General features: G+C 47.5%; 45 protein-coding genes and 4 tRNA genes (2 of these 49 cut by a window edge). 32 read left to right on the top strand and 17 right to left on the bottom strand.

Annotation, left to right across the window (positions count from 1 at the left end):
• A protein-coding gene (gene rne / locus EXY25_RS02745; protein ID WP_130565635.1) for a ribonuclease E crosses the window boundary here: on the bottom strand, window positions 1–2,520 show its 5' portion. It extends 426 nt beyond the left edge of the window; the window shows 2,520 of its 2,946 coding nt (coding positions 1–2,520); it begins with the start codon at window positions 2,518–2,520; its stop codon lies off the left edge, out of view.
• 486 nt (window positions 2,521–3,006) lie between these two features.
• Between rne and rluC the strand changes: the two genes are divergently transcribed.
• Both rluC and EXY25_RS02735 read left to right on the top strand, forming a co-directional pair.
• A complete protein-coding gene (rluC, locus tag EXY25_RS02740) occupies window positions 3,007–4,035 on the top strand; it encodes a 23S rRNA pseudouridine(955/2504/2580) synthase RluC (RefSeq protein WP_130565634.1) in 1,029 nt (342 codons plus the stop codon).
• Window positions 4,035–4,700 carry an HAD-IA family hydrolase gene (locus EXY25_RS02735; protein WP_205695364.1) on the top strand — a complete coding sequence of 222 codons (666 nt, stop codon included), beginning with the start codon at window positions 4,035–4,037 and terminating at the stop codon, window positions 4,698–4,700. Before rluC ends, EXY25_RS02735 begins: the two co-directional genes overlap by 1 nt.
• Here EXY25_RS02735 and EXY25_RS02730 read toward each other — a convergent pair.
• Window positions 4,697–6,490 carry an ABC transporter ATP-binding protein gene (locus EXY25_RS02730; protein ID WP_130565632.1) on the bottom strand — a complete coding sequence of 598 codons (1,794 nt, stop codon included), beginning with the start codon at window positions 6,488–6,490 and terminating at the stop codon, window positions 4,697–4,699. The two genes, EXY25_RS02735 and EXY25_RS02730, sit on opposite strands and share 4 nt — an antisense overlap.
• A 122-nt stretch (window positions 6,491–6,612) precedes the next feature.
• On the opposite strand from EXY25_RS02730, the gene EXY25_RS02725 reads away from it, so the two are divergent.
• The 13 genes from EXY25_RS02725 (at window position 6,613) to EXY25_RS02665 (ending at window position 28,268) form a co-directional block, all read left to right on the top strand.
• Window positions 6,613–7,074 carry a GAF domain-containing protein gene (locus EXY25_RS02725; protein ID WP_170308606.1) on the top strand — a complete coding sequence of 154 codons (462 nt, stop codon included), beginning with the start codon at window positions 6,613–6,615 and terminating at the stop codon, window positions 7,072–7,074.
• A 42-nt stretch (window positions 7,075–7,116) separates the two neighbouring features.
• Complete coding sequence (gene proQ, locus EXY25_RS02720; RefSeq protein WP_114336564.1) at window positions 7,117–7,752, top strand: RNA chaperone ProQ; 636 nt, start codon at window positions 7,117–7,119, stop codon at window positions 7,750–7,752.
• Between the two features lie 10 nt (window positions 7,753–7,762).
• Window positions 7,763–9,823 carry a carboxy terminal-processing peptidase gene (gene prc, locus EXY25_RS02715; protein ID WP_246019480.1) on the top strand — a complete coding sequence of 687 codons (2,061 nt, stop codon included), beginning with the start codon at window positions 7,763–7,765 and terminating at the stop codon, window positions 9,821–9,823.
• Window positions 9,824–9,964: 141 nt separating this feature from the next.
• Window positions 9,965–11,449: a Na+/H+ antiporter NhaC gene (gene nhaC / locus EXY25_RS02710; RefSeq protein WP_130565631.1), complete on the top strand. Its 1,485-nt coding sequence runs from the start codon at window positions 9,965–9,967 to the stop codon at window positions 11,447–11,449.
• The gene (gene pepN, locus EXY25_RS02705; protein ID WP_130565630.1) at window positions 11,449–14,067 is read left to right on the top strand and encodes an aminopeptidase N; all 2,619 of its coding nucleotides are present in this window, start codon (window positions 11,449–11,451) and stop codon (window positions 14,065–14,067) included. The genes nhaC and pepN overlap by 1 nt, the downstream gene beginning before the upstream one ends.
• Window positions 14,068–14,102: 35 nt before the next feature.
• The gene (locus tag EXY25_RS02700) at window positions 14,103–14,321 is read left to right on the top strand and encodes a DUF2835 family protein (protein WP_114336567.1); all 219 of its coding nucleotides are present in this window, start codon (window positions 14,103–14,105) and stop codon (window positions 14,319–14,321) included.
• A 262-nt stretch (window positions 14,322–14,583) separates the two neighbouring features.
• Complete coding sequence (locus EXY25_RS02695; protein WP_114336568.1) at window positions 14,584–16,719, top strand: DUF1302 domain-containing protein; 2,136 nt, start codon at window positions 14,584–14,586, stop codon at window positions 16,717–16,719.
• Between the two features lie 17 nt (window positions 16,720–16,736).
• Complete coding sequence (locus EXY25_RS02690) at window positions 16,737–18,098, top strand: DUF1329 domain-containing protein (protein ID WP_130565629.1); 1,362 nt, start codon at window positions 16,737–16,739, stop codon at window positions 18,096–18,098.
• 58 nt (window positions 18,099–18,156) lie between these two features.
• A complete protein-coding gene (locus EXY25_RS02685; protein ID WP_130565628.1) occupies window positions 18,157–19,176 on the top strand; it encodes a WD40/YVTN/BNR-like repeat-containing protein in 1,020 nt (339 codons plus the stop codon).
• A 10-nt stretch (window positions 19,177–19,186) separates the two neighbouring features.
• Complete coding sequence (locus EXY25_RS02680) at window positions 19,187–21,511, top strand: efflux RND transporter permease subunit (RefSeq protein WP_114336571.1); 2,325 nt, start codon at window positions 19,187–19,189, stop codon at window positions 21,509–21,511.
• Window positions 21,512–21,685: 174 nt separating this feature from the next.
• On the top strand, window positions 21,686–26,512 hold the full coding sequence (locus EXY25_RS02675; protein WP_130565627.1) for an NAD-glutamate dehydrogenase: 4,827 nt from the start codon (window positions 21,686–21,688) through the stop codon (window positions 26,510–26,512).
• A 44-nt stretch (window positions 26,513–26,556) separates the two neighbouring features.
• Window positions 26,557–27,573, top strand: coding sequence for a quinone-dependent dihydroorotate dehydrogenase (gene pyrD / locus EXY25_RS02670; RefSeq protein ID WP_130566033.1), 1,017 nt, complete (start codon window positions 26,557–26,559; stop codon window positions 27,571–27,573).
• A gap of 146 nt (window positions 27,574–27,719) precedes the next feature.
• A complete protein-coding gene (locus EXY25_RS02665; RefSeq protein WP_130565626.1) occupies window positions 27,720–28,268 on the top strand; it encodes a cell division protein ZapC domain-containing protein in 549 nt (182 codons plus the stop codon).
• 20 nt (window positions 28,269–28,288) lie between these two features.
• On the opposite strand, the gene EXY25_RS02660 is transcribed toward EXY25_RS02665, so the two are convergent.
• The 9 genes from EXY25_RS02660 to EXY25_RS02620 form a co-directional block, all read right to left on the bottom strand.
• On the bottom strand, window positions 28,289–29,437 hold the full coding sequence (locus EXY25_RS02660; RefSeq protein ID WP_130565625.1) for an ABC transporter permease: 1,149 nt from the start codon (window positions 29,435–29,437) through the stop codon (window positions 28,289–28,291).
• Window positions 29,438–29,440: 3 nt separating this feature from the next.
• On the bottom strand, window positions 29,441–30,619 hold the full coding sequence (locus tag EXY25_RS02655) for an ABC transporter permease (RefSeq protein WP_130565624.1): 1,179 nt from the start codon (window positions 30,617–30,619) through the stop codon (window positions 29,441–29,443).
• On the bottom strand, window positions 30,606–31,583 hold the full coding sequence (locus EXY25_RS02650) for an HlyD family secretion protein (RefSeq protein ID WP_130565623.1): 978 nt from the start codon (window positions 31,581–31,583) through the stop codon (window positions 30,606–30,608). The genes EXY25_RS02655 and EXY25_RS02650 overlap by 14 nt, the downstream gene beginning before the upstream one ends.
• A complete protein-coding gene (locus EXY25_RS02645; protein ID WP_246019479.1) occupies window positions 31,583–33,004 on the bottom strand; it encodes a TolC family protein in 1,422 nt (473 codons plus the stop codon). Before EXY25_RS02645 ends, EXY25_RS02650 begins: the two co-directional genes overlap by 1 nt.
• A gap of 54 nt (window positions 33,005–33,058) precedes the next feature.
• Entirely contained in the window at window positions 33,059–34,708 is a 1,650-nt protein-coding gene (locus EXY25_RS02640; RefSeq protein ID WP_114336578.1) for a response regulator, read from the bottom strand.
• A 199-nt stretch (window positions 34,709–34,907) separates the two neighbouring features.
• Window positions 34,908–34,984, bottom strand: a tRNA-Met gene (locus tag EXY25_RS02635).
• A gap of 32 nt (window positions 34,985–35,016) precedes the next feature.
• Window positions 35,017–35,093, bottom strand: a tRNA-Met gene (locus EXY25_RS02630).
• 60 nt (window positions 35,094–35,153) lie between these two features.
• Window positions 35,154–35,230, bottom strand: a tRNA-Met gene (locus EXY25_RS02625).
• 59 nt (window positions 35,231–35,289) lie between these two features.
• Window positions 35,290–35,366 (bottom strand) — tRNA-Met (locus EXY25_RS02620).
• A 140-nt stretch (window positions 35,367–35,506) separates the two neighbouring features.
• Here EXY25_RS02620 and rlmKL point away from each other — a divergent pair.
• From rlmKL to rmf, 5 genes are all read left to right on the top strand, one after another.
• A complete protein-coding gene (gene rlmKL, locus EXY25_RS02615; protein WP_165419232.1) occupies window positions 35,507–37,606 on the top strand; it encodes a bifunctional 23S rRNA (guanine(2069)-N(7))-methyltransferase RlmK/23S rRNA (guanine(2445)-N(2))-methyltransferase RlmL in 2,100 nt (699 codons plus the stop codon).
• Window positions 37,603–37,842 carry a glutaredoxin family protein gene (locus tag EXY25_RS02610; protein ID WP_114336580.1) on the top strand — a complete coding sequence of 80 codons (240 nt, stop codon included), beginning with the start codon at window positions 37,603–37,605 and terminating at the stop codon, window positions 37,840–37,842. The genes rlmKL and EXY25_RS02610 overlap by 4 nt, the downstream gene beginning before the upstream one ends.
• Window positions 37,839–39,725, top strand: coding sequence for an ATP-binding cassette ATPase Uup (gene uup, locus EXY25_RS02605; protein ID WP_130565621.1), 1,887 nt, complete (start codon window positions 37,839–37,841; stop codon window positions 39,723–39,725). The genes EXY25_RS02610 and uup overlap by 4 nt, the downstream gene beginning before the upstream one ends.
• 19 nt (window positions 39,726–39,744) lie before the next feature.
• Window positions 39,745–41,412: a DUF3466 family protein gene (locus EXY25_RS02600; RefSeq protein WP_130565620.1), complete on the top strand. Its 1,668-nt coding sequence runs from the start codon at window positions 39,745–39,747 to the stop codon at window positions 41,410–41,412.
• Between the two features lie 109 nt (window positions 41,413–41,521).
• Window positions 41,522–41,698 (top strand): ribosome modulation factor, encoded by a 177-nt coding sequence (gene rmf, locus EXY25_RS02595; protein WP_114336854.1) that lies wholly within the window; start codon window positions 41,522–41,524, stop codon window positions 41,696–41,698.
• A gap of 84 nt (window positions 41,699–41,782) precedes the next feature.
• On the opposite strand, the gene fabA is transcribed toward rmf, so the two are convergent.
• From fabA to EXY25_RS02575, 4 genes are all read right to left on the bottom strand, one after another.
• Entirely contained in the window at window positions 41,783–42,292 is a 510-nt protein-coding gene (fabA, locus tag EXY25_RS02590) for a 3-hydroxyacyl-[acyl-carrier-protein] dehydratase FabA (RefSeq protein WP_233496362.1), read from the bottom strand.
• A gap of 76 nt (window positions 42,293–42,368) precedes the next feature.
• Window positions 42,369–44,357: an AAA family ATPase gene (locus EXY25_RS02585; RefSeq protein ID WP_130565619.1), complete on the bottom strand. Its 1,989-nt coding sequence runs from the start codon at window positions 44,355–44,357 to the stop codon at window positions 42,369–42,371.
• A gap of 142 nt (window positions 44,358–44,499) precedes the next feature.
• Window positions 44,500–44,721, bottom strand: a complete 222-nt coding sequence (locus EXY25_RS02580; RefSeq protein ID WP_130565618.1) for a hypothetical protein — start codon at window positions 44,719–44,721, stop codon at window positions 44,500–44,502.
• 114 nt (window positions 44,722–44,835) lie between these two features.
• A complete protein-coding gene (locus EXY25_RS02575; RefSeq protein ID WP_130565617.1) occupies window positions 44,836–45,282 on the bottom strand; it encodes a hypothetical protein in 447 nt (148 codons plus the stop codon).
• A gap of 237 nt (window positions 45,283–45,519) precedes the next feature.
• Here EXY25_RS02575 and ccoN point away from each other — a divergent pair, with 237 nt between their 5' ends.
• From ccoN to ttcA, 12 genes are all read left to right on the top strand, one after another.
• Window positions 45,520–46,959 carry a cytochrome-c oxidase, cbb3-type subunit I gene (gene ccoN / locus EXY25_RS02570; protein WP_130565616.1) on the top strand — a complete coding sequence of 480 codons (1,440 nt, stop codon included), beginning with the start codon at window positions 45,520–45,522 and terminating at the stop codon, window positions 46,957–46,959.
• Window positions 46,960–46,974: 15 nt separating this feature from the next.
• Window positions 46,975–47,586 (top strand): cytochrome-c oxidase, cbb3-type subunit II, encoded by a 612-nt coding sequence (gene ccoO, locus EXY25_RS02565; RefSeq protein ID WP_114336587.1) that lies wholly within the window; start codon window positions 46,975–46,977, stop codon window positions 47,584–47,586.
• A gap of 9 nt (window positions 47,587–47,595) precedes the next feature.
• Window positions 47,596–47,769, top strand: coding sequence for a cbb3-type cytochrome oxidase subunit 3 (locus EXY25_RS02560; RefSeq protein ID WP_114336588.1), 174 nt, complete (start codon window positions 47,596–47,598; stop codon window positions 47,767–47,769).
• Window positions 47,770–47,772: 3 nt separating this feature from the next.
• Window positions 47,773–48,726, top strand: a complete 954-nt coding sequence (gene ccoP, locus EXY25_RS02555; RefSeq protein ID WP_130565615.1) for a cytochrome-c oxidase, cbb3-type subunit III — start codon at window positions 47,773–47,775, stop codon at window positions 48,724–48,726.
• A gap of 131 nt (window positions 48,727–48,857) precedes the next feature.
• Entirely contained in the window at window positions 48,858–49,352 is a 495-nt protein-coding gene (locus EXY25_RS02550) for a FixH family protein (protein WP_130565614.1), read from the top strand.
• A gap of 47 nt (window positions 49,353–49,399) precedes the next feature.
• Window positions 49,400–51,808: a heavy metal translocating P-type ATPase gene (locus tag EXY25_RS02545; protein ID WP_207232093.1), complete on the top strand. Its 2,409-nt coding sequence runs from the start codon at window positions 49,400–49,402 to the stop codon at window positions 51,806–51,808.
• Window positions 51,805–51,999, top strand: a complete 195-nt coding sequence (gene ccoS, locus EXY25_RS02540; RefSeq protein ID WP_130565613.1) for a cbb3-type cytochrome oxidase assembly protein CcoS — start codon at window positions 51,805–51,807, stop codon at window positions 51,997–51,999. Before EXY25_RS02545 ends, ccoS begins: the two co-directional genes overlap by 4 nt.
• Window positions 51,996–52,670 carry a sulfite exporter TauE/SafE family protein gene (locus tag EXY25_RS02535; protein ID WP_130565612.1) on the top strand — a complete coding sequence of 225 codons (675 nt, stop codon included), beginning with the start codon at window positions 51,996–51,998 and terminating at the stop codon, window positions 52,668–52,670. The genes ccoS and EXY25_RS02535 overlap by 4 nt, the downstream gene beginning before the upstream one ends.
• Window positions 52,671–52,765: 95 nt before the next feature.
• Complete coding sequence (locus tag EXY25_RS02530) at window positions 52,766–53,479, top strand: FNR family transcription factor (RefSeq protein ID WP_233496388.1); 714 nt, start codon at window positions 52,766–52,768, stop codon at window positions 53,477–53,479.
• A gap of 153 nt (window positions 53,480–53,632) precedes the next feature.
• On the top strand, window positions 53,633–54,568 hold the full coding sequence (gene uspE / locus EXY25_RS02525; RefSeq protein WP_114336594.1) for a universal stress protein UspE: 936 nt from the start codon (window positions 53,633–53,635) through the stop codon (window positions 54,566–54,568).
• A 105-nt stretch (window positions 54,569–54,673) separates the two neighbouring features.
• Window positions 54,674–55,255 carry a hypothetical protein gene (locus EXY25_RS02520; RefSeq protein ID WP_130565611.1) on the top strand — a complete coding sequence of 194 codons (582 nt, stop codon included), beginning with the start codon at window positions 54,674–54,676 and terminating at the stop codon, window positions 55,253–55,255.
• 97 nt (window positions 55,256–55,352) lie between these two features.
• The gene (gene ttcA / locus EXY25_RS02515; RefSeq protein WP_130565610.1) at window positions 55,353–56,252 is read left to right on the top strand and encodes a tRNA 2-thiocytidine(32) synthetase TtcA; all 900 of its coding nucleotides are present in this window, start codon (window positions 55,353–55,355) and stop codon (window positions 56,250–56,252) included.
• On the opposite strand, the gene EXY25_RS02510 is transcribed toward ttcA, so the two are convergent.
• Together EXY25_RS02510 and EXY25_RS02505 are read right to left on the bottom strand one after the other, a co-directional pair.
• On the bottom strand, window positions 56,253–56,924 hold the full coding sequence (locus EXY25_RS02510) for a DUF2987 domain-containing protein (RefSeq protein WP_130565609.1): 672 nt from the start codon (window positions 56,922–56,924) through the stop codon (window positions 56,253–56,255).
• Window positions 56,921–57,671: the 3' portion of a glucosaminidase domain-containing protein gene (locus tag EXY25_RS02505; RefSeq protein WP_130565608.1), read on the bottom strand. The gene runs 38 nt beyond the window's last position; the window shows 751 of its 789 coding nt (coding positions 39–789); its start codon lies beyond the right edge, outside the window; the stop codon is at window positions 56,921–56,923. The genes EXY25_RS02510 and EXY25_RS02505 overlap by 4 nt, the downstream gene beginning before the upstream one ends.

The raw sequence follows: 57,671 nt of genomic DNA, 5'->3' as shown, positions 1-57,671 counted from the left end.
TACGCTAGTCGATTCGACCTGCTCAGAGACTTCCGGCTCAGAGACCTCGATCGAAACTTCACTGTCAGTCGCTGTAGTCTCTTTGACTGGCGCTTCTTCAGGAGCTGCTGCGGTAACGTCAACGGTTTCAGCGGCTGTATGCTCTTCGCTCGCAACGTTCGCCTTAGTTTCAATAGAAGCTGTTTGTTCAACAGTCGCAGGTGCGTCTTGGGTGTTGTCGGCACTGCTTTCTACTACTGGCGTTTCGTTAGCGGCTACTTCAGCAACTTGCTCGGCAGCAACTTCAGGATAACGGGCGCCTACCGGATCTTCAGAGACCTGCTCAGCAACAGGAGCGAGTTCTGGTAACTGCTCTTTCTTGCTTGGCACTGGTGTGGCTTCTGAACTTACACGAACCTTCTTGCGTAAGTTACGGCGCTGACGACGCTTTGCGACCTGCTCCTGTTTTTGTGTTGCAGGTTTAGCTGTGCTTTCGCTCTTATCAGTAGCCACTGAATCAGTGGCCGACTGTTGCGCACCTTCAACTCGGTTTTGCTGCTTTCTACCACGATTGCGGCGACGTTCGTTCTTTTGCGGCTTATCTTCCGACGCGCCACGGCTATCTTTGGCTGTTACAGCTGGCTTTGTGTCATCACTCTTCTTACGCTCATTTCGCGGCTGGCGACGACTGTTATCACGCTCGTTATTACGGCGGCGACTGCTGTTTTTGCCACGGGATTGCTGACGCCCTCTGTCACCATGGGGGCGCTTACTCTTATTGCTCTTTTTCTTTGGCTTAGCGCCGAACAGAGAGGCAATAGCAGCAATAATAACGGCGATGATGCCGGGGTTCTTGTCCTTTGCCTTCTTAGCGTTGGCCTTTGCTTTTTGCGGTTGTGTTTTTGTCTTTGTGACTGTTTCGGTCGGTGCGGGTGCACTCGCTGCAGGTGTTGTAAACCCTTGCAGCACAGGCTGTGCGCGGGTGGCTACTTCGCCAACGGTAGCCGAAACTGTCGGCTCCGGCTGTTCAGCCGGCATAATCATCGCGTAGCTCGAATCTTCTTGAATATCGTCTTTACGTAAACGAGTCACCTGATATTTAGGTGTCTCCATATGCTGGTTTGGAATGATGATCACGCCAACACGGTTACGTTTTTCAATACCCCTGATCGCAGCACGCTTTTCGTTGAGTAAATAAGTTCCGACTTCTACAGGTACCTGGGCATGTAACTGCGCGGTATTTTCCTTGATCGCTTCCTCTTCGATAAGACGAAGCACAGACAGTGCAATGGATTCCACGCCACGAATGCTACCGGCGCCATCACAGCGAGGACAGACATTTTGGCTTGATTCACCCAGTGATGGACGCAGTCGCTGGCGTGACATCTCTAACAGGCCGAAACGGCTAATACGACCTAATTGAATTCTTGCTCGGTCTTGGCGAACGGCGTCACGAAGACGGTTTTCTACTGCGCGCTGGTTACGTACAGGAGACATATCGATAAAGTCGATAACGACTAAGCCACCCACATCCCGCAGGCGCAACTGGCGAGCAATCTCGTCAGCAGCTTCCAGGTTGGTATTGACTGCTGTTTCTTCAATATCGCTACCTTTGGTCGCTTTAGCCGAGTTGATATCGATTGACGTCAATGCCTCTGTCGGATCGATAACAATAGAGCCACCAGAAGGTAATTTAACTTCACGTTGAAACGCTGATTCGATCTGGCTTTCAATTTGGTAGTGAGAGAACAGCGGTACTTCACCGGAATAAAGCTTCACTCGTTGTACGAAGTCGGGACGCACTTGCGAGATGTGCGCTTTTCCTTGCTCGTAAACGTGTGGGTTATCAATAATCACTTCGCCAATATCGCGACGCAGATAATCACGGATAGCGCGAACGATGACATTGCCTTCCTGATGGATAAGGGCAGGGGCTTTAGTGGCTTTGGCCGCTTCGTCAATGCGCGTCCAATGGTTAAGCAGGTTAGTTAAATCATACTTTAACTCTTCCGCTGACTTACCAACGCCGGCAGTACGTACGATGAGACCCATACCGTTAGGCACATCAAGTTCGCTAAGTGCCGCTTTCAGCTCAGAGCGCTCATCACCTTCAATACGGCGAGAGATACCACCTGCTCTAGGGTTATTTGGCATAAGTACCAGATAGGAGCCTGCCAAACTGACAAAGGTCGTCAGTGCAGCACCTTTATTACCGCGTTCCTCTTTGTCGACCTGGATGAGTACTTCCTGGCCTTCTTTGATGATCTCGCGAATATTAGGGCGGCCTTGGAACTCATAACCTTTAGGGAAATAGCTACGAGCAATCTCTTTTAGAGGCAGGAAACCGTGGCGTTCAGCACCATAGTTTACAAAAGCAGCTTCAAGACTAGGTTCTACGCGGGTAATTGTACCTTTGTAGATATTGGCTTTTTTCTGTTCTTGATTAGGATTTTCAATATCTAAGTCGTACAGCTTTTGACCGTCGACAAGCGCAACGCGGAGTTCTTCTTCCTGCGTTGCATTAATAAGCATTCTTTTCATGCGTGTGGCTCAACTTCTCATATATTGTAGCCACAGCCCATTACGCCGATTATGACGTGCGCTGGTATTACGCCGGTCCCTTGCAACCTCCCGGTTGTATGACACAGTGCTTGCCGACTCATGGTCGGCTCCAATTTTTAAAACCGCTGCTCTATATTCAGGGAAGCAACGATCAGGAATAGGTTCCAGTAGCTCGCAAATCGTCCAGCATAATGCGCTATGGCGTCTCTTAAAGGACGAAACTTTTCTTTGGCAGAGCACAGAGGCGTAATCCGACGAGGTAGGTTGGTTCCGCCCGGAACGAATACAAATGGGCGATAAATTCATGGAACCAAGCTTAACGTGCGGCTAAATTACGCGATATGATGCCTAAGCGTTGCCTGCTTGCCGGTTGTTTTTGGGCGTTAATCAGGCGAACGTCGACGAACTATAGCAACCCCCATTGGAACAGGCAATCTTAAACGCTTTCTGATAGACTCTCGCGCCATGACACAGAGCACAGATTTACCACGTCCCCAGGTCCAAAAAGTGGTCATCACCGATGATCATGCGGGCCAACGTATAGACAATTATCTCCGCCTAAAACTTAAGGGCACACCAAAGAGTCTGATCTACAGGATCATCAGAAAAGGTGAGGTTCGTGTTAATGGCAAACGGATAAAAGCTGAATATAAACTGACATCGGGCGATGAAGTTCGTATCCCGCCGGTGCGCGTTGCTGAAAGAGAAACGCCCGATATTTCGGCCAAACTGGATCAGGTTGCTAAGTTAGAGCAATGCATCTTGTATGAAGATGACTGGCTACTGGCGATCAATAAACCATCAGGTATTGCTGTTCATGGCGGCAGCGGTTTGAAATTTGGCGTTATTGAGGCATTGCGTGCGTTACGCCCTGATGCTAGGTATTTGGAACTTGTTCACCGCATTGACAGGGAAACGTCCGGCATTTTGTTAGTCGCTAAGAAGCGATCAGCGTTACGTGCGTTACACCGTCAACTGCAAGACAAAACGGTGCAGAAAAATTACCTCGCCTTGGTAAAGGGACGTTGGCCGGAACGTCGAAAAGTGTGTGACTATCCGTTGCAAAAAAATGAGCTGCAAAGCGGCGAACGGGTGGTCAGAGTGAACCCCGAGGGGAAGCCTTCTGAAACACGAATTAAGATCCTTAAACGCTTAAAGGGTGCCACCTTGATTCAGGCAAGCCCTGTGACTGGTCGTACTCATCAGATACGCGTTCATACGGCAGCCGCGGGTCATCCTATTGCCTGTGACCCTAAGTATGGTAGTGAGCCCTTTACCAAGGCGATGTCTGAACTTGGTTGCTCACGTTTGTTTCTCCATGCGGCTGAGATTCGCTTTGCTCACCCCAAAGATGAAACCACACTGTTTATAGAAGCGCCGTTAGACGCCCCCTTATTAAAGGTAGTGGAGCGTATTGGCGTAGAGGAACACGCCCCGCAAATACCACGTGAACCATCCCGTAAACGGGCAAATCAACGTAGGAAAGCGAAATAGTGGTTGGAAAGTTTGATCTGATCGTTTTTGACTGGGACGGCACGTTGATGGACTCAACGGCGCGTATCGTATCCAGTTTACAGAAAGCGTCTGCGCTAAGTGGATTGCCTGTGCCATCGGACGAGGCTGCGGCAGGCATTATCGGTTTGAGCCTCGATCAAGCATTTACAGAGTTATTTAGGCCTGCGTCCATCACAGCGCAACAGCGTGGCGAATTGATGGACCACTATCGACAACAATTTGTTGTCGATAATCCTCAACCCATGCCCATGTTTGCTGGTTCTTCCGCTCTGCTGGCGTTACTTCAGCGCAATCAAAAGCAGCTTGCTGTCGCCACAGGTAAATCGCGGAAAGGCTTAGACCGAGTGTTGGAAGATACTGGGGTAGGGCAATATTTTCACGCTACTATTTGTGCTGATGAAGCGGAGTCAAAGCCTCACCCCGACATGTTGCACCGACTCATGGCTATCTTTAATGTTAAGCCAGAGAAGACCTTGATGATTGGCGATACAGACTATGATCTGCAGATGGCGGAAAATGCAGGCGCAAAAAGCATCGGGGTAACTTATGGGGCTCAACCAAAGGAGCGCTTGCTGCCATTTTCGAGTTTAGCATTGGTTGACTCGGTGGCCGAACTCAGAGATTGCCTGCTGCAACCCTGCTAAGTATCTTCGCCACCATATAAGGTCCGGTACACGCCTTCGGCACTGATTAACTCATGGTGGCGCCCCGACTGACAGATCTGTCCATCTTCAAATACATAGATAGTATCGGCTTGTTTAACCGCACTCAGGCGATGGGCGATGACAATTGTTGTACGCTGCTGAAGGAAGCTTTTTAGATTGCTATGAACTTTAGCTTCGGTTTCTGTATCGAGTGCAGATGTCGCTTCATCTAAAATCACAATGGCAGGGTTACGCAATACCATGCGGGCTATGGCTATACGCTGACGCTGACCACCGGAAAGTCTGACCCCCCGCGTGCCGATAGGTGTATCCAGGTTTAATTCCATCTCGGCTACGAAATCGGCGAGCTCGGCAACCTTAAGTGCGTCCCAGCAGGCATCAGAAGAGTAATGCTCCCCCATGCATAGGTTATTACGGATGCTGTCATTAAATAGCGTAGGGTGTTGCAGGACGGTGGCAATATTTTCACGCAAGGCGTCGGGGGCTATGTCGGATATTTCGCAGCCGCCATAGCTAATACTGCCACTGCTCTTCGGATAAAGCGCGAGTAGCAGTTGGATCAGGGTTGATTTTCCGCCGCCACTGGCACCAACAATAGCGATCTTTTCGCCGGCAGCAATGTCCAAATTGATACCGCGTAGGATCTCTCTGTCGTCTTCATAGTTAAAGGTAAGCCCCTTCACGTTGATAGCAACGGGCTCTCCTTTTGTAAACGGATCTGCGTTACCGTTTTGCTCGGGAATAGTTGGGTAAGTAAAGATCTTGTTGAGTCGCTGCAGGGCACCGTTAGCGCTATAGAAGGCGACCTGCATACCGAGTAACTCATTGACCGGTGTCATCATGAACCATAAGTAGCCAAACACGGCAAATATCTGGCCCACCGTGAGGTCAGAGAAAACTACCATCAACATGGCAACCGCCCTGAACAGCTCAAAACCAATGAGAAAAACAAGAAAGCTTAGCTTGCCCGCCGCTTCACTCTTCCATCCAAATTCAATTGCCCGATGTTTGACGTTACCAGCACGCTCGGCGATGCGCTTGAGGTAATGCTTTTCTCTATTCGCCGTGCGTATCTCATGAATCGCATCCAGCGTCTCTACCAGTGACTGCTGAAACAGCTCGATGGCGGAGTTTTCATCCTTTTTTAGTTCTTTAACTTTGCTTCCCAATATCTTAGAGAAATAGATAACAATCGGGTTACACAACAAGATGAAAAGACCAAGGCGCCAATCGATCAACAGAAGGATCACCGCCGTACCGAGTATCGTCAGGCCGCTAATAATGAGTTTGCTTAGGGTTTCACCTACAAACCGATCAATGGTGTCGACATCGGTGATTAGGTGGGAGCTAAGGCCACCACTACCGATGGTTTCATAGCCCTTTAAAGAGATCTGTTGTATTTGCTGCAGCAGGCGTTGCCGGAGCTTTAGGGTCAAACTTTTCGATATGATGGTGAATTGGCGACTTTGTAACACACTCAGTAGTACGCTACTGATCCGCAGCGCCACGGTGAGCACGAATATTAAAGTGATATAAACCGTCGCATTTTGCCAACTAGTTGGCAGCAGCATATTGAGGGTATCTAGTGTGCTTCCCGGATTATTTAGCAGTACTTCATCAACCATTAATGGCATAAGCAGAGGCACTGGGACGCTTAACGCGGTTGCCAGAATGGCAACGACATTAGCGATTAGTAAAGGGCGCTTAAAACCGCGGATCTCATTGCTTATCCACTGCCAACTTAGCAGGCGGGGTTGTCTATCTTTCATCCAGTTATCGAATTATTTACGTTAAAAATGCATTAATAAGGCGCGAGAGGTTAGCATGTCCATTCCCATTGCCCAAAAAATCGGGTAGTTTTGTCCGGCTAGCGATGTAACATGGCGGAATTATGAGCAAACAAGAATTTTACCGGGAGCTTCAGCTGCAGGCTGCGGCATTAATCGAAGGTGAAACGGATCATATAGCGGTGTTGGCTAATTTGTCTGCGTTGATATGGCAGCGCTTGCCAGACATCAACTGGGCTGGTTTTTACTTCGCCAAGGGCGAAGAGCTTGTGCTGGGGCCGTTTCAAGGCAAACCAGCCTGTTATCGAATCCCTTTTAATCGAGGTGTTTGTGGTGCTGCAGCGCGTGAGCGGCGAGTTATCCGTGTCGACGACGTGGAACAGTTTGAAAGTCATATAGCATGTGATGCAGCCAGTAATTCTGAGCTGGTTGTACCTATTTACTTAAATGGGGCGGTATTTGCGGTGCTGGATATAGATAGTCCACACCTTGCCCGATTTGATCTAGAAGATGAAAAAGGCTTGAGCGTTTTTGCCGATATTATTGAGAGCGCACTCTCTCAGTAGTGAGACAGACAAACGCAAATAAGGACCTAACGGAAAAGTTTAATGGAAAACCAAAGTAAAGCTCAGTCGATTGAGAACACCCTTAAGTTGTTAACGGATACGTTCCCTAGTTGTTTTACAACAAGTGGTGAAGCTAAGCCTCTTAAGATTGGCATATTTCAAGATTTGGCAGAGCGTTTTGCTGATAATGAAACTGTCAGCAAAACTCAACTCAGGGTCGCACTGCGCCGTTACACCAGCGGGTGGCGCTATTTAGAATGCGTAAAAGAGGGTGTTGAACGAGTTGACCTCGACGGCGCATCTGCCGGGGTGGTGTCATTAGAACATGCAGAGCATGCCGCTGTGCAGGTTACCGAAAGTAAGCAGCGTGCAGCTGAACGCAGAAAACAGCGCCTGGCTGAAAAAAGCGCCGAGAAAAAAGCAAAAGCGGCCAAAGTAGCAAAATCTATCCCCAAGCGGGGAACCAAACCTAAATCTTCGTCCCCTAAGACTAAAGCCCCAGAGCTTAAAGACGTATCAATAGATGCGCTTTCTGTTGATCAGTCGGTAGTGATGACCTTAGGGACTCGTCCTGTAAAAGGGATCATTACTGACATTGGTAAAGACGAAGTGCAGGTACGGTTGAGCACTGGTATGGTGTTAAAAGTGCAACCAACGCACTTAAAAGTTGAAAAATAGAGGATTCCTTTTGAAGAGACTCATCACTCATAGCGTTACTTCGCTGCTCATCGGTGGCTTGTTATCTGCATCCGCCTATGCGCTTGCGCCAAAGTATGACGAAGCGAGCTTGCCAGCATTGGTGCAGCAAAGTCAGCATAAAGATGCTGCAATGCGGATCACTAATACGTTTCAACGTTCGCATTACAAAAAGATCGCGTTAAATGATGAGATGTCTTCGCAGATATTAGACCGATATCTTAAGCAATTAGATTTTCGGCGGAATATCTTCCTCGCCAGCGATATTGAGAAGTTTGAAAAGTACCGTTTTGAACTAGATAGCGCGTTGAAGAAAGGGCAATTGGCACCTGCTTACGAGATCTACGACGTTTTTCAAAAGCGCCGCTATGATCGCTACGTATATGCATTGAGTTTGTTGGATAAGCCTTTCGATTTTAATACTGACGACAAATATGTCTATGAGCGTGAGGATGCGCCTTGGGCCAAAAATAGCGCAGAGCTTGATGAACTATGGCGACAGTGGGTTAAGTATGAAGCGTTAAACTTAAAGCTTGCTGGTAAGACGCCTGATGAGATCAAAGAGTTATTAAGTAAGCGTTATAACTATGCCATTAAGCGTCTCACACAAGCTCAGAGTGAAGATGTTTTCCAAACATTTATCAATGCATTCGCCCGCTCGATAGAGCCGCATACATCTTATCTTTCCCCGAGAAATGCTGATCGTTTTAAGATGGAGATGAATCTTCAACTTGAAGGCATTGGCGCTGTGTTGCAATCGACGGATGATTACACAGTAATTAGAAGCCTTGTCAAAGGTGGCCCTGCTGAAAAAAGTAAGCAGTTGGCTCCACAGGACAAGATTGTGGGAGTTGCCCAAGAGGGCAAAGATATGGTCGATATTGTCGGCTGGCGTTTAGATGATGTGGTTGATTTGATTAAGGGTCCTAAGGGCACCGAAGTCAGACTCGAGATCATGACAGAAAATGCAGGTGGTGATGCTAAGAGCAAGGTTGTCACTATCGTACGTGACAAGATCCGCCTTGAAGATCGTGCCGCAAAACTGACGTATGAGAAAGCAGAACTTGAAGGGTACGAGGGCAAGAAAGTTGCGGTGATTGAGATACCGGGTTTTTATGTCAATCTCAGTAAAGACGTACAAAAATTGCTGTTTGAGCTTAATGAAGTTAAAGACGTTGACGGCTTGATTATCGACCTACGCAATAATGGCGGAGGCTCTTTAGAAGAGGCCAAACTGCTGACGGGTCTGTTTATTGATAGCGGCCCTGTGGTACAGGTTCGTTCGCAGAACGGACGCATTGAAGAAAAAGTTGATGTCGACAATGAGAAGCTTTACCAAGGCCCGTTGACTGTCTTGGTTAACCGCTACAGCGCTTCTGCTTCAGAGATCTTTGCTGCGGCATTACAGGATTACGGTCGCGCCTTGGTTGTCGGTGAGCAAACGTTTGGTAAGGGGACTGTGCAACAGCATAAAGGTATCGGTCGAATATATGACCTGTACGATTCTCCTATGGGTGATATCCAGTACACCATTGCTAAGTTCTACCGTATCAGTGGTGGCAGCACGCAAAATAAAGGTGTTGTTCCGGACATCAAATTCCCTAGTGAAGTTCGCCCTGGAGAGTTTGGTGAAAGCACAGAAGACAATGCGTTGCCTTATGACCAAATCACTCGAGCACGATACAAGAGTTATGGCGAGCCGACGCCAGCATTGGACAGCCTGGTTCAGAAGCATGAATCGAGGCTAACTCAAAACCCTGAATTCGTATATGTGTATCAAGATATTGAAGAGTATCGGGCACGAAAAGACGACACGTCAATCTCGCTCAACGAGAAGCAACGTCTAGCTCAACGCGAAGCTGAAGAGAAGAAACGTTTAGCTCGGCTGAATGAGCGTCGGGTACGGCACGAGCTGAAACCATTAGAGTCACTCGAAGCATTCGATGACTTAAAGGACGAAGAAAAAGTGCCTGACCAAGACCTTTATCTTTCAGAGACAGTTTACATCACACTGGATCTGGTGGAAGCAGGGCGGTTGGCGAAGGCCAACTAGGAAACAGTCTTAATTTAGAAAGCCGCAATCGTCAGATCTGCGGCTTTTTGCATAAATAGATACCAATAAAAAATAATACAAAAATTGAGCGGAACACTTTAGATGTACCGCCACAAAAGCCTCCACTCCAGGACGTAATTCATGAGTAATCAAAACGATACGCTTAAATCGCCATCGATTGTCGACGCATTAATCCCCATTGTTTGTTTGGTGGTGATGTTGGCAACATCAGTCACGCTCTACGGAGATAACTCCTCCTATGGGCCGAATCAAATTGCGCTGCTATTGGCTGCCACTATTGCGGCATTGGTGGGGCTAAAGAATGGCTATCGATGGGATCAGTTAGAGCAAGGGATCGTGAAGGGGATCTCTATCGCTATGGGTGCCATTTTGATCCTGCTGGCCGTCGGCGCGTTAATCGGGACATGGCTGTTGGCGGGTACAGTGCCAGCGTTGATCTACTACGGCTTACAAATCATGCATCCGGACTGGTTTTATGCCGCGACGTGTCTTATCTGTGTGATTGTGGCAATCAGTATTGGCAGTAGCTGGACAGTTGCTGCCACTGTTGGTGTAGCATTTATCGGCGTAGCAAATGGTTTTGGCTTGTCGTTGCCGGTGACTGCGGGTGCAATTATCTCAGGCGCATATTTCGGCGACAAAATGTCGCCCTTATCGGAAACAACCAATTTAGCTCCGGCAGTTGCTGGCAGTGAGCTGTTTGAACATATACGTCATATGACGTGGACCTCTATCCCAAGCATCGTATTGGCACTTATCATCTTTTCATTTATGGGCATGGGAGCAGGTGCTGACGTGGCCTCAGAGCGGATCGCATCGATAAGTGACGGTCTAAACGAGCAGTTTAGTATCAGTATCCTGAATATCGTGCCGTTATTGGTTTTATTAGCTTTGGCAATTAGTCGCGTACCTGCGCTTCCTGCGGTTTTTTGTGGTGCTTTAGTTGGCGGGGTATGGGCAGCGATTTTTCAACAGGACCTCATTCAAGCGACGTTCGCTACCGATGAGTTACGCGGCGGTATGGCAACACTCAACGCGGTTTGGACGGTGATGTTTGACGGTATTTCGGTAAACACTGGAAATAGCGATGTTGATGAACTGGTGAGTGGTGGCGGTATGTCGAGCATGCTAAATACTATCTGGCTTATCATCAGTGCAATGACGTTCGGCGCAGTGATGGAATCAACGGGTCTTCTGCAACGTATCGTGAAGGCGCTGCTTCGCTCGGTTAAAAGCACTGGTTCACTTGTCGCCAGTACCTTAGCGACCTGTTTCGGTACAAACATCATTACTGCGGATCAATATATCGCTATCGTCATGCCTGGGCGTATGTACAAGGATGCATATGCTGAAAAAGGGTTGGCCCCAGTGAATTTGTCGCGCACGTTAGAGGATGCGGGAACGATTACCTCACCGCTGATCCCTTGGAACTCCTGCGGTGCCTATATGCAGAGCGTATTATTGGTCAACCCGCTTGAATACTTTATGTATTGTTTCTTCAACTGGACCAGCCCTTTGGTCGCTTTGCTATACGGCTATATCGGCTTCAAAATTAAGCCATTAAAAGACGCCAAAGTTGTCGCTGCGAGAGGTCATAACGCCTGATGAAAACAGAACAAACCCCAACGGTAAAACGGCTTGTAGATTATCGCCCACCGAATTTTACCATTAGCACGGTGGAGCTTGATTTTGTACTCGACGAGAGCAAGGCGATCGTTACCAACCGCATGCAAGTAAGCAGAGCAGGGAGGCACGATGAACCCTTGGTATTGGACGGTGAAGGCTTAACGTTGGTGTCATTGGCTATCGACGGTCAACCGTTACCAGCTGAACGCTTTCAATGTTCGGACAACACACTGACGATATCATCGTTACCGGAGTGTTTTGAAGTCACTGTTGTCACTGAAATTGACCCTAAAGCCAATACGTCACTAGAAGGGCTGTACCTGTCTGAAGGTTCATATTGCACGCAGTGCGAGGCCGAGGGCTTCCGCAAAATAACTTATTATCTTGATCGTCCAGATGTGCTTGCTGTGTTTACTACGCGCATTGAAGCTGACGAAAAATGCAGTTACTTGCTATCTAACGGCAATAAGACCGAAGAGGGTCGCCTGGCGGACGGCAGACATTATGCCTCTTGGCATGATCCTCATCCCAAGCCCTGTTATCTATTTGCTCTCGTAGCGGGTGAATTTGATCTGTTGTGCGACAGTTATCGCACGACGGAAGGCCGTGATGTTGCATTGCAGCTGTTTGTAGATAAGGGCAATAAGCCACGAGGCGAGTTTGCGCTTGCCGCGTTAAAGCGTTCAATGGCGTGGGATGAGCAACGCTTTGGTCTAGCTTATGACCTTGATATTTACATGGTCGTTGCTGTCGACTTCTTCAATATGGGCGCAATGGAGAACAAGGGGCTTAACGTATTCAATAGTAAATACGTTTTGGCAGAGCCGCAGTCCGCCACGGATACGGATTATCACAATATCGAAGCGGTGATCGGTCATGAGTATTTCCACAACTGGACCGGTAACCGGGTCACTTGTCGCGATTGGTTCCAATTATCACTGAAAGAGGGGCTGACGGTTTTTCGTGACCAAGAGTTCAGTGCCGATATGGGGAGCCCTGCTGTAAATCGCCTGCAGAATGTTCGGGTTATTCAGACCCAGCAATTTGCTGAAGATGCCGGGCCTATGGCGCATCCGATCAGACCTGCGCAAGTGATCGAGATGAATAACTTCTATACGGTCACTGTTTACAACAAGGGTTCGGAAGTGATCCGTATGATCCACACTTTGTTGGGCGAAGCGTCGTTTAGAAAAGGGATGGATCTGTATTTCCAACGTCATGATGGCCAAGCTGTAACCTGTGATGACTTCGTGCTGGCAATGGAAGATGCGTCAGGGATCGACTTAACGACATTTAGACGTTGGTATAGCCAGTCGGGTACCCCTGAAGTAACCGTGACGGATAGCTACGACGAGGTACGCGAGTGTTATACATTAAACTGTACTCAAGTAACGCCGACCACCGCAGATCAAACAGAGAAAGCGCCACAGCATATCCCCTTAGCTATTGCGCTATATGCCGACAACGGTGAGGAGCTTCCTCTAAACGATCAAGTTGGTGAGCTGCAACATTCGGTACTCGATTTCAAGCAGACAGCACAAACATTTGAGTTCTTTGGGATCAAGCAGAAGCCGACACCAGCCTTACTCGTAAACTTTTCAGCGCCAGTAAAACTGCATTTTGATTACACTGAAGCGGATTTGGCCTTTTTGGTTAAGCACGCCAACGACGCTTATGTTAAGTGGTCGGCACTGCAGTCACTGTTGTCTGAGGCTATCTTTGCAGCAGAACAGAAAGGCCTGGATTCATTGGTGCTGTCTGACGTTATCATCGCAGCGTGCGAGGCTTTAATTAAAACGACGCAACTCGATGAGGCGATCGTCGCTGAAATCCTTTCGGTACCATCGGTAGCAACACTCATTGAACAACGTAGTTTTAGCGATATCAGCCGTCTTGCTATGTTGCGTGACAGTGCCGTCCGGTGTCTGGGTGAAAGACTGAGAGACGTTATCTCTGCGCGGCTAGCTACGCTAAGACCTGGGCCATATCAATATGAGGCTAAAGATGTCGCACAGCGTTCACTGTCAGGGGTATTGATTAGCTACTTAGCCGCAGGTGCTCCAACGCATTTGCCGGATATCGTCGAGCGCTTTAACCGCGTAGACAATATGACCGAGAAACTGGCGTTACTGGCGGCAGCAAATCATTGGCAGCTCAGCTGTAAAGAGCGTCTGTTAAGTAGTTATGAGGCGGCGTGGAAGCACGACCCGCTGGTGATGGATAAATGGTTGTCTATACAAGCCTTAAACCCTGCAGATAGCGCAATCTCTACAATACGCCGCTTATTTGATTACGAGGTATTTAGCTTTTCTAATCCGAATAGGGTAAGAGCTTTAGTCGGGACATTTGCGGCAAGCAATCCATACCAGTTCCATCGTATTGATGGAGAGGGGTATAAGTTGCTAACCGAGGTCGTGATTAAGCTGAATAAGCTCAACCCACAGGTAGCAGCTAGAATTATCACGCCTTTAACCCAATGGAAAAAGATGGATGCAACGCGACAAGGGTTAATGAAAGGGTGTCTGCGAGAGGTTTTAGCGTTGCCCGAACTGTCGAAAGACCTGTTTGAAATAGTAGATAAAAGCTTGGCGCAGTAGCGCCAAGTATTCTTGTAGAAGAACTGGTTTTACTGATGGCTGTTTACTATTTTAATGTGCGTTTGAGCTTCCATGAGTTTCAAGCGCTCTACAAAGGGCAAGCAAGTACCGTATTGGTCTCTGATCAATACGGTCGTCGTATTCAGCTCCCCGCCACCAGGTTTCGCCCATTTTTAAGCCAAAGAGGGATTGAAGGGCGATTCGAATTACAGACAGACAGTGAAAACAGATTCGTAAGCCTCAAAAAAACTTAATATTAGAGTATTCACTTCAAACGCCATCTTCATGCAGATCATCATGGCTAGCGTGACTCACTTGGTGCATTTTAAACAGGTGTATAAATCGGTTTTTCAAAAAACGATACACAGCTCAAAAATTCGTTAAAAACCCACGCGTTGAGACTGGTCTAATGACTTGAAATGTTATCCTTTTGTTGTAACTATGCTGTGTTAATGCAACCTAACCATACAGAAATTCAAAATAACAAATGGGTTGCTTTACTGGGGAGAACATATAATGACAACAGGGCAATCCCGTTTTATCAGACGACCCATCGCCAAAGGTATTTCTATCGCACTGCTGGCCTTATCTGGCCATCAAGCCGCAAATGCAGTGACTTTCGACTGGGGTGAAATTGAGGGCTCTTTTGACTCTACTTTCACCGTCGGTGCAAGCTGGCGGGTTGAAGATCGTGACTATGATCTGATTGGTAAGTCAAACCAACCTGAATTCAATAATTCAACCAATAATTGGCAGGGTTATGATCCTGTCACTAATCCGATATTTGATCCTGCGACAGTTTGGGCCAACCCAACGGGGATATATTCAACCAACAGCGATAATGCGAACCTAACGTATGACGCTGGGGATTCATTTTCTCAGATCGTTAAAGGTGTCCATGAGCTTGAGTTGAATTATCAAAACTTCGGGCTCTTTGTTCGTGGCATGTATTTCTATGACTTTGCCATGATGGACACTGATGAATGGGATAATCCGGTAACCGGAGAGTCTTATGATCCTTGTCGCGACGGTGAAGCGAAAGATGAAGTTTGCCGCGATATTCGACTGCTGGATGCCTACATTACTGCAGACTTTGATTTAGGCGAAAATGGCGATATGCCGTTGTCTTTGCGTTTAGGTGACCAAGTAGTTAACTGGGGTGAAAGTACCTTTATTCCCCACGGTCTTAGTGAAATTGTTCCTGTTGATATTGCACAGTTACGAACCCCAGGCGCAGAACTGCGAGAGGCGTTTATTCCTGTAGGCATGTTGTTTGCCTCCTTAGGCCTGACGGAGAACGTCACTTTAGAAGCTTTTTACCAATACGATTGGGAAAAGTCAGTCTTACCACCGCCCGGCTCATACTTTTCAACCAATGACTTCGCTGGTTCGGGCGGCCATTTGAATACTGTACAGTTACAGTTCGCGCAAAACCCCGATCAAGATCTGGATGGCTTAGTGTCACGCCTGAACGGCTTGGATGGCCAGTACCAAGCGTTAACAGGGATGAGCCTCCAGCAGCTCATGGATAACTGGGATGTTTTGCCGTCAGAAGTACAGGATCAGGTAGCCGGTTTGTATATTGCTTCCGGTACGGAACAAGCACTGAAAATCGGTACGGAGACGCCTGATGATGGCGGCCAATACGGTATTAAGCTGGGCTGGTTCGTTCCCGAGTTAAACGATACTGAATTTGGCTTCTACTATGTTAACTATCACAGCCGTCGTCCGATTATCTCAGGCTATGCATCTAATTTTTGTGTAGATCCTAACTCTGGCGTGTGTGCTGGCGATAGCAGTGTTGTTGATGATCTGAATATGATCGCAGCCAACACGATTGATAATGACAACGTCAGCGAGCTGACTGCATTTACCCGCGGTGTTTTAGTTTACCCTGAAGATATCAATATGTTCGGTTTGAGCTTCAACACCGGTATTGGTGATACGTCTGTTGCTGGTGAGGTGAGTCACCGCCAAGATGAACCTCTTCAGATCGACGATGTGGAATTGTTATTTGCGTTTATGCCAGAGCAGTTGGCGAATGCGGACCCTGACACCTACGGCGCATTAGCCGGTATTTCGCAGCTTGATGCGCCGGCGCCCGGCGGTTGGGTTGATGGCTATGTCGAGTCAGATACTACTCAGATGCAGTTTACATTGACGCACCTGTTTGGTCCTACATGGGGCGCAGATAATTTCTTCGCGTTAGTTGAATTTGGCGGCATCTATATTCATGACATGCCAGACCATGATGATCTTCGTTTAAATGCACCGGGTACCGATCGCAGTGGTGGTTTCCCAGAGAAACAAGGCCTTGAGCTGGCCGTTCAGGATGGTGTTGAAACAAACCCATTCCCGGATGATTTTTCATGGGGTTACCGCTTACGCACACAGTTTGTTTTCAATGATGTGTTCTCTGGCGTAAATATGTCACCGCGTTTGTTCTTTGCTCACGATGTATCGGGTACCACCCCCGATCCGTTATTCATGTTCATTGAAGAACGCAAATCAGCCGGTTTAGGTGTAGGCTTTGACTATCTACAGCGTTGGAGTGCTGACTTTAGCTACAACACCTTTTGGGACGGTAAAGGCACATCCAATCGTATGGAAGATCGTGACTTCGTTTCTTTCAATATCAAGTATTCGATCTAACGGGGAAGAGAACAACAATGATAAAAATTACTCTCGTTGCGTCAGCAATTTCGATGATGTTCGCAGTGTCTGTTCAAGCCAAGGTCTCAGAGGCTGAAGCGGCAAAGTTGGGTGACACTCTTACACCTATTGGTGCCGAAAAAGCGGGTAACGCCGATGGCAGCATCCCGCCTTGGGAAGGGGGCATTACGGCCCCTCCAGCTTCATACGAAGCGGGTATGCATCACCCTAATCCCTATCCTGAAGATAAGGTGTTGTACACCATTACGAAAGAGAACCTGGTGGAACACCAGGAACTCCTAACTCCAGGGCAGATCGCGCTGTTTAATACCTACCCAGACAGCTTTAAAATGAGCGTGTACCCGACTCGGCGCAGCGCGTCATTTCCGCAAGTGGCCTACGATTGGACAAAAACCAATGCCACGAGAGCGGAATTGGTTGATGGAGGTAATGGTTTAAAGAATGCCGCTATTGGTACTCCATTTCCTATTCCTGCCAACGGTCTGGAAGTGATTTGGAATCACCTGACCCGTTATCGTGGCCAAGCCTTAACCAGGAAAGCAGGGCAAGCGGCACCGACGGCTAATGGCTCTTATACCTATATCGGCCTAGATGAAGCTCTGTTGCTACCCTACAACAACTCAAATGCCGATCCCGCAGTACTTGAAGAGACAAACATTCTTTTCAAATTTAAGCAAAAAGTAACCCAACCAGCTCGCCTTGCAGGCACGGCGTTGTTGGTTCACGAAACCATGGATCAGATAAAAACGCCACGCCAAGCATGGACCTACAACACCGGTCAACGTCGCGTGCGTCGTGCCCCTAATGTTGCTTATGATGCTCCAGGCACAGCGGCAGATGGCTTAAGAACGACTGACGACTATGACATGTTTAATGGTTCGCCAAACCGTTACAACTGGACACTGGTGGGTAAGAAGGAATTGCTTATTCCTTACAATACTTATGAGTTACATAGCGACAAACTCGCCTATGACGATATTTTGAAAGCAGGACATATCAACCCTGAATATGTGCGCTACGAAAAGCATCGTGTATGGGTGGTTGAAGCTAACCTGAAAGAAGGCATCAGCCATATCTATAAGAAGCGGGTGTTTTATATCGATGAAGATAGCTGGCAGGTGAGTGTTGCCGATATGTACGACAACCGTGACCAACTCTATCGGGTCGCGATGGCGCACGGGCTAAACTATTATGAATTGCCTGCCCATTGGTCGACACTGGAAGTCTTTCATGACTTGAACTCCAAGCGCTATATCGCCATTGGCTTAGATAATCAGGAGGCGATGTATAACTTCGGCGTAGAACTAAAGGATAATGCATTTAGTGCGTCGGCACTTCGTAAAGAGGGTCGCCGTTAAACAAGTGCACTAGCGGGTCGGACGACCCGCTTTTCTTTTCTGACAATTTGAGTATTTCATGGGTCGCATAGCTAGTTTTTGGGTGAGCCTTATTGGTGCTTCAGCCCTTTTTTCTGCTTCATCAATTGCAGGTTCCGATTCGAAGGCGCTTATGGTGCCTAATGTCACTAAGGCGTTAACATTAGATTTTTTCTCCGCGCAGAAACAACATTATGCCGTCGGTGAGAGGGGACATATCCTCAAGTCTGATGATGGCGTCAACTGGATCCAGCTAGAGGTTCCAATAAAAAGCACATTAACACGTTCGTTTTTTGTCAATGATGGCCAAGGATGGGTAGTTGGTCATGAAGCATCCATACTGCACACAATCGATGGCGGTGAGTCGTGGGAGATCCAGCATGCCTGGTTAAAAGAGGATCGCCCATTACTGGATCTGGTATTCCTCACTGAACAACACGGTATTGCGGTCGGCGCTTACGGTTTATACCTAGAGACAACCGACGGTGGTAATAATTGGCATCAAAGATTTCTCACGGAACTGTTACATGAGGAAGATCGTGAATATCTCACAGAGATCCGGCTAGAGGATGAACAAGCATACCTTGAAGAGCTAAACAGTTTGCTACCACACTTTAATGCGATCACCAGAGTGGGAGAGCGTTTGGTGATGGTTGGTGAAATGGGGCTGGTTGCAGCGAGTGATGACAATGGTGCCAGTTGGCATAGTTTAGAGGCAAGCTACGAGGGGTCGTTCTTCTCGGTATTGGCGCTTAATAATCACGATTTCATGGTGGCGGGTTTACGAGGCACGGTACTGCGATATCAAGCAGGGATGTGGTCAAATATCTCGTTGGACCAACCCATCACGATCAACAATATGGTTAATTCTGAAACGGGTGTATGGGCGTTAGGTAATGGAGGTCATTACTATATTGTTGATGGAGATAGTGGGCGCAATCAACACTTCCAGCTGTCAACCACCCCGGCGTTACTCGATGTTTTGTTCTCCGGCACAGTACCGGTGATGGCAAGCGCCGATGGCATATTGATCGAACCGCAGCTAAAAGCGGCAAATTAAGGTAGTAAAAATGGGACTTTCTAGAACGGTCGACCTCTGCGAGTTAGCTATTTTTCGTCACAGAGGGGCCGTGATTACGCTGTTTGCCTTGATGACCGGCTTTCTGTTGTACCAAGCCACCATGCTTCGTATGGATGCTGGTTTTATAAAGAATATCCCGTTGCATCACCCCTACATGAAAACCTACATGAAGCATCAAAAGGATTTTGGTGGTGCGAACTCCGTGTTGGTCGCGGTAAGGGCAAAGTCAGGCGATATATCTAACCCGAAATTTTTTAAAACTTTAAAGAAAGTTCATGATCAACTGTTCTTTATTCCTGGTGTTAATCGCACCGCTGTATCGTCCGTCTATTCACCAAGCACGCGTTTTGTCGAAGTTGTAGAGGACGGTTTTGCCGGTGGCCCGGTTATTCCTGCTGACTTTGATCCTGATGATCTGCAGGATTTGGAGAAGGTAAGGGAGAATATTAATAAGGCCGGTATTGTCGGGCGTCTTGTTTCTGAAGATTTTTCAGCGGCCATGGTTCGGGCGAGTTTACTTGAGTTTAACCCTGAAACAGGAGAGAAGCTCGATGTATTGGCGCTAGCTTCGCAGCTTGAGGAACAGATACGCGCGGAGTATGGCGATGACGATATAGACATTCATATTATCGGTTTTGCAAAGATGATCGGTGACATCGCCGATGGCGCAAAATCTGTCGTGACGTTTTTTGCTATCGCTTTTGCCATCACGGCGGTCTTGGTGTTTATTTTTAGTGGCTCACTGCCGATGACTGTATTGGCGTTGTCATGCTCTCTCGTCGCTGTCGTTTGGCAGGTCGGATTGCTGACTGTGCTTGGCTTCGGCTTAGATCCAATGTCGATCTTAGTGCCGTTTCTGGTGTTCGCTATTGGTGTGAGTCATGGCGTGCAGATGATCAATTCGGTTGGTCGGCTGTGCAGTCAGGGAATGACAGGGAAAGAAGCCGCACAACTCAGCTTCCGCAGATTGCTGGTACCAGGTGGGATAGCCTTACTCTCCGATACGATCGGTTTTCTCACCATTCTTTCTATAGATATCGGAATAATCCGTGAGCTAGCGATTACAGCTAGCTTAGGTGTTGCCGTTATTATTTTAACCAACCTCATTTTACTGCCAGTACTACTTAGTTATACGTTCAAATCAGCAAACGCAGATTGTCATACGGAACCTCGGGTTTCTAGAGTGAACTGGCTGTTTCAGATCGCAGCTATGTGTGCCGATAAACGGGTCGCTGCGGTAATCCTGATAGGTGCAGCTGTCTTGTTTGGCGCATCATGGAAATACGCTGAGAAGATGCAAATTGGTGACTTGCAGGCGGGTGCGCCGCAGTTACATGCTGACAGTCGTTATAATCAGGATACTTTCTTAATCACAGAAAAATTTTCTGTCAGTGTTGACATTATTACCGTGATTACGGAAACCAAAGAGGAAGCCTGTACTTACCATGAGTACATGAATGCCATTGATGAATTTCAATGGCGCCTAAGTAGCTTACCTGGGGTGCAATCAGTTGTTAGTTTGCCTAGCATCGCAAAGAAGGTGAATGAAGGGTATAACGAGGGCAGTGCTCGCTGGCGAACGCTGCCGTTTGAAACAGCTTCATTGGTTCAAACTGTCGCCCGGGTCCCGACATCTTCAGGATTGCTCAATGGTGACTGCAGTGTGCTACCTATCTATATTTTCCTTAAGGATCATAAAGCCAAGACGATACAAGACGTCGTTGACGCGGTAAAAGAACTACGTCGCGAATATGAACGTCCGGATCTTAGATTTAGGTTAGCATCGGGTCCGGTAGGGGTGATGGCTGCTAAAAATGAAGCGGTCAGCGCAGCACAAGCGCCAATGTTGCTGTACGTTTATAGCGCAGTGATTATTCTCTGCTTGATCAGCTTCCGTTCTTTACGCGCAACGATCTCAGTTGTGTTGCCGCTTTATGTCGTGTCGACGATGGCTCAGGCATTGATGACCATATTAGACATTGGTTTGACCGTCGCAACGTTACCGGTGATCGCTCTCGGTGTTGGCATTGGGGTTGATTACGGTATCTATATTTTGTCGACCATGGTCGGGCGGTTAAGCCAGGGCGTATCGGTTAAGACGGCCTATTTAGAAGCACTGCGAGAGCGTGGTAATGCCGTACTTTTCACCGGCTTTACCCTCGCTATTGGTGTCAGTACTTGGTTTTTCTCGGCGCTCAAGTTTCAGGTCGATATGGGTATTTTGTTAACCTTTATGTTCTTGGTGAACATGCTCGGTGCGATCATTTTACTCCCCGCATTGGCCAGTTTCTTTTGGCCAAAACAAAGCAAGTAATCGAGAAGGCCGCATTTGCGGCCTTTTTTGTAAAGTTTGCGAAACAAAACAAGTGATTGGACACATTGTAGGATCTCATATCTAAGCTAACCTAAGAGCTAAAGACCAGTTCAAAATAGTAAAGACAAAAACAAGGCACTGGTCTTATAACAACAAGCCTGCAAGGTGATATTTATGGCCCAACATGAAGCCAACTTCTCTGTACTCCTAGAACGATTGAATTCACTGATATATACCAAGCTTCCACAACAGGAAGCCGTTATGGTCGAGCAGTTAGCTCACCGTTTATATCGCAATATTTCTTTAGAGGATCTCGCTGGCCGCAGTGACAGTGATCTTTATGGCGGCGTGATGAGCCTTTGGCATCTGATGCAATCCCATGACCTTGAGCATCCAAGCATTGAAGTGTTTAACCCAGAAGTAGCAAGCCATGGCTGGCATTCAAACCACACCATCATAGAGTTAATTCAACAAGATACGCCGTTTATGGTGGATTCATTGCGGATGGCGTTAAAACGCCTGGGGATCACCGCCCACTTACTGCTCAATGCGCCGCTCTCGATAGAGGTGAAAGACGGCGAAATATCCGCGTTGCAGCAGCTTGATGCTAACGCTGAGCGCAACATAACCGCATTTCATGTCGAGATAGATAGGCAAACCTCAGAGAGTGATAGGCATAAGATAGCCGAAGAGTTGGCATCAGTATTTCGCGACGTAGCACTTGCGGTGGCAGATTGGATGCCAATGCAGACGCAACTGCAATCGGTGCTAGCTAGCCTTGAAGACGCCCCGTTTCCAGGAAATGAGGAGGAGCGCCATGAGGCGATCGAGTTCTTAGCCTGGGTTAAAAACCATAACTTCACTCTAATGGGGTATCGAGAATACAAAGTCGAGGCGGTGAAAGGCGATCACATCTTAAGTCAGGTGGATGGCTCTAGCTTGGGCTTGATGCGCTCCAGCCATACTAAACGCTCACGTAATTTAAGCTCATTGCCGACCAGCGCCAGAGAAAATGCGTTAGATAGCAGCCTGTTGGTACTAACTAAGACAAATTCAAAATCGCGCGTTCATCGACCAGCGTATATTGATTATATCGGTATCAAGCAATTTGACAGTAAAGGTAAGGTGATCGGCGAACACCGATTTATCGGCCTCTATGCGGCGTCAGTCTATAACCAGAGTGCGACACAGGTACCGCTGATCCGTAATAAGCTTGAAAGAGTGATGGCAGGCTCTGGCTACGCCGTTGGCTCCCATGCCTACAAAGCGCTTCTGAATATTCTTGAAACTTACCCACGCGACGAACTATTGCAAAGCCCAGAGTCCGAACTGTTGAACATTGGGCTCGGCGTGCTGCAAATGCAAGAGCGTGACATGACTCGTCTGTTTGTGCGCCGGGATCTTTTTGGCAGATTCTTCTCCTGCATGGTTTATGTACCGAAGGAGCGTTACAACACATTGTTGCGACAACAAACGCAGTCGATTTTGAAGCGATACTTTAACAGCGTCGAACCGGTTGAGTTTACGACGTTCTTTTCAGAGTCGGTACTCGCGCGCACCCACTACATAGTGCATGTCAAAGATAATACGATGGATATCGATGTGAAGCAGATTGAACAGAACTTAATCGAAGCGGCGCGCTCATGGGAAGACAAATTCCAGGATGCACTACTTGGGCAATTTGGTGAGGAGGAGGGCAAAAGGCTGCATCAGAAATATGCTGACGGCTTTCCTCGCGGTTACAAAGATGATGTGCTTCCTGGTAGTGTACTCGCAGATATTGAACAGCTAGAACGTCTGACTGAACAACACCGTTTGGGTATGCTGTTTTACCGCGCTCAGGAGGAAAAACAGAGCTCAAAAGAGGTGAGGTTAAAGCTCTATCATCAAGACCTGCCGTTGCATCTTTCGGATATCTTGCCGCTATTAGAAAACATGGGCTTACGTGTAATTGGTGAGCGTCCATATAAGATCCGCGATAACAGCGGGTTGCTGCATTGGGTGCTCGAGTTTCATATGGCCCATACCAATGAAAAGCCACTCGATATCAGTAAAGTCCAGGGGCGCTTTGTTGAAGCGCTGAGCGGCGTATGGGATGGGATTTATGAAAATGATGGATTTAATCGGCTGATCTTAAGTGCCGGTCTAACTGGGCGACAGGTTTCTATGCTACGTGCATATGCCAAGTATATGCGTCAGATTGGCAGTAGTTTTAGCCAGCAATATATTGAAGAAACACTCTCGCGCTATCCAGCGATCGCCCGTCAACTATTGGCAATATTTGAAACTAAGTTTAGTCCAGCGATTCAGCAAAGAGATCTCTCTCTATTATTGATTGAACTCGAAGCATCGCTTGAAAGTGTCAGTAGCCTAGATGACGATCGAATAATTCGCCGCTATGTCGAATTAGTTGAAGCGACATTACGCACTAACTACTACCAGGCGTTAAGCGATGGCCGTGATAAAACGTACATCTCTTTCAAATTGTCGCCTGAACATATCTCTGATGTGCCACTGCCGCTACCCAAATTTGAAGTGTTTATCTATTCACCGCGGGTGGAAGGGGTTCATCTACGCGGCGGTAAAGTAGCCCGTGGAGGACTACGCTGGTCTGATCGTCGGGAAGATTTTCGTACCGAAGTGCTCGGCTTAGTTAAAGCTCAGCAAGTTAAAAATACAGTGATTGTGCCTGTCGGTGCGAAAGGTGGTTTTGTTTGTAAAAAATTACCTGGCAGCAATGACCGCGAGGCATTTCTAGCCGAAGGGCAAGCGTGCTACCGCACCTTTATTCGCGGCTTACTGGATATCACTGACAATGTAATTGAAGGCAAGGTCATTCCACCGAGTAACGTAGTTCGCCATGATGAAGATGACACATATCTGGTTGTCGCGGCAGACAAAGGAACCGCCACTTTTTCTGATATCGCCAATGAAATATCCGCACAGTACGACTTTTGGTTAGGGGACGCATTTGCCTCAGGTGGTAGCGTAGGATACGACCACAAAAAGATGGGGATTACGGCTAGAGGAGCGTGGGAATCGGTAAAACGTCACTTTAGAGAGATCGGTGTCGATTGTCAGCAGGATGAGTTCACCTGCGTTGGTGTTGGTGATATGGCAGGGGACGTGTTTGGCAATGGCATGTTACTCAGTGACAAAACCAGGCTTATCGCGGCGTTTAATCATCAACATATTTTTATCGACCCCGCCCCTGATGCAGCTAGTAGCTTTGCCGAGCGCACGCGCTTGTTTCATTTAGCCCGATCTAGTTGGAGTGACTATAACCAAACATTGATCTCGAAAGGCGGTGGCATATTCGAACGCAGCGCCAAGGCGATCCCTTTAAGTGTAGAGATCCAAACCCTTTTAGGTAGCACTGAACGGTCACTAACGCCGACAGAGTTGATAAAGCAACTGCTGCAGATGCCTGTTGACCTGTTGTGGAACGGCGGTATCGGTACCTACATCAAATCCGAAGCTGAGAACAACAGTGATGTTGGCGACCGCGCTAATGACGCCGTGAGGGTTAATGGCCAGCAGGTAAAAGCGAAAATTGTTGGTGAGGGCGGAAATCTTGGCGCCACGCAGCTTGGACGTATTGAATACGCCGCCAAGGGGGGCCGGGTTAACACCGACTTCACTGATAACGTTGGCGGTGTTGACTGTTCTGACAACGAAGTGAATATCAAAATTCTACTAAACACCTTAGTGAATAATGGCGATCTAACGGTAAAACAGCGCAACAAACTGTTGTACGAAATGACTGATGATGTGAGCCGTATTGTATTGGACAACTGTTACCGTCAAACCCAAGGTTTGTCGGTATCGCAGCTACGTGACGAAGAACAAGTAAAAGAATACCAGCGCTTTATCCATGCAATGGAGCGCGAAGGATTGCTCGATCGCAACCTCGAGTTTTTGCCTAACGACGAAGAGTTAGCAGAACGACTACTCGCAGGGAAAGGACTGACGAGACCTGAACTCTGTGTGTTGTTGGCTTATGGCAAAATGTACCTTAAAGAGCGTTTACTGGTGCCGGAAGTGACAGATGTCGGCTACCATAACCGTTCACTGGTAGGGGCCTTCCCAGCTCAGTTGCAAAAGAAATATAAAAAGCAGATGCAGCATCATCCGCTTCGGGCAGAGATCATTGCGACACAGATCGCCAATGCCTTGGTTGATGATGTGGGCTTTAATTTTGTCGGCCGACTACAAGACGAAACGGGTGCATCAGAGGCTGAAATCGCAAACTGCTACACCATGGCCCGCGAAGTGTTTCAGCTGGAACACTTATGGCAAGCAGTGTCTGTTTGCGACAATAAAATCCCGGCGATCGTACAAAGTGAATTACTGTTTCAAATGCGTCGAATTATCCGCCGCGCCACACGTTGGTTTCTGCGCCACCGCGATAGAACACTCACTATTGAGCAGACGATAAAGCGTTATCAACCGACCTTTGATGAACTGCGCAATAACCTCGCCATGTACCTGATTGATGATGAGGTTGCAGAGCTTTCTCAAGCCATTTCGCAACTGGAGCGCGAAGGACTGTCGACAGAGGTTGCCACCCACATGGGGCAGCTTAGTACACTGTTTTCGGCGTTGGACATCGCCGAAGTTGTCATTGAATCAGAGCGTCCAATCACATTGGTGGCGGATGTCTATTTCAAACTCGGTGCCCGACTTGATCTGCACTGGTTCCTGAAACAGATCTCGGAGCAACCAGTCTCGAACCACTGGCAAGCGTTAGCCCGAGCCTCTTTTAGAGAGGAACTTGATTGGCAGCAGCGCGCTTTATCTATTGTGGTGTTGCGATACTGTAGCGGCCTATGCGAGCCTTTGAAAATGCTGGACACCTGGTTTACCGAGCATGAAAAAGAGATCCAGCGCTGGTTCCATATGCTTGGTGAATTCCGTACCAGTCAAAGCCATGAGTTCGCCAAGTTCTCAGTCGCCTTGCGTGAGCTTATGCTTCTGAGTCACAATTGCGAACCGAAATAAGAGCTGGGTGCCATCGCGGCACCCGCAACAGATAACGGTTAATGATGCTGTATAAATTTGCGCGTGCCTTTCTTTTCGCTCGTGATCCGGAATGGGCTCACGATTTTACGATCCACCGCTTCAGCCAATTGCGTGATAGCTGTCTGTTGTCGCTATTACGCCAAAAACTGCCAGTAAAACCGGTCAAGGTGATGGGGATCGAATTCCCTAATCCCGTGGGCTTGGCTGCGGGCCTTGATAAGAACGGTGAATGCATCAATGTATGGGATGCGTTAGGTTTTGGTTTCGTGGAGATAGGCACCATCACTCCTAGAGCACAGCCGGGTAATGATTCTCCTCGGATCTTCCGCTTAGTGGAGCATCATGCGTTGATTAATCGCATGGGCTTTAATAACAAAGGCGTTGATCACCTTGTTGATGAAGTGAAAAAGTCCAACTTCAAAGGTGTTTTGGGAATAAATATCGGCAAAAATAAAGACACACCAGTCGAGCATGGCAAAGATGACTATCTCATCTGTATGGATAAAGTGTATCCGCATGCATCCTATATCGCTGTCAATATCTCATCACCTAACACGCCAGGTTTAAGAAGCCTGCAATATGGTGAAGCGCTCGATGAGCTGCTCGCAGCATTAAAGCTGCGACAAAGCGAGTTAGCTAAAACCCACGGTAAATACGTGCCGTTGGCAGTTAAAATCGCCCCCGATCTTGATGATGAGGAGCTCGCGCAAGTGGCGACATCCTTGATTAATCACAATATCGATGGTGTCATTGCGACGAACACGACACTAGAAAGAGCGGCGGTAGCAGGACATAAGCATGCCGATGAAGCAGGGGGGCTTAGCGGGCGTCCAGTAGCACAAAGCAGCACACAAATAATCAGTAAACTAAGTGCCCTGTTAAAAGGCGAAATACCGATAATTGGTGTCGGTGGTATCGACAGTGCTGAAGCCGCACAAGACAAGATCAACGCTGGCGCCAGTTTGGTACAGCTGTATACCGGCTTTATTTATGAAGGGCCACCGCTAATTAAAGATATCGTCAACCGACTGAAACTCTAAACTGATAGTTAATTAAATAACGTGGCTTAACGGCCACGTTATTTTTTATCACACTTTTTTATTAAAACACTTGCTTAACTTGGCCATGGTAAAGACAATGGCCGCATATAAAAAATACAATAAAACTAATAGAATAGAGTAAATAGATGTTAATGCAGCCTAGACAGGGATGGCGCTGGTACTTCGATGAGTCGGCAGATCGTTTATGTGTCGCTCTCGACGATGATATGCACTTTAAGACGCATTTTCGTCGTAAACAGCTTTGTCCCGTTGCGCTTCAGTCGCAACCATTCTCAACGGACGATGCAAAAGAGTATCACCAGATTTTGGAAGTGCTTCTGGCCTATAGGCTGTTGCCTCAGCCGCTGCTTGTCCAGTGTGCGCTTAATGCTGTTGCGGCAAAACGTTTCTTATTGCCCACGATGCCGAAAAGCTGGTTTTTTACTCCTGGTGCAGCACTACTTAATGTTCATAACGATCTGTTGGTTGAGTTGCAGTGTCTGAGTGGGGCGGTCGGGCAATTTTTGGTGCTGGAAACAACGGAGCAGGCGTGCCTGTGTATGCTTTTAGATGACTCAATCGCGTTGAGTGATAGTAAATCGATGCAGATGTTTGATTGCATCAAAGTGATGAACGATCGCGTAGTGGGTTATGTAAGTACCAGTCAATCTTTTACCGGCTCGCAAATCGCCTAACCATTTTTATCCCTATCCGGTTAGGCGTCTTCAATATCCCTTCTGTTAAGCAGCCAATAAGCTAATCCTCCGTAGCCAATCGTTTGCAACCAAAGCAACGAGTACTGAGGAAGGATCTGCGAAAAATCTGCGCCCATCTGGTTGAGCATAAGAAAGCTTTGGATCGCCGGGGTTGATGGTACGAGATTGGTTAACCAAACTAACAGCGGCGGGACTGAGGACAGTGGCCAGATAAAGCCTGCACTGAACGCTAGGATTAGAGAACTGAGTAGCACAAGTAGAGATAAGATCTCTGGTCGTCGAATCAGCTGCCCAAGTACAATGCCCAAAGCAATCACTGATAAGATGAATGGAATTATTAATCCCCACAGCTCTAATGGCGAAGCTAACCGGGTGATGTCATAAAACTCGAAGGCAAAACCAAAATAGTAGAGCGCTCCGAGTGCATAAATTCCCCCAAAGGTCAGCACACGAACGATAAGTAACCGCCATATTGGTATTTGCAACCAATAACCTTCGCTCCGCTTCTTGCTGTGGTTTTGATGACTGCCTAATTCGCCGACGGCCATCAACAGCGTCTGATGCAAAATAAGTACAAAGACTGCAGGGACGACATAATTGACGTAACCCATGGTGGTGTTGAATACCGGTTTCACATTGAGTTGTAGCGGTGAGTACTGTTTTTCTGCACGGGGTAGTGCATCGCCGGATAGTATGTGGTTTAACACCTTAACTTCAGCTCCCAGCGTACCTGCGGCTTTCGCCATCCCTTCAACGACAGTGCTGTAAATCAAAAAATAGCTGGCGTTGCCAGCATAGCCAAGCACGGGGCTCTTACCCAGCAACAGGTCGCGGTAGAAGTCGCTTGGTATGACCAATATGCCACCAGCTTCACCACTGAGCAGCATGGTTCGCGCTTCCGCGATGGTATGCACCCGCTTCACCACTTTAACTTCCGGCGTGGCATCTAGCATCCGTTCTAACTTGCGACTAAGTTGGCTGCCATCCTCATTAACAATCACAGTATGCTGTTCACGTGGCACTTGGTTGGAATAGGGCAAGGGGTAAAGAAACGAATAGGCAACAATGCCTCCGAAGATGGTAAAAGCAACCGAGAAGTCACTTAAAATCGCCCTAAATTCGAGTCGGAATAACTGCAACCAAGCCACTATTTAGTACTCCACCGACTGATGTTGATTCGCCTTGTCGGTAAGAATCACCAGAACAAACGCGGCGCAAAGCGGTGTAAACAGGGCACCTAACCAAACCAGCTGCGGCAAAGATTGCATCAATGTCGCTGCGTAATTAGCCTGCATTATCTGCAGTTCAACATAATGGCTCACCGGTAACATATTGCGCCAGATCTGAGCCATTAACGGCATGTCGGAGGATGGGAAAGTTACCCCCATAAATGCAAACGCTGGGGCTGTGTAGCCAGAAGCAAGGCTCATGGCATGTGATGCATTTTTAAATATCAGAAAGAGCATCGCCCCCACACCCTGGCAGGCAATAATCATTAGCAGTTGTCCAAGCAATAAAATTAGCCAACTGCCATGCATTGGCCAGCCAAGTAAATCATACATAAAGATGAGAAAAGCAACGCCCATTGCCAGATGAAGAAGGGTGTATGGCAGTAATTTAGCCGTTAAGGTTAAGATCGGTGTACCGTTTAACCAAGTGTGCAGCTGACCAGCCTTGATACTCGCATTCAGCGCCAGAACGGCCGTTACGACAATAACAATTTGCCAGATGGCCGGGATTGCAGCGGTAACAAGGAAGTGCCCGTAGTTACTATTGCTGTTAAACAGTGGTGTTATTTGTCCGCGGATCGGCACCGCTTTCGCGAAAGCCTGTTTAATTTCTGGGCTTGAATTAGCCATGTTTTTAAACAGATCAACGCCAGCAGAAAAGGTGCCATGGGCTTGCATCAATGCCGAATTAACTAACTTGGCAACCAGTAGCACCTGACCATTAGTAAATGCAGTGACTTGGGGAGGGAAACCTTTGATGGTCTTCTTTTCCAAACCAACCGGCACAACAATCAGGGCATATATCTCACCGCCCCGCAGTGCAAGTGTACCTGATGCCACATCATCGTATTCATCGCTGATAGCGATCACCGAGTTGGCATCATAGTAACGCACAAGCTGCCGAGACATGGCCGACTTATCGAGGTCAACCACGCCTACTTTGACATCACTGGCCACACTGGCGGAAAAAATATACCAGAAGGTTAGAAACAGCAGGGGTGGTAACCAAAATAGGAGCGCCTTAAGCCAAAAGTCTCCGCGAATAAGCTGCCACTCTGCATGCCATTTTGATTTAAACCCTTCCATATTAATAGCTAGCAAGCACACTCATGCCTGCTCGTAACCCTGGAATGGGTTTGACAGGCCTAGCTTCAACTTCAAATGTGCGCATATCAAAACCTTGGCTACTGTCCGTACTACGCCACGTGGCAAAATCGCCCATGACTGCAACATGGTGCACCTTAAAGGTAATGCTTTGCTCCCCTAACGCCGGGATAACGGCTTCAAATTCACTATCTTTATTAAAGTGTTTAAGGCGATCTTCGCGAACATTAAACACCGCCCAGGCGTCGCTCATATCGATCAGTGTGACGACAGGGAACCCCTGGGGCGCAAGTTCGCCTGGACGCAATAAAATGGCACTGATTTCACCACTGTGACGACTGTTAACCTGGGTATCCGCAACATAGGCTTCAACCTCGGCAACAATGCCTGCCGTCATTCTGGCATTGGCTTGCGCCGCCCGTTGTGTTTCTTTCCGCGCGCCTTCCTGCGCCATCTCGTATAACTGCCGTGCTGTACTCTCGGTATATTTTGCTGCCTGCCACTCGGTATACACTTCGTCGCGTTTCTGCTCCGCCAAAACGCCATCTTGGTAAAGGTTATCGATCCGCTGATAAGTCTTCTCAAATAGTTCGGCGGCGGCTTTTGCCATAAGCCATTGATCTTTTGCTGCTGCGATCGCCTGGCGGCGGGCACCATTTAGGGCTTCATCAGCCAGCGCTGACGCAGCCTCGTTGCCAGCCTTTGCCTGGGACAGCTTAGCGGCGAGTTCAGGACTGTTGATGGTAAATATTGCTTGGCCGACCGTGACAGAGTCCCCTTTCTTTACCAGAAGTTCACCGATACGACCGGGCACCTTGGAAGAGACACTATACTGACGCGCTTCAATCTGGCCTTGTAGTCGCATCGGTTGCGGTTGATAGGCGAGGTAAAAGCGGTAACCGAGCCAACAAACTATCAGGAGTAGAGCTGTAATGATGGCGATTATTTTAAATTGGCGCATTACTGAACCTCGGGCGCAGATTTGTTTTGGTAGCTTTCAAAGTTGTTAATTCCACCACTGATGGCCATTAACTGAGAGAGTGAAATAACATAATGATATGAGGCGACAAGACGTTGAGTTTTTATAGAGGCTAAAAAAAGCTCGGCATCAATAACATCGATAGAAGTGGCTAACCCTTGGGAAAATGCTTTGCTACGTAGATGAAGGTTTTCTTCTGCCAACTCAATACTGCTTTTTAAACCCGCATACTCCTCGAGTGCCTGCTGCGACTCACGGTATGTTTTTTCTACCAGCGTCGTCAGGTCTCGTGTCGCCTGAGCGCGCAGGTAATCCACTTGCGTCACTGTGCTGTGTGCCGCATTAAGCTTGCCTGAACGCCCACCAGGATCCAACAATGGCACACTGACTCCAACACCGACAATCCAGTCAGGTCTTAGGTCGGAAACAATGGAGTCATCTTCATAAACATTGTACTCACCGAAGAGGTAAACGTCGGGATAATAGTTACCTTGTTCTACTTTCACTAATCCCTTGGCTTGCTCACGTTTGGCTGATAATAAATTGAGTCCGGGGTAAGTGGCTAAGGTGTTGCGTAAGAAGTCAGATTTTGGCGGAATAGTTTCATTGGTAAACAGCGCACTACTGGGGATGGTATTGTCCTGTGATTTAATCATTTGCGTTAATGCTATTTGAGCAATTTCGACTTGGCGCTCCGCTTTTTTCCGCTCAACGGTTGCTCTATCAAGGGAAGCCTCAGCCTGCAGCCGTTCAACTTTGGCGATCTGACCTTGTGCCTCATATTTCAAGGCGATGTCGCGATGTTTTTGCAGGCCTTCTTCGACCTGTACCCGTGTGCGTAATACCTCTTTCGCCAATACCGTCCCAAAATAGATTTTTGCTAAGTCTTCAAACTTAGCGTGTTGTTCCATCTCTAACAGGTGCCTAGCTTCTTCTGTCCGATAGTGGGCAATATCTTGTGCTGCTTCGATCTTAAACCCAGTAAAAACAGGCCAAATAGCCGTCACAGAGCTTTTGAACTGGCTCTGCTTGGCGATCTGTGTCGTGAGGGCCTCATTAAGTTCACCAGCTACATTTGGGAACAGCTCACCAAGATCTGGCGCATTGTTCATTCGATCAAGGATTTGAGAAGGCTTTAATTCTATGTCGTCATCAAAGTAGGTGTATCGACCACGGAGATCGACTTTAGGTAGGTAGAGATCACCTGCAGCGTCTTGTAAGTGTTTATTCTTATCAATATTGGCACGCTCAGCGGCGAGGCCGTCGTTGTTTTTAAGCAGCGCCTGCCATGCTTCGGAAAAACTGACACTCTCTGCTGCATTAGATGGCAACGCTAGCTGCCATAAAGCCAATAAGAGTGCGATTGAAAACGATCTGTTCCCTGATAACGGAATAACGCTCACTTCAATTTAATCCTTTAAGCTAAACAATACGTTATAAAAAAATAGTTACATTAGTTAGTGCAGCTTATTTATCCGTTCCCACATTTGACTTAACTCATTGAACACCTGCGCATCGCTGCCAGGTAGTTCCAAAAGCTTTAACCGAGAGATAGTCGATTCTGCGAGATCGAGCTGACTTTGGTTGTGATGCTCACTGCGCCTGATCTTAATAAGCACCTTTAATAAGCTAATGGCTAACTTATAGTTTTTCGGTGATAACTGAAGTGCTTGCTCAAGAACATTGGCTGCGGGAGTCAGTTTGTTCTTTTTGTAGAACTCCACAGCCATGGAGTTGAGTTGCTTAGGCGTAAAGTGGATCTCTTCACGCTCATCGGCTTCCTGTTCAACATACTTTCCTACCACCTGGCTGGTCAGCGTATCACCGCCTATCTGACGCTTTATCGCTTCAAGTAGCTTCATGGACTCTTCGCGCATGTTGAGTTCGTGGAAGACTTTTACTTTATCCAGGTTATCTTCGATAGAAACGCTTGGGCGCAAGGAGACGTGGTTCTCGACCATTTTTTTAGCTTTATCTTCTTCGTTGCGTGCATTGTGCAAGCGTGCCTTTGAGATAACTATCTGTTCTTTAAAGTAATGAGCATCTTCGTAATCTTGTTCAATTTGGTTTAGCTTCCGTTCTGTTTCTGCCAAGATCGTTGTCGCTCGACTATCTGTCAATGAGTTAGCAAAGTCGATCCCAGCACGTATCACGTTCAGCTGTAGCTCCGGTGAGTCATGTATTGAGTTGCGGGCATACTGCGCCATGTTCTTAGTCGCAATATATTGCCCTTCATGATCATGGGTTAAACGAGCTAAGTCCCATGACTTCTTATTGCGTTCAATATTTCGAGGGGCGAGGGCGGTTGCCTTTTTTATCTCGCTGTAGGCGCGTTCATAGTCTTCCGCTTCAATATAGTACTCAGCTAACATCTCATAAGTCGCAAAGCGCGTTTCCGGCTGGGTGGTTAGCTTCGCCAGTAACTCGTCAATTTCAGCTAATTTCTCCTGTTTTAGTAATGACTTAACAAAGCCAATGTAGGTCCAGGGGTATTTATAGCTACAAAGAAGATCACGGTAGAATAGTTCTGCACTGCCGAATTCACGCAAATTCAACAGCGCTTCCGCTTTCATGCGCAGCAAATTGGCCTGATATTTTTTTAGTTCAGGAGAAAGAAGATGGCGTTCCGCATAATAGATGACCTTAGAGTAGTTACCACAATCTATAGCTTGATAGATATTGAATAGCTTCTGCTTGATCAGCAGTGTCGCCTCTAGTCGTGATTGCACTGCTTTTGCGGATAGAGGTTTTACCCAAAAATCATCTGGCTGAAGTTCAACAATGCTATTAACAAGCGCTTCACTGGTCTCAGAGCTAAGGAAGATAAGTACGGTTCGCTTATTGACGTACCCTTTAAACTTCAACTCTTCCAGCAGGTGGAAGCCATCTTTATCACTATTTACATTGAAAGCACAGACAACGACGTGAAAGTTATTTTCTTCACACAGACGCAGACCATGGAAGGCGTTCTGTGCACTTTTGATGTTCCTTATCCCCATTCCTTCAAATGCAGCTTTGAGCGTGTCATGAACGATAGGGTTGTCATCTATGATCAGGACATTTAGGCCTGGAAGGTTATCTAGCTCGCTATGGTCAACCGCATTCATTTATTAGCTACTTTAGAAGAGTTTTGTTAACAATATTAAAACAGAGTATACAAGTCAGCGGGAAAAGGTGGCAGCCCGATCGTTTATGTTTATGCGCAGGGACGCACATTTTGTTAACGCATAACTGCTATGGCTGGGAATAGGTATAAGGTAAGGCAAAAATACTCATTGCTGAGTTATGGTGGTTATTGCTGAAAATTGGTTGCGGGAGCCGGATTTGAACCGACGACCTTCGGGTTATGAGCCCGACGAGCTACCAGACTGCTCCATCCCGCGTCCGAGGAGGTGTATCACTGTAAGCAAGTAGTTGGTTGCGGGAGCCGGATTTGAACCGACGACCTTCGGGTTATGAGCCCGACGAGCTACCAGACTGCTCCATCCCGCGTCCGAAGACACTACTCTTTGCATATATTCGGCAACCAAGTAACTGAATGATTCAGGAAATTGGTTGCGGGAGCCGGATTTGAACCGACGACCTTCGGGTTATGAGCCCGACGAGCTACCAGACTGCTCCATCCCGCGTCCGAAAATATCTCTCAGTACGCAACCAAGTCCTGGTGTCTTTTCCGAAGAAAAAGAATTGGTTGCGGGAGCCGGATTTGAACCGACGACCTTCGGGTTATGAGCCCGACGAGCTACCAGACTGCTCCATCCCGCGTCTGAGAGGGACGCATCATAGGGAAGTGATCTGTGAGATGCAAGCACTAGTTAATCGTTTGCTGCATCTTTAGCCAGACAAAGACATTCTATGTGGTTTTCTCTATAATGCGCTGTCCTTTTTCTCGCAGCCGAACATTTATGACCCTGCCATTTTTTATTACTGCCCCTTTAGGCACTGAAGACCTTGTAGCGCGCGAAGCCGAACAGTACGGCGCCGCCGAAGTAAAAGTTACGCGTGCTGGCGTTAGAGTCGAGGCGGAAACGGCATTCATTTATCGTTTTTGCCTTAATAGCCGGGTCGCTTCTCGTTTACTATTTCGATTAGGTGAATATGACGTTAATAGCGCTGATTCACTGCATGCGGCGGCAAAACAGATCGATTGGCAACAGCATATGCATGCAGATGCGACGATCGCAGTTCATTTCGATGGCACCAATGATTGGATGCGGAATACTCAATTTGGTGCGCAAACAGTTAAGGACGCGGTTGTAGACTATATGCGTGATGCTGGGTTGCCACGGCCTAATGTTGATAAAACCCATCCTGACCTGCGTATTCATGCTTATTTGTATCGTGATCGGATCAGTTTGGCGATCGACCTCTCCGGGCCACTGCATATGCGTGGCTATCGCGACAAAGCAGGTAAAGCACCGATGCGCGAAACACTTGCCGCAGCTATGTTAATGCGCGGTAATTGGCAAGCAAGTGATGATCAGCCTTTAGTCGATCCCATGTGCGGTAGTGGCACTATTCTGATTGAAGCGGCCATGATGGCGGCGAATGTTGGCCCGGGTTTGCTACGAGATTTCTTCCCATTTCAACGCTGGCCGTTGGCAAATCAAAATGAATGGAAGTCGGTACGAGATGAAGCAGAGATAAAGGCGAAAGAAGGGCGCGCAACAACTGGCAAACGCTTCTTTGGCTTAGATCTCGACCGCAGTGTACTCGGGCTGGCAAAAGATAATGCCCATGCAGCAGGTGTCGGCCACCTGATCAATTTTGCTTATGGTGACATAGCAGACTTGACCAATAAGTACGGCGCACAAGGGACGGTGATCTCTAATCCGCCATATGGCGAACGTCTTGGTACGTTGGCTGAAGTGCTTGCCTTGCATTATCAGTTCGGCACCCAGTTAAAGGCACACTTTGGTGACTGGCGTGCATTGATATATAACATTGATGGCAGCTTATTGAACCAGTTGCGCATGCGGGCAGATAAAAGGCACACACTTTACAACGGTCAACTGAAAGGCACGTTAGCCAGCTATCAGATTAGTAGCAGTGAGCCGAAACCTATCGCAGAAGACTTTATCAATCGTGTGAAAAAGAACATGAAGCGATTGAATAAGTGGATTAAACAGTCGGATACCGATTGCTACCGTGTCTATGACCGAGATTTACCCGAATATAACCTAGCTATCGATTTCTACGGTGATTGGGTGATCGTTCAGGAGTTTGCGGCACCGAAGACGATAGATGAAAAGAAAGCCCAAAACAGGCTAAATGATGCGCTAGTCGCACTTGCAGATCTGCCGCAAGTGGACAGTCGCCAGATCGCGTTGAAAACCCGAATGCGGCAACGGGGCGCACAGCAATATGAGCGCCAGCAACAAGCTAACGTCTGGTTTAAAGTTAACGAGGGACAGTGCCGCTTCTGGATCAACCCGCTTGATTATCTAGACACTGGTTTATTCCTTGATCATCGCACTGTGCGCATGGAGCTTGGTGCCATGGCCGAGGGCCAACGGGTACTGAATCTTTTTTGTTACACTGGCACTGCGACCTGCCATGCTGCCAAAGGCGGTGCAACTTCGTCAGTTAGCGTAGACATGTCCCGCACCTATTTGGACTGGGCAGCTCGAAACTTTGAACTCAACGGCATGGATCCAAAACAGCATCAGCTAATTAAGGCTGACTGCATGAAGTGGTTAGTTTCAACTTCTGACCGCTTTGATCTGATTTTTATAGATCCGCCAAGCTTTTCCAATTCGAAGAAGATGGAAGGGCATTTTGATGTGCAACGTGACCATGTGGAATTGCTAGCTTACGCAAGAGAATTGTTAACCCCTGGAGGGGTGATCGTATTTTCTAACAACCTTCGCGGCTTTAAGCTAGATAGCGAAAAACTGGCAAAATACGACTTGTCTATACAAGATGTAACAGAGGCTAGCCTGCCAGAAGATTTTAAACGAAATCAACGAATTCACCACTGTTTCTTACTGGAGTGTGAGCGTTGATTGAAGCAATCCTCTATAGCACTGATGGTTGTCACCTTTGTCAGGAGGCGCAGCAGTTATTAGCTCCTTTGGTTGATAATGGCATGCAGCTGAGAGTCGTTGACATAATGGATAATGATGACGACTTGCAGCGTTTCCGCATTCGTATTCCGGTATTGGCACTAAACCATTCTATTGAACTTGATTGGCCGTTTGATATTCAGCGTGTCCAGCATTCTATTGAGAGTATTTCATGACCCTGCTTGTTTTAGAGGACGCTTGCCTGGCATACGGCCAGGTACCTTTGTTAGAAAACGCAAACTTTACCATTGAAGCTGGCGAGCGAGTTTGTTTGGTTGGCCGCAATGGCGCTGGAAAATCCAGCTTAATGAAAGTGATTTGTGGTGATGTCCAGCTGGATGATGGCCGATTGCAATTACGAAGCGATGTGCGCATGGCACGCTTAGATCAAGACCCGCCGGCGAAAGCTGATGTTACCGTCTTCGACTACATCGCTGGCGGACTAGGAGACACTGGTAATCATCTGCGTGATTTTCAGGCACTGAGCTTGTCTATGGATGCTGATGATGCGGCCGCCATGTCGAAACTTGCTGAATTGCAAAGTAAACTCGATGCAGTTGATGGTTGGAGCTTTCAAAGCCAAATAGAAACAATTGCGAAGCGACTTGAATTGGATATTAACGCTGATTTGGCCAGCCTCAGTGGTGGTTGGTTGCGGCGAGTCGCGCTTGCTCGTGCATTGGTCACGCAACCCGATTTGTTGCTACTTGATGAGCCTACTAACCATCTGGATATCGACGCAGTACTCTGGCTAGAGCAATTTATCACCCAGTTTAAGGGTGCGATCATCTTTATTAGTCACGACCGAACATTTATCCGTAAGCTGGCAACTCGTATCGTTGATCTTGACCGAGGCGTGCTAACGAGCTGGCCGGGAAATTATGACAAGTATCTGGAAGGCAAGGCGACCTGGCTGGAGACTGAAGCAAAACATCAAGCTGAGTTTGATAAACGGTTAGCAGAAGAAGAGAAGTGGATCCGCCAAGGGATCAAAGCGCGACGCACTAGAAATGAAGGAAGGGTGAGGGCGCTCAAAGCGATGCGGCAGGAGCGTAGCGAACGCATCGACCGCCAGGGTCGCGCAGCGATGCAGATTAATGAAGGCGAGAAGTCGGGTAAATTGGTCTTCGAGCTTAAAGAGGTCGCATTGTCCCGTGGGGATAAGTTGCTGTTTGATGGTATGACGACACAAATCATGCGCGGTGATCGTATCGCACTGGTTGGCCCCAATGGTTGCGGTAAATCGAGCTTAATTAAGATGCTTCTTGGCGAAATCTCCGCCACTCAAGGTGCATTCCGTTGTGGCACGAAACTGCAAACTGCCTACTTCGACCAATACCGTGATCAGTTAGACCCGGATAAAACTGTAGTCGATACGGTCGCTGACGGTCGCCAAGAGTTCGAGTACCAAGGGCGTATGCGTCACGTGCTTGGCTATCTTCAGGACTTTTTGTTCGCACCCAAACGGGCGTTACAACCCGTTAGAGCTCTATCCGGCGGCGAAAAAAACCGACTGCTGTTAGCAAAACTTTTCCTAAAGCCTTCTAATTTGTTAATTCTTGATGAACCTACAAATGATCTGGATGTCGAAACGCTGGAGTTGCTAGAAGAGCTGGTTGCCCAGTATCCCGGTACGGTTTTATTGGTAAGTCATGACCGTGCTTTTATCGATAATGTGGCAACGAGTTGCTGGCGCTTTGAAGGTACCGCAGGCCTTAATATTCATGTCGGCGGGTATTCAGAGCTGCCGATGTTGGAAAATGGCCTAAAACGTGAAGCAAGCGCCGAAACGAAACCAAAACCAACGGTTAAGGCTTCTGCACCAAAAACCAAAAAGTTATCATACAAGCTGCAGCTTGAGCTGGACGGATTGCCGCAACGCATTGAGGTCTTAGAGCAACAAGTAGCCGAATTACAAACACAGATCAGTGAGACCGAATTCTTTTCCCAACCTGTCGCTAAAACGCAGCCGGTTCTTGATTCACTCAATGCAGTGGAGAAAGAGCTTGAAAGTGCTTTCGAACGATGGGAAGAGCTTGATTCACAAGCCAACGGTTAGCTGAAATTAGGGTAGACCAATGCGTATAAAACAATTATCAACCGCTTCTTTTCTTCTCAGTTTTATTCCTCTGAGCGCAACAGCGGTTACCTACACAGTCGAAGACCTTGGTACTGTGGACAATGTAAAAAGCAGTTACGCAATGAAGAGTAATGCTGCCGGCGACGTTGCCGCAACTGCAAAGGATCGTTTCGAGCCTAACCTCGGCATAGATCCGGAAGATGGTGATGATGAACTTGACGATGATATTGACGACAACATTAACGACGATATCAACGACGAAATTGAAGACGATGATGAAGATGAAGATGAAGATTACCTAGAACCGCCCCAAGGTAATGAAGTCGCATTTGCAACTGATGGTAATGCATCGCAGCGATTAGTTATTTTTGACGTTATAGAAGAGGAGACCGGCGAGTTTTCGGGTAGCACCAATGATATCGCTTTTGCTATTAACGATGGGCAGATGCTCGTCGGGATGGGTACCGCACCTTATTATGCTATTCCCTACACGGAGGAGGATGGTGATGAGCTCACCTATTTTGCCCGCGACTTTCAGGCGCGCGGTTATGTCTATGTAATAGATGAAGCCCTGCCTCTGTTGGCACCAAATATAGAATATGGTGGTGTCAGTCTAGCTTCAGATATCAATAACAGTAACTTAGTTGTCGGTTATGCCAGTATAGATCTGACTGAATCGAGCCGTGACTACGCGGAAGATATCTGCCCCGAGCAGGATGTCCCGTTAGCTGTATGTACGCGAGCGCTAAACTATCAATTACGCGCTTATCAATGGCAGCTAGATGATCAGGGCAATGTCCTATCAACAAAAGAATTGGGCATGCTCGCCACACCGGACGAAGATGACGACCGACAGTTTCTCAGCCAAGCGCTAGCGGTAAATGACCAGGCAGTATCAGTAGGGATGAGTTATGCATTTGAGGACGGTGACGACGATTTAATTCGTACATATGCAGCAATTTATCAAAATGACCAGGTGATCGATATTACTGATCCTGATGAGTATCGTGCCAGTATCGCTTACGACATCAGTGATGAGAATGCACAAGGTGTCAGCTATGTTGTTGGTGATGTGACGCGCCTTATTAATGGTTATTGGCGAAGTAAGTTTTTCTACTATGAGTTGGGTAAAGAGGGAGCCGAATTGACCTCGGCCTATGGTGATGGCTCGCCTGTTACCGATTTTTACAACGGTTCATCCAGTACTGCACGCAGCGTCAATAGCAGTGGTTACGTGGTTGGTTTTGGTGAATACGAAAGGGTTAACCCGCAAATTCCGCGGCGCAAACACGCTTTTGTTTATGACATTAATACCAATACCTTCAGTGACCTCAACGCCCTATTACCTTGCGATTCTGAATATGAAATCGTCGAAGCCAACCATATCGATGAAGAAAACAACATTATGGCTGTTGCGCTTATCTCTGTGCCGGCTGTTGATGATGACGGCGAACCAGTTATAGGTGATGATGGCGAACAAGAAACTGAAGAAGTCGCGAGAGCGGTTAGGTTGAACATCGACCTTAATGGCATACCTGAAGTTTGCCCTGAAGAGGAGGAAGAATCATTTTCCCGTTCCGGTGCGGCAAATAGTTTTATTAGCTTCTTTGGTTTGCTAAGCGCCGCAATCCTGCGTAGACGCTGGCTTATTCGAAAAGTTGATTAACTAATAGCCAATATGACTTTGTGTCATCATGTTGTCTGACTGAGTATATAAGTGTAGGCGCGCTGTCACCGGCGCGCTTTCTTCTGAAAAACGAGGATGACACTGTATGATGAAACGGCAAAAAAGAGATCGTATGGAGCGTGCACACGCTCGTGGTTATCAAGCTGGCGTAATAGGTCGTTCAAGAGAAGACTGTCCGTACCAAAGTATTGAGCCTCGCTCTCAATGGATGGGGGGATGGAGAGAAGCGGTAGAAAACAGAACCGCAGGTATTACCCCTAAGTGACAAGTATGTTCTATCGATAAGCCCACATCACAGTGGAATCAAAAAAGCCCCTCGGAAGGGGCTTTTTTTCGCCTGTATCAGCGATTAGAAAGTCGTTGTATCAGTGAAAAGACCCACTTTAAGATCTGTCGCTTCATAGATCTTCTTACCATCAACTTCAACGATACCATCACCGATACCCATTACCAGCTTACGGCGGATAACACGCTTCAAGTCGATTTTATAGGTGACTTTCTTTGCTGTTGGCAACACTTGACCGGTGAACTTTACCTCGCCCACACCAAGTGCGCGACCACGGCCTGGGCTGCCGCCCCAACCGAGGAAGAAACCTACCAGCTGCCACATCGCATCAAGGCCCAAACATCCTGGCATCACAGGATCACCAATGAAATGGCAATCAAAGAACCACAGGTCTGGAGTTACATCTAGCTCGGCGATCAATTGACCCTTACCAAATGCGCCACCGTCGGCGTTTATCTCGATGATGCGATCCATCATGAGCATATTAGGCACTGGCAATTGAGCATTGCCCGGCCCGAATAACTCACCACGACCACAGGCTAATAGTTCTTCTTTGCTGTAACTTGATTGCATGATTTCTTCCATTACCATTTTAGGCGGCTAGATTAGCGAACAGGTGTACGCTGAACAACTCCGATCAGCGGAAATATTACTTCCATGGGTTTAACATAGACCAAATCGATGGTTTTTCGTGGCTATGAATACTATCAACTCGCCGTTGAATACGACCGAATACCGATTCATCGCCATAGTCACCGAATTCATCTAGTTCACCGGCAGGCCTTGCCATCGTTAACGCGATCGCTTCTTCCACTGTATCAACGGGATATAGTTTCAACTTATCATTGGTGATCGCTTCAATTGTTTCTTCTGACAAGTTTAATTCGTTAGCATTCGCTTTCGGTAGGATCACACAGACATTTTGCTCTGGTGCCATACGTTTTGCCACATGCCAAAAACCTTCAATTTTTTCGTTTATACCGCCGACCGCCATGACCTGACCGAATTGATCGATCGCGCCTGTCACCGCAAAACTTTGGTCGATCGGCAGGTGGCTGAACGAAGAGAGCAGGGCAAGTAACTCTGCCAGCCCAGCGCTGTCACCGTCTACGTGATAATAGCTCTGCTCAAACACTAAACTGCAGGACAAGGGTAAAGGTGTATCCCTTGAAAACAAGCTATGCACAACAGCACTTAAAATCATGGTGCTTTTAGCGTGAATATTACCTGCCATGTCAGCCTTACGCTCGATATCGATGACGTCACCATCGCCGATATGAACGGAGGCCGTGATCCGAGCTGGCTCTCCAAACTGTTCACCTGCGGCATCAATCACGGTCAAACCATTAATTTGGCCTATCTGTTTACCGGTCAGTTGCAATTTCACCTGACCGGACTCAATGCCATACATATGTTCATCAGCAACAAGGCTCAGTCTTTTCTTAGAAGCAGTGATCGCTTTCTCTATGTGCTTTTTATCCAGCTGCAACGATTTTTCGGCATGACAGTAATGACAGGCTTGTGCCATCAAATTACCCAGCTCTCTGCTGGTAAGTAACAGCCGTTTGTTATCTTCACATTGTCGAGACGACCAAAGTAACACTGAATCCAGCGCCGAGTCGGACAGCGGCAGTAAACCTCGTGCTTTGGCTAACTGTTTGATATACAGCCGGTATTTTAGATGGTCAGCGGGGCTATCTACTTGAAAAACACTTCTTATATCGCAGATAAGTGAGAAAAACTCAGTGAATTCAGGATCTTGAAGTTCTAATTCGGCTAAACATTGACGATCACCAATAAGGATCAAGCGAATATCTAATGGCACGGGTTCAGGGTTAAATGCTGTGGCAACGTGTTGACCTTCAAGTGGCAACCAATCGAGCATCCCCGTCAAAATAACCGCTTTTAGGCGTCCCCAGATATCAGGACGCTCAATGAGATGTTCAGCTTTTATAACCAAAACACCACCATTGGCCAGGTGTAATAGCCCAGGTTGCAATAGTTGCTGATTGGTAATGACAGTGCCGGCTTGTGTTTCGTAGCGGATCTCACCAAACAAGCGGCGCTCATCCAAGCGATAGCAATGTATTAAAGGAAACTCATTGACTTGGCTATGACTCACTAATACCGCAGGGCTCATATCCGCATCAGTATCAGCCAAGGCCAATTCAGCGAGATAACCCCTTAAATTTTCAGTATCACCGTAGGCTGCAAGAATCGACTCAAACGATGGGCCTTGAGCCTCTGATTGCAACGCTTGATAGTACTGATTAATCTCTTGGCAAAAAACTTCTGCAGATGCAGGAGGTAGCGAAAGTAAACGTGGGCAATAAGGATTGTTTGCTCTTGGTACGTAAACCCAGTCTCGGCTAGCCAATTGGTGCTCTGCAGATAAGCCTTGTGACAAAAGATCAGCTATTAAAGATTCGTCGTCAAAGCCGCCACGGGAATTAAAGAAGATGTGTTGGCCGCGGCACGCGTCGGAGAAGGCGATGGAAATAGTTTCGACGGCTGCAGTCTGACCTAGCGACAAGTCGACTTGGCAGGCTGAAGTATCGCGGGTGTCAGGCGCTAAGGGCTGCTTTAAAAATTCTGGGCCGATGGCAGAGGCTGGCATTGGGTTTGGCGTTTTAAGCAAAGGGATCCTCAATAGCTAGTGATATCAAACGTCTAATGAGTGAAGTATACGATACAGTGGTGAACGAAACATCCTATTTGCATGTAGCTCGATCACTAAGTGCGCATAATGTATATTATGTTAAATCACCTGTTATTAGACGCTACCGTTTATCGCCTTGCATTAGGATGAGCGTGACAAATATTTTAGATGGGATCAGGACAAACAACCCTCCGCCAATAAGTAACGCAACCCAACGAATGGCTGCAACGCCACCTGTACTGGCGAGATCGGTAAACAAAAATATAGGCACACCCGCAGCGACCATTGCGATACCCAGTACCATCAAGCAATTAAATAACCACTTCCACTTCTGTTCACTCACGGTGTTCTCAGTATTTAGTCAGTTAATGCATTAATAATGCGAGGACCGTTAGCGCTGTAAGATGAGCTAAAACAAAAATGGTGCAATATCTTGTCGGTGAATGCGTGGTAATGACTAGTTCGGCCCTGAAAAAACGAACTGAAGTTCTAGTACTTCGGCGTTAGCTTTCTGAACTTCAAGTGTCAGTATCCAGCGCATATCGTTTTGGGTGCAACTCGCTAAATACATATCACCTTTAAAATGCCCCGCTTTATGTTGGTCGAGCAATACGGGGATGTATCCCATATACATATTGTCACCAGTCAGTTTGCTACCGATGACAATAGCTGATGACTCAGAAAGCGTTATGTTTATCGGTAGTGGGATCTCATTGGCGTACTCTTCCTGCTCGAGCCAAAACTCAGCTTTTACGCCTGCGACTGTTATGTTGCATTTAGCTAGCTGTGGGCGACAATCATTACTATCCGTTACTTTTGATGCATCGTGCTTCTCACAAGCCGGCAAAAAAAAGGCGATAAAAACTACCAACAAAAATGGTGAAAGCTTGTGGAATGTATTCATTAGCATGCGCTTTCTCTCACTACGAAAATCTTTAATTAGAAGCCCATTTGTTGTGTGGGGTCATCGCTATCTTTTTACAAATGAGTGACGTAGAATGCCGACCGGTTTAACGTTAGGTTAAAAACCACTGATATTTTGTGATTTTAACTGGCGCTTTTACTGAAACACCATAACAATTTAACGATTCGACCTCTTAAGTCGAACAACGTAGCAAAAAGCAGCAGCGGAAGCCCGAATATGAGCCAAGCAACCACCTCTCACGCTGATTATAACTACACCGTAGTACGCCAATTCACAGTGATGACCATCATCTGGGGAATTGTCGGCATGGCGGTCGGCGTTCTAATCGCGGCCCAGTTAATCTGGCCAGCATTAAATTTTGAAACTCCTTGGCTGACCTACAGCCGATTAAGACCTCTTCATACCAATGCGGTTATCTTCGCATTTGGTACCTGTGCATTAATGGCGACATCTTTATATGTTGTCCAGCGCACTTGTCAGACAAAACTCTTTGGTGGCTCGTTAGCTAGCATTGTGTTCTGGGGGTGGCAGCTCGTTATTGTCTCCGCGGCAATCACCTTGCCGATGGGGCTGACTACTTCAAAAGAGTATGCAGAACTTGAGTGGCCAATCGATATCTTAATTGCTGTCGTCTGGGTCATCTACGCTGTGGTGTTCTTTGGTACGCTCGCTATTCGTAAAACGTCACATATTTATGTGGCAAACTGGTTCTTTGGCGCTTTCATTATCACCGTTGCCATACTACACATTGTTAACAGCATGGCGATGCCTGTATCACTGTGGAAGTCATACTCAATATACGCTGGCGCTGTCGACGCGATGGTTCAGTGGTGGTATGGACATAACGCGGTAGGTTTTCTGCTGACCGCAGGTTTCTTGGGAATGATGTATTACTTCGTACCTAAGCAAGCTGGACGTCCGGTCTACTCATATCGCTTATCAATTGTTCACTTTTGGGCATTGATCAGTCTTTACATCTGGGCAGGCCCACATCACCTTCATTACACCGCCCTGCCCGATTGGACACAGTCTGTTGGCATGGTAATGTCAATTATTCTATTCGCCCCGTCTTGGGGGGGAATGATCAACGGTATCATGACTCTGTCAGGCGCTTGGCACAAACTGCGTACCGATCCCGTGTTACGTTTCCTTATTGTTTCTCTGTCTTTCTATGGCATGTCGACCTTTGAAGGTCCAATGATGTCAATTAAGACGGTAAATGCACTCTCCCATTACACCGACTGGACCATTGGTCATGTTCACTCCGGTGCGTTAGGTTGGGTTGCAATGGTGTCTATTGGCTCTGTTTACCACTTGATCCCAGCTCTGTTTAACCAAGGCCGCATGTACAGCACTAAGTTAGTGAATGTACATTTCTGGTTAGCAACAATCGGTGTGGTGTTGTACATCGTAGCTATGTGGATCAGCGGTATAATGCAGGGGATGATGTGGCGCGCGGTTAACACCGACGGCACCCTCACCTACAGCTTCGTGCAAGCACTAGAAGCATCGTATCCGTTCTACTTCGTGCGTTTTGTTGGCGGAGTGTTCTTCCTGGCAGGTATGTTCGTGATGGCATATAACGCCTTCAAGACCATAGCAGCGCCCGACGGCTCACTTGAAGAAGTGGTCGACGGCGAAGTTCAGCCAGCATAAGGGAGCGCGAAACAGATGAAATTTTCACACGAACTTATAGAAAAAAATGTTGGCATGTTGGCGATATTTATCGTCATCGCCATTAGCTTTGGCGGTTTGGTTGAAATCACACCGCTCATCTTCCAAAAGGAAACAACGCAACCAGTTGATGGCTTGCGTCCATATACCGCGTTAGAGATGGAAGGCCGCGATATATATATCCGTGAAGGTTGTAACGGCTGCCATAGTCAAATGATCCGTCCATTCCGCGCTGAAACTGAACGCTATGGTCACTACTCTGTGGCCGGAGAGTCGGTATGGGAGCATCCATTCCTTTGGGGCTCTAAGCGTACCGGGCCAGATTTGGCTCGAGTTGGTGGGCGTTATAGTGATGAGTGGCATCGTTTACACCTGATCGATCCTCGCGCAGTGATCCCTGAATCGAATATGCCGGGCTTTCCGTGGTTAGCTGAAAATGCTGTATCTAGCGAACTTACGCTGAAGAAAATGCAGGTTTTCCGCGATAATTTTGGTGTGCCATATGGCGATGACGCGGCACTCGAAGCTGACGTCGCTACGCTTGAAGGCAAAACCGAAATTGATGCATTGGTGGCCTATCTTCAATCACTCGGTAAAGCACTCAAATAAGGTGCGATGATGGATTACGGAACATTTAGAGGTGTTATCACTGTCATCATCCTGGTGGTTTTTATTGGGATTGTTGTCTGGGCGTACAGTAAGCGTAGGAAGTCAGCGTTCGATGAAGCCGCGAACATGATTTTTGACGACAAAGATGCCCAACAGGAAAAAGACAACAAGCAGGAGTCTTAAAGAATGAGTACCTTCTGGAGTTTATGGATTATCGTCCTCACCTTTGCATGCTTGATACTTTGTGCGGGCATTCTTTGGTGGTGTTTAAAAGACAAAATGGGTGTTGAAGAGGGCCAGAGTATGGGCCATAGCTTCGACGGCATTGAAGAGTTGAATAACCCGCTGCCGAGATGGTGGAGCATCATGTTTATCGTGACCTTCATCTTTGGTTTGGGCTATTTAGCACTGTATCCTGGGTTAGGTAACTTTGGCGGATTGCTGGGGTGGAAAAGCTCTAACCAAGGCATCTTATCGCTAGCGCAATCACGCGCTGAAGCAGCTAAAGGCGAAGGTATTGTTCAATACGATCGTGAAGTTGCGATGAAAGATGCACGCTTTGCTGAGGTATTGAAACCTTTCGTTGAGAAGCCTATCGCTGAGTTGGCCTATGATCCGGAAGGATTGCGTATCGGGCAACGTTTGTTCCTGCAAAACTGCGCGCAATGCCATGGTTCTGATGCCCGTGGTGGTACTGGATTCCCTAACCTGACAGATGGCGCTTGGTTGTATGGCGGTGAGCCTGAAACAATCCGTCAGACGTTACTGCACGGTCGTCAAGGTGTAATGCCGGGCTGGAGCTCAATGGGCGAGCAAGCGATCGAAGAACTTGCTTCTTATGTTTTGAGCTTGTCTGGCCGTAAGGTAAACGATAAGGAAGCGCAAGCTGGTAAGTTGAAGTTCGCAGTTTGCGCAGCCTGCCACGGTGCCGATGGTAAAGGTAATAAAGCACTTGGTGCGCCGAATTTAACCGACAACATCTGGTTATATGGTGGTTCACGTAGCGCGGTATTAGAAACGCTGCGTAACGGGCGTAACGGTGTGATGCCTGCTTGGAAAGATATTCTAGGTGAAGACAAGGTTCATATTATCTCAGCCTACGTCTACCGTTTATCCAACCCCGAGAAGCCAGCTGAATAAGCCTGCTCTCAGGAATAAAGGCCGCTTACTTTAAGCGGCTTTTTTATTTCTTCTGTTAAAGACGCTCTGCACTAGTGTCAGGTTCAAGCTAGCGCAGTATAATAGCGCCGCCCTATTACATTGGAATCGTTATGCAAACTCCCTGGTATAAGCAGTTTTGGCCCTGGTTTCTGATCGCACTGCCAAGCGCGGCAGTTATTGCTAGTTTTAGCACGCTATATATTGCCGCAAACAATGCGCCCAACATGGTAATCGACGATTACTATAAAGAAGGAAAGGCAATTAACCTTGAGTTAGCGCGAGAAAAACACGCTGCCGAACTAGGTATCGCGCTCAAAGTTTTGATTGCGCAAGCCGAGTCTGGCGACGTTGAATTGCGTGTAAGTCACCAAGGTACTGTTCCGGCCACGCTTGGCGCCTTACGCATTCACCTGTATCACCCAACCATCAGTGACCGCGATATCCATCAACTGTTAACCGCTGATGCCAATGGTGATTATCGCACCTCCATCGATGGCTCTTTTGATGGTAAGTGGCGATTATCTATTGAATCTCTAACCGATGATTGGCGTCTGCAGAAAACCTTCACCTACCCCAACGAAACACAGATTGCGCTGCTCCCATAGCGTTCGTGTTGTGCACAATAGAAGGCCTGCAGTTTTAGGAGCGATACTTGACTGACTGTTTTCACTGCGGTGACCCCATACCTGCGGGCCCTCTCCGAGTTGTAACGATTGGCGGCAACGAACAGCCGATGTGCTGTCCCGGTTGCCAAGCGGTTGCGCAAAGCATTGTCGATGCCGGGCTCTCAAGTTTTTATGACTACCGCACAACAGACTCAGACAAAACAGATGTACCGAATACGGAGCAACTCAACGAATTGCTCGCCTATGATCTTCAGGAAGTACAGCAAGAGTTCGTTGCCACCAACAGCGAAAATCACAATGAAACCATACTGACCATTGATGGTATTCGCTGCGCGGCCTGCGCCTGGTTAATAGAGCACCATGTTGGGCAACTTGCCGGTGTCTACAAGGTCAGCGTTAACACAACAACCCACAGGGTCGTCATCGCTTGGGAGCAGTCAGAGATAAAGCTGTCTGAGATCCTCGCTCAGTTACGCTCCATTGGCTATCGTGCAACGCCTTTTCAGCCCGGCGTTGAAGAGGCTGAGTTTCGCAAGCAGTATCAACGTTATTTAATACGTTTAGGGATCGCCGGGCTTGCGACTATGCAAGTGATGATGTTTGCAATTGGGCTCTATTTTGGCGTGTTCAGTGACTTAGAGGATCAGTTCAGGGATCTTTTGCGCTGGACAAGTTTGATTATGGCCACACCCGTCATACTCTACTCCGCTCTACCCTTTTATCGCAACGCACTCCAAGGACTGAAAGCTTTGCAGTTAAACATGGATCTTCCTGTTTCAATTGCCTTGCTTCTAGCCTATTCAAGTAGTGCCTATGCCACCGTTTTAAGCACTGGCGAAGTCTATTTCGAATCGGTTTCTATGTTCGCCTTTTTCCTATTGTTAGGACGATTTCTGGAGATGAAAGCGCGGCGGCGCGCCAGCGAAACAGGTTCGAATCTGCTTAAGTTGTTGCCAGCTAAGGCCAATAAGCAAAACCAGTTCGGGGAGTATGAACTGGTCGCAGCGTCAATACTGACGGAAGGTGATCTCATTCGTATCGTCCCCGGGGAAACTATTCCCGCGGACGCCATCATTAGTACCGGTCAAAGCCGTTTTGATGAATCGATGCTCACAGGTGAGAGTTATCCTGTGCAAAAAAGTGTCGGTGAAACTATTTATGCCGGCAGCGTTAACCGCGATCAGATAGTTACTGGTCAGGTGCTACGCAGCCGCAATAATAGCGTGTTGAGCGATGTTGTACGGCTACAAGCCTCGGCCTTGCAAGATAAACCTAAAATAGCCCACATTGCAGATGCGATCGCTAAATGGTTTGTGCCGGGCTTACTCATTATTTCGATTGCTACGTATATTGCTTGGTTACAGATTGATGCCTCTGAAGCCTTTTGGATCACTCTATCTGTACTCGTGGCGACGTGTCCTTGCGCGTTAAGCTTGGCCACGCCAACTGCAATTACCTGCGCCTATGCCAATCTGAGTCGACTAGGTTTGTTGGTTAGGCGTGGTAACGTGCTTGAAGCCTTATCTAAGGTAACCGAAGTAATTTTTGATAAGACAGGCACCTTAACCGAAGGTGACCTTGTCGTTTCAACGTTTGCGGTTGCGACCGGTCACTCAGAGAATGAGGTTTTAAGTCAGGCCGCAGCGCTTGAGCTAGGGCAACAGCATCCGGTAGCAGTTGCTATTATGGCTAAGGCACGTCATCTATCGCTGCCCTTACCCCAAGTCCATGATATTCAGGTATACCATGGTGATGGTGTTACAGGTTCAATCGAACAAAGGAAAATCTGGTTAGGGCGCCCTGGTTGGTTGCAAGAAAATGGTATTTCAATCCCTACCCCATGGCTAGATGCCAGCGCTGTGATCTGCTTTTCCGAACACCCTGTTGGCGCCTTTTATGTTGACGATAATTTGCGACAAGATACCAGCAGCGCATTGCAAGCGCTGCAGTCGCGAAAGATCCAAACCACTATTTTAACGGGTGATGACTCCAACCGATTGAAAAAGTCATTCTTGGCCTTGTCTCTTAAACGTTATCTGTCTGGCCAACGTCCTGCCGATAAGTTGGCATATATTCGCCAGAAGCAAAATGATGGCGAATATACTTTGGCCGTTGGCGACGGTGTTAATGACGCACCACTGCTGGCTGCGGCCCATTGCTCAGTAGCCATGGGCGGCGGTACGGATTTGGCTAAGGTCAGCGCAGATGCGATCCTTCCCAGTAACAGGTTAACGGTTTTGATTGATGCATTGGATCTGTCAAAACGTGCGATGCGTATTACCAAGCAAAACTTGGCATGGGCATTGGCCTACAATTTATGCATTATTCCGCTGGCTGTCAGCGGATATATCGCGCCCTATTTCGCAGCACTTGGTATGAGCTTAAGCAGTCTACTCGTTGTCTCCAACTCACTAAGGTTACTGAATCGAAAATGAGCATACTTTATGTATTGATCCCTATCGCGATTATATTTGTCTTTGTCGCCATTGGCGTTTTCGTTTGGGCCGTGCGTAGTGAACAGTTTGAGGATTTGGAGCGCCATGGGAGTGACATTCTGTTTGATGAGAAGCGAAACACCCCTGTGAAAGACGCAACCAAAGCACAGTCAGGCAAGTCCGCCAAATGATTGAAAATCAAGTCGTCGCGGCTTTTATGGTTGGCGTGCTAGGTAGTGGCCACTGTGCGGGTATGTGCGGTGGCCTGGCATCTGCAATTCTCACTGGCACAAATCGCCATGCATTCCTGCGTTCACTGTTTTTATCACTCGGTCGTGTTAGTAGTTATGCTATTGCAGGTGCACTTATTGCCTCTGCGTCTACCTCTTTAACCTCATTGTCGGCGCTTAAATCTATTGTCACAGCATTTGAGTTGCTGGCAGGCTTGATGATTGTATTGGCTGGACTCTATATTTCGGGCTGGTACTTAGGCTTAGCCAAATTTGAATTGGTCGGCCAGGGTTTGTGGCGGAAGCTGCAGCCGATTTCAGTTAAGTTTCTACCTATCACCTCGCTGAAATCAGCTGCCTGTTACGGCTTTCTATGGGGCTGGCTGCCTTGTGGTCTGGTTTACTCGACACTGACTTGGACGTTAAGCGCTGATAGCCCATGGCATGGGGCTGCAATAATGTTGGCGTTTGGCATCGGTACAATGCCAACAATGATAGGTATTGGTACGTTTAGTGAGCAGGTTAAAAGAGTACTAAAGAACAAACAGTTACGTAACTTGTTTGGGATCATGGTTATTAGTTTAGGATTGTTGACACTATATAGTGCGCTAGAACGTACCAGTTGGTTCTAAACAAGGTAAATAGTGTGTATCATTACGTATCTGTGCAATATTTAGGTAACGTAATGGGATACGATAAAGCCAGTGGAGCCGCAGGCTCTAGAGTTATGAACGGCGCCTGTGCAATTCATTGTCAAAACTGCAGTATCAGCCAACTCTGCATTCCTTTTACACTTAACGATAGTGAACTCGATAAGTTAGACGAGATCATTGAGCGGAAAAAGCCGATCCATAAAGGTGATGAGCTTTTTCAAGCCGGCGACGAGCTTAAGGCGCTATACGCCATCCGCTCTGGCACTGTTAAGAGTTATACCATCACTGAGCAAGGTGAAGAGCAAATTACCGCCTTCCATTTGGCTGGTGATATTGTCGGCTTTGATGCCATTAACACGGGTCAACATCAGAGCTTTGCTCAAGCATTAGAAACTGCGATGGTGTGCGAGATCCCCTACGACACATTAGACGACCTGTCTGGTGCCATGCCCAAACTTCGTCATCAGGTAATGCGCTTGATGAGTAACGAAATTGTTGGCGACCAAGAGATGATTGTCTTACTTAGTAAGAAGAGTGCTGAAGAGCGGTTGGCCGCTTTCATTTACAGTTTGTCTCGTCGTTTTGGTGAACGTGGATTCTCCTCAAAAGAGTTCCGCCTTAGCATGACTCGCGGCGATATAGGGAATTATCTCGGCCTGACGGTAGAGACTATTTCCCGACTTCTCGGACGTTTCCAGAAAAGCGAAATGATAGAAGTTAAGGGCAAATACATCACTATTTTAGATGATGACCAATTGACCGAGCTAGCCGGCGCAAGCGGCGAGTAACATCTCTCATCTGTTTTTGCGCTGGATTGGTTAATGGTTGATCCAGCGCAACCTCCTTCCCTACCGTTTTTGATTTAAAAAGCCTACATTTAACTACGAGCCCAGTAGTCTATCCTTAGCACAAACCCCCTTTATTTTGGGCTTGGAGGATGTATGGCAAACTTCAATTCTCTACTTGTCGTTGTTGACCCTACGCGTAGTGAGCAAGGGGCACTTAGTCGGGCTGTTGAACTGGCCGAAAAGACCGGTGCGCAGATCAAAGTCTTCTTGGCAATTTATGACTTTTCCTATGAGATGACTACCATGCTTTCCGGCGAAGAGCGTGAAGCTATGCGCCGTGGTGTGATCAGCCAGCGTGAAGAATGGTTAACTGAAGTTATTGATGGCTATGCTGATCGCGAGCTGCCTATTCAGGTAAAAGTCGTGTGGCACAATCGTCCTTTTGAAGCAATCATTCAGGAAGTGCTCCGTGATGGCCATGATCTGATTGTCAAAGCCACTCATGAACATGACAAACTTAAGTCTGTTATTTTCACACCAACTGATTGGCACTTAATGCGCAAGTCACCCGTACCTGTGCTGCTGGTAAAACAACATGCCTGGCCAGCTAAAGGTAACATTCTTGCTGCGGTGAATTCCGGCAGTGAAGAAGAGGCGCACATCTCGTTGAACACGCAGATCGTCACGGCGGCCAATGATATGGCAACGCTATTGGATGCGGATGTTCATTTGGTTAATACCTACCCGGGTACACCAGTGAATATCGCTATTGAGATCCCAGAATTTGATCCTAAATCTTATAACGAGGCAGTTTGCGATCACCATGTGAAAGAGTTACATAAACAAGCTGAACATGGCGGTATAGATGTGTGCAACTGCCACGTAAAAGAAGGCCTGCCGGAAGATATTATTCCCCGTTTAGCTGACGATCTTGATGCTGAGCTGGTGATTTTGGGTTCTATCGGTAGAACAGGTTTGTCAGCGGCTCTGATTGGGAATACCGCTGAGCACATAATCGACAGTTTGAACTGTGATGTATTAGCACTTAAACCGGCGGGGTTTGTCTCTCCGGTTGAACTTGATGATTAAGGTAAAAAATAATAACAATAGCCTGGGGGGCTTGAAGCCCCGCTGTCCAGAGAACAGTCGGTGTAGCTATGAGTTAAAGGGCTGCACCTTAAAAGGGATAGCCTTATGCACGTTAAACAAAGTGAAGCGCTGCTCGAAGAGTTGCGGCGCAGTAAAGCGACCTTAGCTGAAGATATACTGAGTTGGATAGATCAGCAGCCCAATTCGCTATATGAAAAAACCCATGTACCGATGGGGCTTTATGCCACAATATACGAAGGCCAACCACGGCGTTACCTCGAAGGTATCAAGATTGTTGGTGTCAATCGTGACAGCGCCTTTAAGTGGTTCTCAGATATGCCCACTACCTGCCCTATTCGTTCACTGTTTGCTGCTTGGTTGCATAATTATGATGAACGAGATATCGAACTAGACCCCTCTTCAACGCTACTTATTACTCGCCAAGGTGTCGTTTATGGTGATTACGACAGTGAGTATGCCAACATGCAATTAGTGGAGTTGTTGCAGGTTTATCGGTTCCTTACCTCTGTTTGCTGTTCACTGGTAGACACTGAACAAGCGACTATGGCTCAGCCTACTGCAAGTGACATTCACAAGAATACAAAGACAAAACGTCGGCATATTCACTTTCGTTTAGCATTGCCCGGCGCAAAATTGATGCGTCGCCTAGCAGGTGCGGCGAGGTAGGTAGTTACATCTGCTAGTTAATAACGCTTACCTTATCTAGCGGCAATCCGTATAATGTGCGCCCTCTTTGATCTGTCATCGAACTTCAGGGCGCACCATGAAACCCAAAGCACAGTACAACTTCAATAAATTACATAAGCGCTTACGCCACTCTGTCGGGCGTGCTATTGCTGACTTTAATATGATCGAAGAGGGCGACAAGATCATGGTCTGCTTGTCCGGCGGTAAAGACAGCTACACCATGCTTGAGATCCTGCAAAATTTACAAAAGAGTGCACCGGTTTATTTCCAGCTAGTGGCCGTCAACCTGGATCAAAAGCAGCCTGGTTTTCCGGAGCATATCCTGCCTGCTTATCTTGAAGATCTCGGCGTTGAGTACAAGATCGTTGAGGAAGACACCTACGGTATTGTTAAAGAAAAAGTGCCTGAGGGAAAAACAACCTGCGCACTTTGTAGTCGGTTGCGTCGCGGCATCATCTATCGAACCGCAAAAGAGATTGGTGCGACTAAAATTGCCCTTGGCCATCACCGAGATGACATCTTGGAGACGCTTTTTCTGAATATGTTTTTCGGTGGCAAGATGAAATCAATGCCACCTAAATTAGTTAGCGACAACGGTGAGCATGTTGTTATTCGTCCGTTGGCTTACTGTAGAGAAAAAGACATCATCCCTTTTGCCGAGCATAAAGGATTCCCGATCATCCCATGTAACTTATGTGGTTCTCAGGAAAATCTGCAGCGCCAATCAGTCAAGGCGATGCTAAGTGACTGGGACAAACGGTTCCCTGGACGGATAGAAACAATGTTTCGGGCGATGCAGAATGTTGTTCCATCTCACCTAGCAGATCATCAGCTATACGATTTTGCTTCAATAGAAGCGACCGGTGCACCTGTTGAAGATGGTGACACCGCCTTCGATAACGAAACATTCGCTAGCCAGCCTGTTAACAAAGATATCAACGCAGGTGAACGCTTAGAAATAATAGAAGTCAGCTAATTACTTCTTCGGTGCCAACCAAAGTCGGATAGAGGTTGGTACCGAACTCATGGTTAATCGGTTTGCCATCGATAGCTGCGCTAATGAAAGTTGTATCTCATCGGCTTGGCTAACTAACACGGTTACGTCATTCCCAGCCTCTGACGAAATTAGTGTTACTTCGCTCTCTGCATCGAAAGATAGTGTGGCACCGACAATTTCTGGAAGCATAAACTTGCTGACTCCCGCAAAATCCCTCATCAGTGCGTAAAGCTGGTTTAGTTGTTTAACCAACTCGTCGGCGTCATAACTGGCCTTTGGTCTTTTTAGCGCTAATGCAATGGTCAATTCGCATGGCTGTTTTGTTTGTAAGGCGACAACCGCTTTGTCACTGTACAGCTTCCTATCATAAGGAATTAACAATACTGACTCGCTTGTATAGACAAGTGGTAACTCATAGTTTTTATTAAATATTTTTCCTGACTCGATGGCACATGCCGCGTTACTAGCACCAGTTTCTAGTAGACGAAAAACGATATTAGAATCAGGGTAGTCACCTTGATAAAGCACCTTAAGTCGCTGATAGAATGGCTTGTATTCCATCGTTAAGGTATTTGCATTCGCCTGCGTGCCGTACGCCAAGCCGATGGTTAGCAGTAAACCAACAAACAGTTTTGTACTGCACGATGTCATTGTGTTAACTCCGTAAATAGCTTGGCGTTGTAGCGTAACATAGCGGCTAGCTCTTCAACGTAAGCCTCACCACGTTCAGAATATCCCACCAATCCAGAGACCAACTCGTTAGCATTGATCTGCCGTTGTTCTTCACGCTGGGCTTGGCGAATGTCTCTAAGCGGCTTATAGGTTGGATGGGTATTAAGGTTCAAGAAGTAAGCGTAAACCGCCTCTTCCATCGAAGCGAAGCGGGCGACCTCATGGACGGCGCCGTCATTGCGCGCCTTCGGCACCATGCCACAGCCTTGGCGATAGCACCAAAGCCCAAACAGGTTATACCCTTCCCTAGCGAATCTTGATGTTCCCCAGGCGGACTCGTTTGCAGCCTGCACCAGCACAAGTTCATACGGTAATATGTCCAGGCGCTTTAATAGTCTGTTGAGACTTTCATCTGATACTGAAAATGACTGGATACGGTAACGCACGGCTATCGCCTGCAGTTGATAGAGAGACTTCGCCGACAAGCTACCTTTTGCTTGCAGCTCATCGAGGAACCCTTCAACTTGGCGCCGCATTTCTAAAATCTCAGCGTTGTTCGCCATCACAAATGGCTTTAGGTAGCGAAAGAAGGCGATTTTCTTCGTTTTGACATCGCCAATGGCGGCGAAATCAGGAAGATCTTTGGCGCTCGCCACTTCTTCCTTTTCAACAACGTCTGGCGTACGAAAATAGCTGATCATGCTTAAACTCAGCACCGAGATCAGG

This window comes from Corallincola spongiicola (assembly GCF_004284785.1).
Lineage (GTDB): Bacteria > Pseudomonadota > Gammaproteobacteria > Enterobacterales > Neiellaceae > Corallincola > Corallincola holothuriorum.
Note: the sequence above shows the minus strand (reverse complement) of the source record. Positions and strands in the feature narration are given on the sequence as shown.

Bases quoted from the DNA above. Each gene is read 5' to 3' on its own strand.
- rluC (WP_130565634.1), top strand. From the start codon at position 3,007: ATGACACAGAGCACAGATTTACCACGTCCCCAGGTCCAAAAAGTGGTC.
- EXY25_RS02730 (WP_130565632.1), bottom strand. From the start codon at position 6,490: ATGAAAGATAGACAACCCCGCCTGCTAAGTTGGCAGTGGATAAGCAAT.
- EXY25_RS02725 (WP_170308606.1), top strand. From the start codon at position 6,613: ATGAGCAAACAAGAATTTTACCGGGAGCTTCAGCTGCAGGCTGCGGCA.
- proQ (WP_114336564.1), top strand. From the start codon at position 7,117: ATGGAAAACCAAAGTAAAGCTCAGTCGATTGAGAACACCCTTAAGTTG.
- nhaC (WP_130565631.1), top strand. From the start codon at position 9,965: ATGAGTAATCAAAACGATACGCTTAAATCGCCATCGATTGTCGACGCA.
- pepN (WP_130565630.1), top strand. From the start codon at position 11,449: ATGAAAACAGAACAAACCCCAACGGTAAAACGGCTTGTAGATTATCGC.
- EXY25_RS02700 (WP_114336567.1), top strand. From the start codon at position 14,103: ATGGCTGTTTACTATTTTAATGTGCGTTTGAGCTTCCATGAGTTTCAA.
- EXY25_RS02695 (WP_114336568.1), top strand. From the start codon at position 14,584: ATGACAACAGGGCAATCCCGTTTTATCAGACGACCCATCGCCAAAGGT.
- EXY25_RS02690 (WP_130565629.1), top strand. From the start codon at position 16,737: ATGATAAAAATTACTCTCGTTGCGTCAGCAATTTCGATGATGTTCGCA.
- EXY25_RS02685 (WP_130565628.1), top strand. From the start codon at position 18,157: ATGGGTCGCATAGCTAGTTTTTGGGTGAGCCTTATTGGTGCTTCAGCC.
- EXY25_RS02680 (WP_114336571.1), top strand. From the start codon at position 19,187: ATGGGACTTTCTAGAACGGTCGACCTCTGCGAGTTAGCTATTTTTCGT.
- EXY25_RS02675 (WP_130565627.1), top strand. From the start codon at position 21,686: ATGGCCCAACATGAAGCCAACTTCTCTGTACTCCTAGAACGATTGAAT.
- pyrD (WP_130566033.1), top strand. From the start codon at position 26,557: ATGCTGTATAAATTTGCGCGTGCCTTTCTTTTCGCTCGTGATCCGGAA.
- EXY25_RS02665 (WP_130565626.1), top strand. From the start codon at position 27,720: ATGTTAATGCAGCCTAGACAGGGATGGCGCTGGTACTTCGATGAGTCG.
- EXY25_RS02650 (WP_130565623.1), bottom strand. From the start codon at position 31,583: ATGCGCCAATTTAAAATAATCGCCATCATTACAGCTCTACTCCTGATA.
- EXY25_RS02640 (WP_114336578.1), bottom strand. From the start codon at position 34,708: ATGAATGCGGTTGACCATAGCGAGCTAGATAACCTTCCAGGCCTAAAT.
- rlmKL (WP_165419232.1), top strand. From the start codon at position 35,507: ATGACCCTGCCATTTTTTATTACTGCCCCTTTAGGCACTGAAGACCTT.
- uup (WP_130565621.1), top strand. From the start codon at position 37,839: ATGACCCTGCTTGTTTTAGAGGACGCTTGCCTGGCATACGGCCAGGTA.
- EXY25_RS02600 (WP_130565620.1), top strand. From the start codon at position 39,745: ATGCGTATAAAACAATTATCAACCGCTTCTTTTCTTCTCAGTTTTATT.
- rmf (WP_114336854.1), top strand. From the start codon at position 41,522: ATGAAACGGCAAAAAAGAGATCGTATGGAGCGTGCACACGCTCGTGGT.
- fabA (WP_233496362.1), bottom strand. From the start codon at position 42,292: ATGCAATCAAGTTACAGCAAAGAAGAACTATTAGCCTGTGGTCGTGGT.
- EXY25_RS02575 (WP_130565617.1), bottom strand. From the start codon at position 45,282: ATGAATACATTCCACAAGCTTTCACCATTTTTGTTGGTAGTTTTTATC.
- ccoN (WP_130565616.1), top strand. From the start codon at position 45,520: ATGAGCCAAGCAACCACCTCTCACGCTGATTATAACTACACCGTAGTA.
- ccoO (WP_114336587.1), top strand. From the start codon at position 46,975: ATGAAATTTTCACACGAACTTATAGAAAAAAATGTTGGCATGTTGGCG.
- EXY25_RS02560 (WP_114336588.1), top strand. From the start codon at position 47,596: ATGGATTACGGAACATTTAGAGGTGTTATCACTGTCATCATCCTGGTG.
- ccoP (WP_130565615.1), top strand. From the start codon at position 47,773: ATGAGTACCTTCTGGAGTTTATGGATTATCGTCCTCACCTTTGCATGC.
- EXY25_RS02550 (WP_130565614.1), top strand. From the start codon at position 48,858: ATGCAAACTCCCTGGTATAAGCAGTTTTGGCCCTGGTTTCTGATCGCA.
- ccoS (WP_130565613.1), top strand. From the start codon at position 51,805: ATGAGCATACTTTATGTATTGATCCCTATCGCGATTATATTTGTCTTT.
- EXY25_RS02535 (WP_130565612.1), top strand. From the start codon at position 51,996: ATGATTGAAAATCAAGTCGTCGCGGCTTTTATGGTTGGCGTGCTAGGT.
- EXY25_RS02530 (WP_233496388.1), top strand. From the start codon at position 52,766: ATGAACGGCGCCTGTGCAATTCATTGTCAAAACTGCAGTATCAGCCAA.
- uspE (WP_114336594.1), top strand. From the start codon at position 53,633: ATGGCAAACTTCAATTCTCTACTTGTCGTTGTTGACCCTACGCGTAGT.
- EXY25_RS02520 (WP_130565611.1), top strand. From the start codon at position 54,674: ATGCACGTTAAACAAAGTGAAGCGCTGCTCGAAGAGTTGCGGCGCAGT.
- ttcA (WP_130565610.1), top strand. From the start codon at position 55,353: ATGAAACCCAAAGCACAGTACAACTTCAATAAATTACATAAGCGCTTA.
- EXY25_RS02510 (WP_130565609.1), bottom strand. From the start codon at position 56,924: ATGACATCGTGCAGTACAAAACTGTTTGTTGGTTTACTGCTAACCATC.